Origin of the sequence: Paracoccus fontiphilus, from assembly GCF_017356265.1 — a bacterium.
GTDB classification, from domain to species: domain Bacteria; phylum Pseudomonadota; class Alphaproteobacteria; order Rhodobacterales; family Rhodobacteraceae; genus Paracoccus; species Paracoccus fontiphilus.
This window is the reverse complement of sequence record NZ_JAFNAW010000025.1, coordinates 1-47,918: the sequence shown is the minus strand read 5'-3', so window position 1 is coordinate 47,918 and position 47,918 is coordinate 1. Positions and strand designations below refer to the sequence as shown.

Annotated in this window: 43 protein-coding genes, 1 pseudogene and 1 riboswitch; of the genes and pseudogenes, 21 read left to right on the top strand and 23 right to left on the bottom strand. The window is 66.9% G+C overall.

What is annotated here, in order from left to right:
• Positions 1 to 132: 132 nt before the first annotated feature.
• The 5 genes from J0F76_RS10680 to J0F76_RS10660 form a co-directional block, all read right to left on the bottom strand.
• Positions 133 to 3,720 carry a vitamin B12-dependent ribonucleotide reductase gene (locus J0F76_RS10680; protein ID WP_207469066.1) on the bottom strand — a complete coding sequence of 1,196 codons (3,588 nt, stop codon included), beginning with the start codon at positions 3,718 to 3,720 and terminating at the stop codon, positions 133 to 135.
• 454 nt (positions 3,721 to 4,174) lie between these two features.
• Positions 4,175 to 4,720: a 5-formyltetrahydrofolate cyclo-ligase gene (locus J0F76_RS10675; protein ID WP_207469058.1), complete on the bottom strand. Its 546-nt coding sequence runs from the start codon at positions 4,718 to 4,720 to the stop codon at positions 4,175 to 4,177.
• Complete coding sequence (mgtE, locus tag J0F76_RS10670; RefSeq protein WP_207469047.1) at positions 4,717 to 6,105, bottom strand: magnesium transporter; 1,389 nt, start codon at positions 6,103 to 6,105, stop codon at positions 4,717 to 4,719. Before mgtE ends, J0F76_RS10675 begins: the two co-directional genes overlap by 4 nt.
• A complete protein-coding gene (locus J0F76_RS10665; protein WP_207469093.1) occupies positions 6,102 to 6,896 on the bottom strand; it encodes an inositol monophosphatase family protein in 795 nt (264 codons plus the stop codon). Before J0F76_RS10665 ends, mgtE begins: the two co-directional genes overlap by 4 nt.
• Positions 6,897 to 7,015: 119 nt before the next feature.
• A complete protein-coding gene (locus tag J0F76_RS10660; RefSeq protein WP_207469037.1) occupies positions 7,016 to 7,375 on the bottom strand; it encodes a helix-turn-helix domain-containing protein in 360 nt (119 codons plus the stop codon).
• Between the two features lie 156 nt (positions 7,376 to 7,531).
• Between J0F76_RS10660 and J0F76_RS10655 the strand changes: the two genes are divergently transcribed.
• Positions 7,532 to 8,521 carry an NADPH:quinone oxidoreductase family protein gene (locus J0F76_RS10655; RefSeq protein WP_242690133.1) on the top strand — a complete coding sequence of 330 codons (990 nt, stop codon included), beginning with the start codon at positions 7,532 to 7,534 and terminating at the stop codon, positions 8,519 to 8,521.
• A 116-nt stretch (positions 8,522 to 8,637) separates the two neighbouring features.
• Complete coding sequence (locus tag J0F76_RS10650) at positions 8,638 to 9,384, top strand: Bax inhibitor-1/YccA family protein (protein WP_207469035.1); 747 nt, start codon at positions 8,638 to 8,640, stop codon at positions 9,382 to 9,384.
• A gap of 52 nt (positions 9,385 to 9,436) precedes the next feature.
• Here the strand turns inward: J0F76_RS10650 and J0F76_RS10645 are convergent, their stop codons facing one another.
• Together J0F76_RS10645 and J0F76_RS10640 are read right to left on the bottom strand one after the other, a co-directional pair.
• Positions 9,437 to 10,582, bottom strand: a complete 1,146-nt coding sequence (locus J0F76_RS10645) for a CaiB/BaiF CoA transferase family protein (protein WP_207469033.1) — start codon at positions 10,580 to 10,582, stop codon at positions 9,437 to 9,439.
• Positions 10,575 to 11,774 carry an acyl-CoA dehydrogenase gene (locus tag J0F76_RS10640; RefSeq protein WP_207469030.1) on the bottom strand — a complete coding sequence of 400 codons (1,200 nt, stop codon included), beginning with the start codon at positions 11,772 to 11,774 and terminating at the stop codon, positions 10,575 to 10,577. Before J0F76_RS10640 ends, J0F76_RS10645 begins: the two co-directional genes overlap by 8 nt.
• A gap of 130 nt (positions 11,775 to 11,904) precedes the next feature.
• Here J0F76_RS10640 and J0F76_RS10635 point away from each other — a divergent pair, with 130 nt between their 5' ends.
• The gene (locus J0F76_RS10635) at positions 11,905 to 13,191 is read left to right on the top strand and encodes a solute carrier family 23 protein (protein WP_207469028.1); all 1,287 of its coding nucleotides are present in this window, start codon (positions 11,905 to 11,907) and stop codon (positions 13,189 to 13,191) included.
• A gap of 3 nt (positions 13,192 to 13,194) precedes the next feature.
• Here the strand turns inward: J0F76_RS10635 and J0F76_RS10630 are convergent, their stop codons facing one another.
• Together J0F76_RS10630 and J0F76_RS10625 are read right to left on the bottom strand one after the other, a co-directional pair.
• Positions 13,195 to 14,466 carry a hemolysin family protein gene (locus J0F76_RS10630; protein ID WP_207469025.1) on the bottom strand — a complete coding sequence of 424 codons (1,272 nt, stop codon included), beginning with the start codon at positions 14,464 to 14,466 and terminating at the stop codon, positions 13,195 to 13,197.
• A 131-nt stretch (positions 14,467 to 14,597) separates the two neighbouring features.
• On the bottom strand, positions 14,598 to 15,611 hold the full coding sequence (locus J0F76_RS10625) for a TerC family protein (protein ID WP_207469022.1): 1,014 nt from the start codon (positions 15,609 to 15,611) through the stop codon (positions 14,598 to 14,600).
• A 229-nt stretch (positions 15,612 to 15,840) separates the two neighbouring features.
• Here J0F76_RS10625 and J0F76_RS10620 point away from each other — a divergent pair, with 229 nt between their 5' ends.
• On the top strand, positions 15,841 to 17,082 hold the full coding sequence (locus J0F76_RS10620; RefSeq protein ID WP_242690132.1) for an AGE family epimerase/isomerase: 1,242 nt from the start codon (positions 15,841 to 15,843) through the stop codon (positions 17,080 to 17,082).
• Between the two features lie 68 nt (positions 17,083 to 17,150).
• The gene (locus J0F76_RS10615; protein WP_207469012.1) at positions 17,151 to 18,569 is read left to right on the top strand and encodes an alkaline phosphatase D family protein; all 1,419 of its coding nucleotides are present in this window, start codon (positions 17,151 to 17,153) and stop codon (positions 18,567 to 18,569) included.
• Positions 18,570 to 18,622: 53 nt separating this feature from the next.
• On the opposite strand, the gene J0F76_RS10610 is transcribed toward J0F76_RS10615, so the two are convergent.
• Positions 18,623 to 19,192: a retropepsin-like aspartic protease family protein gene (locus J0F76_RS10610; RefSeq protein ID WP_341351584.1), complete on the bottom strand. Its 570-nt coding sequence runs from the start codon at positions 19,190 to 19,192 to the stop codon at positions 18,623 to 18,625.
• Positions 19,189 to 19,809 (bottom strand): MarC family protein, encoded by a 621-nt coding sequence (locus J0F76_RS10605; protein ID WP_207469009.1) that lies wholly within the window; start codon positions 19,807 to 19,809, stop codon positions 19,189 to 19,191. The genes J0F76_RS10610 and J0F76_RS10605 overlap by 4 nt, the downstream gene beginning before the upstream one ends.
• A 221-nt stretch (positions 19,810 to 20,030) precedes the next feature.
• Here J0F76_RS10605 and J0F76_RS10600 point away from each other — a divergent pair, with 221 nt between their 5' ends.
• From J0F76_RS10600 to J0F76_RS10575, 6 genes are all read left to right on the top strand, one after another.
• Positions 20,031 to 20,267, top strand: a complete 237-nt coding sequence (locus tag J0F76_RS10600; protein WP_374303520.1) for a twin-arginine translocase TatA/TatE family subunit — start codon at positions 20,031 to 20,033, stop codon at positions 20,265 to 20,267.
• Between the two features lie 28 nt (positions 20,268 to 20,295).
• On the top strand, positions 20,296 to 20,772 hold the full coding sequence (gene tatB, locus J0F76_RS10595; RefSeq protein WP_207469000.1) for a Sec-independent protein translocase protein TatB: 477 nt from the start codon (positions 20,296 to 20,298) through the stop codon (positions 20,770 to 20,772).
• A complete protein-coding gene (gene tatC / locus J0F76_RS10590; RefSeq protein ID WP_374303516.1) occupies positions 20,773 to 21,621 on the top strand; it encodes a twin-arginine translocase subunit TatC in 849 nt (282 codons plus the stop codon). It abuts the gene before it with no gap.
• An 8-nt stretch (positions 21,622 to 21,629) separates the two neighbouring features.
• The gene (locus tag J0F76_RS10585) at positions 21,630 to 22,475 is read left to right on the top strand and encodes an ATP-binding protein (protein ID WP_341351583.1); all 846 of its coding nucleotides are present in this window, start codon (positions 21,630 to 21,632) and stop codon (positions 22,473 to 22,475) included.
• 160 nt (positions 22,476 to 22,635) lie between these two features.
• Positions 22,636 to 25,599: a hybrid sensor histidine kinase/response regulator gene (locus J0F76_RS10580; protein ID WP_207468995.1), complete on the top strand. Its 2,964-nt coding sequence runs from the start codon at positions 22,636 to 22,638 to the stop codon at positions 25,597 to 25,599.
• Positions 25,600 to 25,636: 37 nt separating this feature from the next.
• A riboswitch (FMN riboswitch) is annotated at positions 25,637 to 25,768 on the top strand.
• Between the two features lie 75 nt (positions 25,769 to 25,843).
• Positions 25,844 to 26,317, top strand: coding sequence for a 6,7-dimethyl-8-ribityllumazine synthase (locus tag J0F76_RS10575; protein WP_207468986.1), 474 nt, complete (start codon positions 25,844 to 25,846; stop codon positions 26,315 to 26,317).
• 37 nt (positions 26,318 to 26,354) lie between these two features.
• Here the strand turns inward: J0F76_RS10575 and glmS are convergent, their stop codons facing one another.
• On the bottom strand, positions 26,355 to 28,172 hold the full coding sequence (gene glmS, locus J0F76_RS10570; RefSeq protein WP_207468984.1) for a glutamine--fructose-6-phosphate transaminase (isomerizing): 1,818 nt from the start codon (positions 28,170 to 28,172) through the stop codon (positions 26,355 to 26,357).
• Entirely contained in the window at positions 28,172 to 29,515 is a 1,344-nt protein-coding gene (glmU, locus tag J0F76_RS10565) for a bifunctional UDP-N-acetylglucosamine diphosphorylase/glucosamine-1-phosphate N-acetyltransferase GlmU (protein WP_207468982.1), read from the bottom strand. The genes glmS and glmU overlap by 1 nt, the downstream gene beginning before the upstream one ends.
• 116 nt (positions 29,516 to 29,631) lie before the next feature.
• Here glmU and J0F76_RS10560 point away from each other — a divergent pair, with 116 nt between their 5' ends.
• The gene (locus tag J0F76_RS10560) at positions 29,632 to 30,306 is read left to right on the top strand and encodes an HAD-IA family hydrolase (protein WP_207468980.1); all 675 of its coding nucleotides are present in this window, start codon (positions 29,632 to 29,634) and stop codon (positions 30,304 to 30,306) included.
• A 1-nt stretch (position 30,307) separates the two neighbouring features.
• Here the strand turns inward: J0F76_RS10560 and bfr are convergent, their stop codons facing one another.
• Together bfr and J0F76_RS10550 are read right to left on the bottom strand one after the other, a co-directional pair.
• On the bottom strand, positions 30,308 to 30,793 hold the full coding sequence (bfr, locus tag J0F76_RS10555; protein WP_207468978.1) for a bacterioferritin: 486 nt from the start codon (positions 30,791 to 30,793) through the stop codon (positions 30,308 to 30,310).
• Positions 30,741 to 31,034, bottom strand: a complete 294-nt coding sequence (locus J0F76_RS10550; RefSeq protein WP_207468976.1) for a (2Fe-2S)-binding protein — start codon at positions 31,032 to 31,034, stop codon at positions 30,741 to 30,743. The genes bfr and J0F76_RS10550 overlap by 53 nt, the downstream gene beginning before the upstream one ends.
• Before the next feature lie 117 nt (positions 31,035 to 31,151).
• Here J0F76_RS10550 and queA point away from each other — a divergent pair, with 117 nt between their 5' ends.
• The 4 genes from queA (at position 31,152) to J0F76_RS10530 (ending at position 37,404) form a co-directional block, all read left to right on the top strand.
• Positions 31,152 to 32,198 carry a tRNA preQ1(34) S-adenosylmethionine ribosyltransferase-isomerase QueA gene (gene queA / locus J0F76_RS10545; protein WP_207468966.1) on the top strand — a complete coding sequence of 349 codons (1,047 nt, stop codon included), beginning with the start codon at positions 31,152 to 31,154 and terminating at the stop codon, positions 32,196 to 32,198.
• An 82-nt stretch (positions 32,199 to 32,280) separates the two neighbouring features.
• On the top strand, positions 32,281 to 33,543 hold the full coding sequence (locus J0F76_RS10540; RefSeq protein ID WP_207468964.1) for an MFS transporter: 1,263 nt from the start codon (positions 32,281 to 32,283) through the stop codon (positions 33,541 to 33,543).
• A 68-nt stretch (positions 33,544 to 33,611) separates the two neighbouring features.
• The gene (gene lpdA, locus J0F76_RS10535; RefSeq protein WP_207468962.1) at positions 33,612 to 35,003 is read left to right on the top strand and encodes a dihydrolipoyl dehydrogenase; all 1,392 of its coding nucleotides are present in this window, start codon (positions 33,612 to 33,614) and stop codon (positions 35,001 to 35,003) included.
• Positions 35,004 to 35,109: 106 nt separating this feature from the next.
• Entirely contained in the window at positions 35,110 to 37,404 is a 2,295-nt protein-coding gene (locus J0F76_RS10530; protein WP_207468960.1) for a glycosyl hydrolase family 28-related protein, read from the top strand.
• A gap of 53 nt (positions 37,405 to 37,457) precedes the next feature.
• Here the strand turns inward: J0F76_RS10530 and J0F76_RS10525 are convergent, their stop codons facing one another.
• Positions 37,458 to 37,934 (bottom strand): HugZ family pyridoxamine 5'-phosphate oxidase, encoded by a 477-nt coding sequence (locus tag J0F76_RS10525; protein ID WP_207468957.1) that lies wholly within the window; start codon positions 37,932 to 37,934, stop codon positions 37,458 to 37,460.
• 214 nt (positions 37,935 to 38,148) lie between these two features.
• Between J0F76_RS10525 and acs the strand changes: the two genes are divergently transcribed.
• From acs to J0F76_RS10510, 3 genes are all read left to right on the top strand, one after another.
• Complete coding sequence (gene acs, locus J0F76_RS10520) at positions 38,149 to 40,104, top strand: acetate--CoA ligase (RefSeq protein ID WP_207468955.1); 1,956 nt, start codon at positions 38,149 to 38,151, stop codon at positions 40,102 to 40,104.
• A 186-nt stretch (positions 40,105 to 40,290) separates the two neighbouring features.
• Entirely contained in the window at positions 40,291 to 42,087 is a 1,797-nt protein-coding gene (locus J0F76_RS10515; protein WP_207468953.1) for an MFS transporter, read from the top strand.
• Between the two features lie 67 nt (positions 42,088 to 42,154).
• Positions 42,155 to 42,517, top strand: coding sequence for a response regulator transcription factor (locus J0F76_RS10510; RefSeq protein ID WP_207468951.1), 363 nt, complete (start codon positions 42,155 to 42,157; stop codon positions 42,515 to 42,517).
• Between the two features lie 3 nt (positions 42,518 to 42,520).
• Here J0F76_RS10510 and J0F76_RS10505 read toward each other — a convergent pair whose 3' ends face one another.
• From J0F76_RS10505 to J0F76_RS10480, 6 genes are all read right to left on the bottom strand, one after another.
• Positions 42,521 to 42,793 (bottom strand): hypothetical protein, encoded by a 273-nt coding sequence (locus J0F76_RS10505; RefSeq protein ID WP_207468948.1) that lies wholly within the window; start codon positions 42,791 to 42,793, stop codon positions 42,521 to 42,523.
• A 59-nt stretch (positions 42,794 to 42,852) separates the two neighbouring features.
• Positions 42,853 to 43,251 (bottom strand): hypothetical protein, encoded by a 399-nt coding sequence (locus J0F76_RS10500; protein ID WP_207468947.1) that lies wholly within the window; start codon positions 43,249 to 43,251, stop codon positions 42,853 to 42,855.
• Between the two features lie 127 nt (positions 43,252 to 43,378).
• A complete protein-coding gene (locus J0F76_RS10495) occupies positions 43,379 to 43,588 on the bottom strand; it encodes a hypothetical protein (protein WP_207468945.1) in 210 nt (69 codons plus the stop codon).
• Positions 43,589 to 43,780: 192 nt separating this feature from the next.
• Positions 43,781 to 44,563, bottom strand: coding sequence for a metal ABC transporter permease (locus J0F76_RS10490; RefSeq protein ID WP_207468943.1), 783 nt, complete (start codon positions 44,561 to 44,563; stop codon positions 43,781 to 43,783).
• Positions 44,563 to 45,333, bottom strand: a complete 771-nt coding sequence (locus J0F76_RS10485) for a metal ABC transporter ATP-binding protein (protein ID WP_207468941.1) — start codon at positions 45,331 to 45,333, stop codon at positions 44,563 to 44,565. Before J0F76_RS10485 ends, J0F76_RS10490 begins: the two co-directional genes overlap by 1 nt.
• Complete coding sequence (locus tag J0F76_RS10480; RefSeq protein ID WP_207468939.1) at positions 45,330 to 45,875, bottom strand: Fur family transcriptional regulator; 546 nt, start codon at positions 45,873 to 45,875, stop codon at positions 45,330 to 45,332. The genes J0F76_RS10485 and J0F76_RS10480 overlap by 4 nt, the downstream gene beginning before the upstream one ends.
• Positions 45,876 to 45,924: 49 nt before the next feature.
• Here J0F76_RS10480 and J0F76_RS10475 point away from each other — a divergent pair, with 49 nt between their 5' ends.
• Both J0F76_RS10475 and hemP read left to right on the top strand, forming a co-directional pair.
• Complete coding sequence (locus J0F76_RS10475; protein WP_207468937.1) at positions 45,925 to 46,869, top strand: zinc ABC transporter substrate-binding protein; 945 nt, start codon at positions 45,925 to 45,927, stop codon at positions 46,867 to 46,869.
• 128 nt (positions 46,870 to 46,997) lie between these two features.
• The gene (hemP, locus tag J0F76_RS10470) at positions 46,998 to 47,174 is read left to right on the top strand and encodes a hemin uptake protein HemP (RefSeq protein ID WP_207468930.1); all 177 of its coding nucleotides are present in this window, start codon (positions 46,998 to 47,000) and stop codon (positions 47,172 to 47,174) included.
• Between the two features lie 24 nt (positions 47,175 to 47,198).
• Here hemP and J0F76_RS10465 read toward each other — a convergent pair.
• Positions 47,199 to 47,918: pseudogene (locus J0F76_RS10465) on the bottom strand (hypothetical protein); the annotation flags it as partial.

The following is a 47,918-nucleotide window of genomic DNA, read 5'->3' as shown; positions in this document are numbered from 1 at the left end:
AAACTCCACCTCGATCATACACCTCGATGGCCACCCGAGATTACACCGAACGTGCCGGTGAAATTACACCACGTCCGCGGACACTACCGCCGCCCGCGACCGGGCAGCGGAGGGCGTTCTTGCGTTCCGCTCTCAGCTACAGCCGCTCGTGCCGCCGCAGGTATTGCACTTCATGCAGGTGCCGTTCCGCACCAGCGTGTAGTTCCCGCATTCGCCGCAAGGATCGCCCTCGTAGCCCTGCATCCGCGCCTTGGAGCGCAGATCCATCGCAGCCGGTTCCGCAGACATGATCGCCGTGGCCGATACGCCAGTCTGCAGCACCATGAGATCCTGCGGCAGGCGCTTGCGCAGGTAACCGGCGCTGCTGATCTGCTTCAGCATGGTCAGGGACTTCAACTCGGCCTGCTCGGTGACGGGGGTCACGTTCAGGCCCTCGCGCTCTCCGCCGCCCATGTCGTCGAAGCGGGCGCCTTCGGGCTTCACATGGGCCAGGTCGGTGCGGTCCAGATAGCTGACGGCCAGCTCGCGGAACACATAGTCCAGGATCGAGGTCGCGTTCTTGATGCTGTCGTTGCCCTGCACCATTCCCGCCGGTTCGAAGCGGGTGAAGGTGAAGGCGTCCACGAACTCCTCCAAGGGCACGCCGTATTGCAGGCCCACGGACACGGCGATGGCGAAGTTGTTCATCATCGCCCGGAAGCCCGCGCCTTCCTTGTGCATGTCGATGAAGATCTCGCCCAGCTTGCCGTCGTCGTATTCGCCGGTGCGGACATAGACCTTGTGCCCGCCCACGACCGCCTTCTGGGTGTATCCCTTGCGGCGCTGCGGCAGCTTCTCGCGGTGGCTGCGCACGGCCTCCTTGACGATGATCCGCTCGACGATCTTCTCGGCGATGACGGTCGCCTTTTCCTGTGCGCTGCCGGTGGCGAGGATCTCCTCGGCCTCCTCGTCATCCTCGACCAAGGCGGCGGCCAGCGGCTGGGACAGCTTCGACCCGTCGCGGTAAAGCGCGTTGGCCTTGATGCCCAGCGACCAGGACAGCTCGTAGGCCGCAAGCGCGTCGGCGATGGTCGCGCTGTTGGGCATGTTGATCGTCTTGGAAATCGCGCCCGAGATGAAGGACTGCGCCGCCGCCATCATGCGGATGTGGCTTTCGACCGACAGGTAACGCTTGCCGGTCTTGCCGCAGGCATTGGCGCAGTCGAAGACCGGCAGGTGTTCGGCGCGAAGATGCGGCGCGCCTTCCAGCGTCATGGTGCCGCAGACATGGTCGTTGGCGGCGTCGATCTGAGCGCGGGTGAACCCCAGGTGGCGCAGCAGGTCGAAGGTCGGGTCGGCCAGCTTGTCGGCGGGGATGCCCAGGGTGCCCTTGCAGAAATCCTCGCCCAGCGTCCATTGGTTGAAGACGAAGCGAATGTCGAAGGCGGTCGCCAGCGCGGCCTCCACCTTCTCGATTTCCGCCAGGCCGAAGCCGTGGCCGGCAAGGGCGGTGTGGTTGATGCCAGGGCAGTTGCCAAGCGACGCGTGGCCCACGGCGTAAGCGACGATCTCCTCGATCTGCGCGGGCTTGTAGCCAAGCGTCGCCAGCGCGGCAGGGACCGACTGGTTGATGATCTTGAAGTAACCGCCGCCCGCCAGCTTCTTGAACTTGACCAGGGCGAAGTCGGGCTCGATCCCGGTGGTGTCGCAGTCCATGACCAGGCCGATGGTGCCGGTCGGCGCGATCACCGTGACCTGCGCGTTGCGGAAGCCGTGATCCTCGCCCAGGGACAGCGCCTCGTCCCAAGCCTCGCGCGCGATGGCGACAAGGCGGGCGTCGGGGCAGTTGTCGGCATCCAGTTCGACCGGCGCCACGTTCACCGCCTGATAGGCCCCGGTGCCATGGGCGGCCGCGCGGTGGTTGCGGATCACGCGCAGCATGTGGTCGGCATTGCGAGCATATCCGGGGAAGGCCCCCAGTTCCGCCGCCATCTGCGCGCTTGTCGCATAGGAAACGCCGGTCATCACGGCCGTCAGCGCCCCACAGAGCGCCCGGCCCTCGTCGCTGTCATAGCCCAGGCCCATGTTCATCAGAAGGCCGCCGATATTGGCATAGCCCAGGCCCAGCGTGCGGAAGTCATAGGACCGCTGCGCGATTTCCCTGGACGGGAACTGCGCCATCAGCACGCTGATCTCCAGCGTCACCGTCCACAGCCGGGTGGCGTGGACGTAGGCGTCGGCATCGAAGCGGCCATCCGCGAAAAAGGTCAGCAGGTTCATCGAGGCCAGGTTGCAGGCCGTGTCGTCCAGGAACATGTATTCGCTGCACGGGTTGGACCCGCGGATCGGCCCGTCCTCGGGGCAGGTGTGCCAGGCGTTCACCGTGTCGTGGAACTGGATGCCGGGATCGGCGCAGGCCCAGGCGGCGTGGCCGACCTGGTCCCACAATTCGCGGGCGGAAACCGTCCTGGCGACCTTGCCGTCGGTGCGGCGGACCAGCTCCCACGGTGCATCGTCGCGCACTGCCTTCAGGAAGGCATCCGTCACCCGGACCGAGTTGTTCGAGTTCTGGCCCGAGACGCTGACATAGGCTTCCGAATCCCAATCGGTGTCATAGGTCGGGAACTCGATGCTGTCGAAGCCTTGGCGCGCGTATTGCAGCACGCGGTTCACATAGGTTTCCGGGATCATGGCGCGCTTGGCGGCGCGGATCGCCGCCTTCAGCCCTGCGTTCTGCGCGGGGTCCGTTTCGCCCTCGCCCGCGCGGATGGCGGCGAAGATGTCGTTCAGCCGCGCCTCGTGCGCCTTGGAACCGGCGACCAGGCTGGCGACCTTCTGTTCCTCGATGACCTTCCAGTTGATGAAGGATTCGATGTCGGGGTGATCCATGTCGCAGATCACCATCTTGGCCGCACGGCGCGTGGTGCCGCCCGACTTGATCGCGCCCGCCGCCCGGTCGCCGATCTTGAGGAAGCCCATCAGGCCCGACGACTTGCCGCCGCCCGAAAGCTTCTCGCCCTCGCCACGGAGCGAGGAAAAGTTGGTGCCGGTGCCCGACCCATACTTGAACAAGCGCGCCTCGCGGACCCACAGGTCCATGATCCCGCCCTCGTTCACCAGGTCGTCGCTGACCGACTGGATGAAGCAGGCATGCGGCTGGGGGTGTTCATAGGCGCTGTCGGACTTGACCAGCTTGCCGGTCCTGTAATCGACGTAGAAATGCCCCTGCGACGGGCCGTCGATGCCATAGGCCCAGTGCAGCCCGGTGTTGAACCATTGGGGAGAGTTCGGCGCGGCCATCTGCCGGGCCAGCATGAAGCGCATCTCGTCATGATAGGCACGGGCGTCTTCTTCGTTGGAAAAATACCCGCCTTTCCAGCCCCAATAGGTCCAGGCGCCAGCCATGCGGTCGAAGACCTGCCGGGCGCTGGTCTCGCCGCCGAAACGCCGGTCCTCGGGCAATGCCGCCAAAGCCGCGTCATCGGGCACGCTGCGCCACAGGAACTCGGGCACGCCCTTTTCCTTGACGCGCTTCAAGGCCGCCGGAACGCCCGCCTTGCGGAAATACTTCTGGGCAATCACGTCGCTGGCGACCTGGCTCCACCCTTCGGGGATTTCCACATGCTCGTTGCGGAAGACGATGGTGCCATCGGGATTGCGGATTTCGCTGGTGGTCGTCGTGAAGACGATGCCACCATAGGCGCCCCCGGCGGGGGTGGTGAAACGCCGTTCGATCTTCATGCCCGTAGCCCTTTCATGTCGTCGTCCCTTGGTCCGCGACCTGCGCCCGGCAACACGCCGCCGCCCCCCTTCTTGCGGTGCAAAGGGGTGCGGGCAAAGCGCCCGACAGGTATGGGTCACAAAGGCGTCGGTCTTGAGGGCGGTCGTTTACATGCCACCACATCTGGTATAACCAACGCAACAGACCACTAGATTGATCCTGTCCCGGCGCCGTTTCAATCAAAATTTTTCCGGGGAGAGGATCGGAAAGCCGTTGACAGGCGGGCACGGGGCATCGGTTCAGATTCGCTCACAGGCGCCCGCAACAGCCGTTAATCAACAGCACCGAAACCGCGATTCAGCGTTGTGGCCAAGGCGTTTGGTCAGGCCCGTCCCGGGGTTATCCACAGGCTTGTCCCGTCACAGTCCCCGGCTTTTGCACAACTGTTGCAAAAGCGCGACAAACCGCCGGTTTTTACTGATCTGTCGCGATGGTGCCCTGGTCGGTCACGACAAGGTCCAGCGGCTGGTCGAAGGGCTCGGCGGGTATGGCGGGCAGTTCCTGCACCGCGAAGGCCAGGCCGATGGCGGAAGCATGGCCCGTTTCACGCAGCAATTGCAGGGTCCGGTCGTAATAGCCGCCGCCATAGCCGATGCGATTCCCGCGCCGGTCGAAGCCCGCCAGCGGAACGATCAGAACCGCCGGTCGCAGGACCGGCTGCGAATCGGCGGGGTGGGATGTGCCGAAGGGGCCGGGCACCAGCGGCTCGCCCACCCATTGGCGAAAGACCAGCGGCACGGCCTTGCCGGGCACGACCGGCAGGCAGAGCGGCCCGTCATGGGCCCGCATTGCAGGCCGGGGATCGGGTTCGCCCCGCATGGGCCAGTATCCTGCCAGAACCTTGCCGCGATGGGGCGCCAGCGCCGCGATCAGGTGGCCGGTCAGCGCATCCTGGTCGCCGCCCGCCGCCCGGGCGGCCAGAGCGCGGGCGCGGAGAGCCGCCTTGTCCACATCGCTCATAGCAGCATCACCGTGGCCAGTCCCAGAAAGGCGAAGAAGCCCACGACATCCGTGACCGTGGTGACGAATGTGGGCGAGGCGAGCGCCGGGTCCGCGCCCAGCTTTTCCAGCGTCAGCGGCACAAGGATGCCCGCCAGCGCGGCGATGGTCAGGTTGATGACCATCGCCAGGCCGATCACCGCGCCAAGGCCGAAGCTGCCGAACCAGAAAAACGTGACGCAGCCGATGGCCAGTCCGAAGATCGCCCCGTTGAGCAGGCCCACCGCCGCCTCGCGCCGGATCACGCGCATGGAATTGTCCTTGGTCAGCCCCTTGGTCGCCAACCCGCGCACCGCGACCGTCAGCGTCTGCGTGCCCGCGTTGCCGCCCATGGACGCCACGATGGGCATCAGCACCGCCAGGGCGACCAGCTTGGCGATCGAGCTTTCGAACAGGCCGATCACCGATGCCGCCGCCACCGCCGTCAGGATGTTGGTCGCCAGCCAGGGCACGCGCTGCCGGGCGGTCTGGACCACGCTGTCGGTCAGGCTGGATTCGTCGCCCACGCCGGCCAGGCGCAGGATGTCCTCCTCGTGCTCCTCGTCCAGGACGGCCATGGCGTCATCGATGGTGATGATCCCCACCAGCCGGTCGTCGCGGTCCACCACGGGGGCCGAGATCAGGTGATACTGGTTGAAGACATAGGCCACGTCCGCTTCCTCGGCAAAGGCGCTGATGGTGCGGAAGCTGTCCTCGGTGATGTCGCGCAGGGGGGTGGAATGCGCCGATGCCAGCAGCCGCCCCAGCGTGACATAGCCCAGCGGATGGCGGCGGGGATCGACCAGGACGATGTGGTAGAACTGCTCGGGCAGCCAGTCCTCGGATTGAAGGAAGGCCACGGCCTCGCCCACGGTCCAGTGCTCGGGGGCGGTCACGACCTCGGACTGCATCAGGCGGCCGGCGGAGTATTCGGGATAGGCCAGCGCCTGCTGGACGGCGGCGCGGTCGGTCGCGTCAAGCGCGGCCAGGATCTCGGCCCGCTCGGGCTCGTCCATGTCCTCGACAAGGTCCACGACATCGTCGCTGTCCATTTCCCGGACGGCCTCGGCCACGACCTCGGGGGGAAGCTGCTCGATCACCTCGTCGCGGATCGCCTCGTCGATCTCGGACAGGATCTCGCCGTCGATCTCGCCGGAATACAGGCCGAGGAAGGTCCGGCGCTCGGCAGGGGTCAGGCGCTCGATGATGTCGGCGATGTCGGCGCCGTGCATCGGCTCCAGCAGCAGGTTCAGCCGTTCGGCGTCGCCGTCCGCGATGGCGGCGTCGATCTGGTCCAGCAGCGCGCGACGGGGCAGGAATTCGTCGCCGTCGGCCTGATCGTCGGGGGCGGGGGCCTGCTCGGTCATGCGGCCTCTCCGGCGTTCAGCAGTGCAAGCGCCGCGCGGTGCAGATCCGGCGACGCGGCGGCGATCACCTGTCCCCCCCGGTGTGCCGGTCCGCCCTGCCAGTCGGTGACGATTCCGCCCGCCGCCTGAACCACCGCAAGCGGTCCGGCGATGTCATAGGACTGCAGCCCCGCCTCGATCACCAGATCGACCTGGCCCAGGGCCAGCAGGGCATAGGCATAGCAGTCAAGCCCATAGCGCGTCAGCCGCACCTGCGCCGAGACGCGGCGGAAGGCGGCGGCCTCGTCTGCCGTCCCGACCTCGGGATAGGTCGTAAGCAGCGTGGCTTGGGCCAGGCCGACGTCGCGCACCGCCAAGGGCCGCTCTCCTGCGTCGGACAGAAGGCGCGCGCGGCCGAAGCCGCCCTCGAAGCGTTCGCGTGTGTAAGGCTGGTCGATCAGGCCATAGCGGATGGCGCCGCCATCGGACAACCCGATCAGCACGCCCCAGCTTGCCGCGCCGCACAGGAAGGCGCGGGTGCCGTCGATGGGGTCAAGTATCCAGGTCAGCCCGCTGGTGCCGGGGGTCGCTCCGTATTCCTCGCCCAGGATGGCGTCGTTCGGGCGAAGCCGGGCCAGCACGTCGCGCATGGCGCGTTCGGCGGCCCGGTCGGCCTCGGTCACGGGATCGAATCCGGACTGCCACTTGTTGTCGGCGGCCAGGCCGGCGGTGCGGAAAAAGGGCAGGATGGCCGTGCGGGCGGCATCGGCCATCTGGTGCGCTGCATTGATGATGTCCTGCGCGTCCTGCATCGCCGCCCCCTTGGTCCGTTTCGCGAGCAAGGACTAACCCGAACGGCACGGTCCTGCCAGTGGCAGAGAAGGGGGAGGCGGAAGATACGGCGCGGGGATCGCCCGCGCCGTCGGCAAGATCACGCGGCGTCGGACAGGACGCGGGCCAGTTCGAAGATCTGGCGGCGTTGCGCGACCGGCATGGTATAATACGCCCGCACCAGTTGCAGCGCTTCCTTGTCGGCCAGGATGTCGCCCGCGACCTCCTCGGGGGCGTCGCTTTCGTGCAGGCCTTCGAAGAAGAAGCTGACCGGCACATCCACCGCGCGCGCGATATCCCACAGGCGGGACGCCGAAACACGGTTCATCCCGGTTTCGTATTTCTGGATCTGCTGGAACTTGATACCAACCTTGTCGGCCAATTGTTGTTGCGTCATTCCAATCATCCAGCGACGGTGACGGATGCGCTTACCGACATGAACGTCTACACCATGCTTCATCGTTAACACCTTACCACTTCATTCAATCTAAGGAAGCGCTACCCCAACTTTCCTCAATTTTCGAGTGTTAACCTGGTTAACGGCCGCGTTTCTGACCAAAAAGACAGGTCCCGCCGGGCGGTATGACCGGTTCCGGATACGGTGATGAGAGACTTGATGAAAACGCTGAACTCCGATGTTGCCGCTATCATGCGAATCGCGGTGGTCGAACAACTTGGCGGCGAGCCGGTCCTGCGCACCGCGCCCCCGCCGCAGCCGGGTCCGGACGGGGTCCTGGTCAGGATCAGGGCGGCGGCGCTGAACTTCGCCGACCTGCTGAAGGCCCGGGGCGAATACCAGGAACGGCAGGAGCCGCCCTTCGTTCCGGGGCTCGAAGGCGCGGGCGAGGTGGTGGCCGCACCCCCCGGCAGCGGCCTTCGCGCGGGCGACCGCGTGGCGGTTCTGGCGGCGGGGACCATGGCCCAACTCGTGGCCGTTCCCGCCACCGCCTGCACCGTCCTGCCTGACGCGATGACCTTCGAGCAGGCGGGCGGCTTCCAGATCGCCTATGGCACCAGCCACCTGGCCCTGCAGACGCGGGCGGCCCTGCGCGCCGGGGAAACGCTGGCCGTTCTTGGCGCGGCGGGGGGCGTCGGCCTGACCGCCGTCGAGATCGGACACGCCATGGGTGCGCGCGTCATCGGCGTCGCGCGCGGGCGGGACAGGCTGGACGTTGTGCGCCGGGCGGGTGCGGACGAGGTCATCGACAGCGCTGGTTGCGACGACCTCAAGGCGGCATTGCGCGACCTGGGCGGGGCGGATGTCGTCTATGACGCCGTGGGCGGTGACGCGGGCGAGGCTGCGTTCCGCGCGCTGAGCCCCGGCGGGCGTTTCCTGGTCATCGGCTTCGCGGGCGGAAGGCCGCCCGTGCTGCCGCTGAACCATGCCCTGGTCAAGAACATCGCCATCCACGGCTTCTACTGGGGCGGCTATGCGGGGCTGGACTCCCGGGCCATGTCGGACAGCATGACCGACCTGTTCCGCATGTTCGGGGACGGCCGGCTTGCTCCGGTGGTGGGCGAGACGATGCCCCTGGACCGCATCGCCGAGGCCTTCGACCTGCTGCGCAGCCGCAGGTCGGTCGGAAAGATCGTCGTAACCCTGTAACAACTGCGTAAAACTGCGCGCGCGCGGGGCCTTGCCAGCATTGAATCAAGGGCCGATCATGCCAATATGGAGGCCATAAGTCGGCACGTGTCGACATGCCTCGTAGGGAGAGATTGATGGCAGATTACAACACTTACCGCACCACGCAGCGCGTCGGCACCCGCCAGGCGGTGATCGACGAAGGGCTGCGGGCCTACATGAACAAGGTTTATGGGCTGATGGCGGTCGGCATGGGTGTAACCGCCGTCGCCGCCTATGGCATCAGCGCCGCCGCCGTGGACGCGTCGGGGCAACTGACCCAGCTTGGCACCGCGATCTACGCCTCGCCGCTGAAGTGGGTGATCATGTTCGCGCCGCTGCTGGTCGTGTTCGCCTTCGGCGCCGCGATCAACCGGCTTTCGGTCTCGGCCGCGACCATGCTGTTCTACGGCTTCGCCGCGCTGATGGGCCTGTCGATCTCCTCGATCTTCCTGGTCTATACCGGCACCTCGATCGTGCAGACCTTCCTGGTGACGGCCATCGCCTTCGCGGGCCTGTCGCTGTGGGGCTATACCACGAAGAAGGACATCTCGGGCTGGGGCAGCTTCCTGATCATGGGCGTGATCGGCCTGATCGTGGCCTCCATCGTGAACATCTTCCTGCAGTCGTCGGGAATGCAGTTCGCGATTTCCATCCTGGGCGTGCTGATCTTCGCGGGCCTGACCGCCTATGACACGCAGAACATCAAGAACACCTATCTGCAACTGGCCGGTTCGGACCGGGACTTCATCGGCAAGACCGCCATCATGGGCGCCTTGCAGCTGTACCTGGACTTCCTGAACCTGTTCATGTTCCTGCTGCAGTTCATGGGCAACCGCGAGTGACCTGCAGGACAGCCTGACCGTCTTGACCCCCGCCCTGACCGGCGGGGGTTTTTCATTGCGCGAACCCCCATTTGCCGTCCCCGAGCGCGGGGGCCGCGCGGTCATGGGCCATGCCGCTGCGGCCAAAGCGGATCGGTGTGCGCAGCCCGGCAATGCCTTCGGGTGCGACCCGCAGGCCGCGCGCGGCGACCTGTGGGTCGGAGAGCGCCTCGGCCACGTCGTTGACGGGGCCTGCCGGGACGCCCGCCGCCTCCATCGCGGCGATCAGGTCGGCGCGCGTGCGCCGGACGGTGGCAGCCGTCAGCAGCGGCACCAGCCGGTCGCGATGGGCCACGCGGGCGGGGTTGGTGGCATAGTCGGGATCGGCGGGCAGGTCGGGCAGGTCCAGCACCCGGCACAGCGCCGCGAACTGCCGGTCGTTGCCGCAGGCCACGATCAGGTGGCCGTCGGAGGCCGGAAAAAGCTGATAGGGCACGATGTTGGGATGGGCGTTGCCCAGCCGGTGCGGCACGGTCCCGCCCAGCAGGTAGTTCGTGGCCTGGTTGGCCAGCACCGCCACCCCGCAGTCCAGCAGCGACAGATCCAGGTGCTGCCCGCGTCCGGACCGCTGGCGTTCCGCCAAGGCCGCCTGCACCGCGATCACCCCGTAAAGCCCGGTGAAGATGTCGATCCAGGCCACGCCGACCTTTTGCGGCTCGCCCTCGGGGCTGCCGGTCAGGTCCATGATCCCCGACATGCCCTGGATCAGGAAGTCATAGCCCGGCTGCGATGCGCGCGGCCCGTCCTGGCCGAAGCCGGTGACCGAGGCATAGACCAGCCGCGGATTGCGCGCCGAGAGCGTGGGGTAGTCCAGCCCGAAACGCCCCAGCCCGCCGACCTTGAAGTTCTCGACCACCACGTCAGCCCCGTCGATCAGCCCGTGCAGCCGGTCCAGATCGGCGGGATCGTCAAAATCGCAGGTGACCGAGGTCTTGCCCCGGTTCGCGGCGTGGAAATAGGCGGCCACCCGTTCGGTCGTGCCGTCCGCGCGGAGCCGGTCGATGAAGGGCGGGCCCCAGCGGCGGGTGTCGTCGCCCTCGGGCGCCTCGACCTTGATCACCTCGGCGCCCAGGTCGGCCAGCGTCTGCCCGATCCACGGCCCGGCGAGGATCCGGGCCAGTTCGACCACGCGCAGGCCCTTCAGCGGCGGCTCAGCCAAAGGCCTGGATCCCGGTCTGCGCGCGGCCCAGGATCAGCGCGTGGACGTCATGTGTGCCTTCGTAGGTGTTCACGGTCTCCAGGTTCTGCGCGTGACGGATGACGTGGTATTCGCTGGAGATGCCGTTGCCGCCATGCATGTCGCGGGCCATGCGCGCGATCTCCAGCGCCTTGCCGCAGTTGTTGCGCTTGACGATCGAGATCATCTCGGGCGCGAAGCGGCCTTCGTCGAACAGCCGCCCGACCCGCAGGCTGGCCTGCAGCCCAAGCGCGATTTCCGTCTGCATGTCGGCCAGCTTCTTCTGGAACAGCTGCGTCGCGGCCAGGGGACGGTTGAACTGGTGGCGGTCAAGGCCATACTGGCGGGCGCGGAACCAGCAATCCTCGGCCGCGCCCATGGCGCCCCAGCTGATGCCATAGCGCGCGCGGTTGAGGCAGCCGAAGGGCCCGCCCATCCCTTCCGCGCCGGGCAGCAGGGCGTCCTCGCCGACCTCCACGTTCTCCATCACGATCTCGCCGGTGACGGAGGCGCGCAAGCTCAGCTTGCCCTCGATCTTAGGGGCGGAAAGGCCCTTGGTGCCCTTTTGCAGCACGAAGCCGCGCACCTTGCCGCCATGGGCGTCGGACTTGGCCCAGACCACGAACACATCGGCTATGGGCGAGTTCGAGATCCACATCTTCGCGCCGTTCAGCACATAGCCGCCATCGGTCTTGCGGGCGCGGGTCTTCATGCCGGCCGGGTCCGATCCGGCATCCGGTTCGGTCAGCCCGAAACAGCCGATGAATTCCCCGGTCGCCAGCTTCGGCAGATAGCGCCGCTTCTGGTCCTCGCTGCCGTAAGCCTCGATCGGGAACATCACCAGCGAACTTTGCACCGAGGCCATGGAGCGATAGCCGGAGTCAACCCGCTCGATCTCGCGCGCGACCAGGCCATAGGCCACGTAGGAGGCGCCGACGCCGCCATAGGCGTCGTCCACCGTGACGCCCAGCAGGCCCGCCGCGCCCATTTCGCGGAAAATCTCGGGGTCGGTCGTTTCGTTCAGATAGGCGTCGGTGACGCGCGGGGCCAGCCGGTCGGCGGCGAATGCCGCAGCCGCGTCGCGGATCATGCGCTCCTCGGCGCTCAACTGGTCGTTCAGCAGGAAAGGGTCGGCCCAGTCGAAGGCAGCGCCCTTGGGGGATGGGGTGGACATGTGTTCCTCCTTGGTCGCGGCGAGAGTAGCGACAGGTGGCGCCGTCCCGAAAGGCCAAATCGCGGGTGATTGGTCTGCCCGCGCGGATCGGCTAAGCCTGCCGCCAGAATCAACATCCCCGAGAGAGACGATGGGCTATTTTCCCCTCTGGCGCCCGGCCACCGGCGCCACGGTCCTTCCTGACGAGAAGCTGCCCTGGGCCGCAGCCATTCCCATGAGCTTCCAGCACCTGCTGGCGATGTCGGGATCGACGATCCTGGCGCCGCTGATCATGGGCTTCGATCCGAACGTGGCGGTGTTCTTTTCCGGCATCGGCACGCTGCTGTTCTTCGCGATCACCGGCGGGCGGGTGCCCAGCTATCTGGGATCGTCCTTCGCCTTCATCGCGGTGGTGATGGCCGCGACCGGATTCGCGGGCGGCGGGGCCAATCCGAACATCGGCGTGGCCCTGGGCGGGATCATCGCGGCGGGGCTGGTCTATGCGCTGATCGGGCTGGTGGTGATGGCCGCCGGGACCGGCTGGGTCGAGCGGCTGATGCCGCCCGCCGTGACCGGGGCCATCGGGGTGTCCATCGGGCTGAACCTGGCGCCCGTCGCCGTGGGCCAGTTGAAGGGCAGCATGGCGCATCTGGCCATCGCCCTGGCCACCGTGCTGTGCATGGCGATGGTGTCGGCCTATGGCACGCGCGCCACGCGGCGGATCGCCGTGCTGATCGCGCTGGCTTTCGGCTACGGGCTGGTGCTGGTCTTCGGCAATGGCGCGGGCCTCGTGCCCGGGATCGACTTTTCCCGCGTGGGGCAGGCCGCCTGGTTCGGCATCCCGAACTTCACCGCGCCGCAATTCGACTGGACCGCCATCAGCATGATCGCCCCCGTCGCCGTCGTCCTGGTGGCCGAGAACCTGGGCCACATCAAGGCGCTTGGCGCGATCACCGGGCAGAACATGGACCGCTATATCGGGCGCGGCTTTCTGGGCGACGGGCTTGCCACGATGATCGCCGGGGCAGGGGGCGGGACCGGGGTCACGACCTATGCCGAGAACATCGGCGTCATGGCGATGACCAAGGTCTATTCCACGCTGATCTTCCCGGTCGCCGCCGTCATCGCGATCCTGCTGGGCCTGTCGCCCAAGTTCGGCGCGATCCTGCAAACGATCCCCGCGCCGGTGCTGGCGGGACTGGCCGTGTCGGTCTTCGGCCTGATCGCCAGCGCCATGGCGCGGATCTGGGTGGACAACCGGGTGGACTTTTCCGACCCGCGGAACCTTTTCACCGTGGGCGTGGCGCTGATCCTGGGGGCGGGCGACTTCACCGTCACCATCGGCGGCTTTGCCCTGGGCGGGATCGGCACGTCGACGCTGGCCGCCCTGGTGATCTATCAGCTTCTGGGCATCGGCCGCGACCGGCGCGGGGCCTGACCCTCACGCCTCGGCAAGCTGCGAGACCAGCAGCTTGTCGATCCGGCGGCCGTCAAGGTCCACGACCTCGATCTGCCATCCCCCGACCGAGATGCGCGCCCCCACGTCGGGCAGCACGCCCGCGCGGTCCAGGACAAGACCCGCGACGGACTGGTAGTCGCGATCCTCGGGCAGGGTCAGGCCGATCATTTCGGCGAATTCGTCGGCGGGCATCCAGCCGGCCACCAGCCAGCTTCCGTCGTCGCGCCGCACCGCCTTGGGCTCGTCGTCGCCCGGCTCGGGGAAGTCGCCCGCGATGGCCTCCAGCAGGTCCATCGCGGTGATGACGCCCTCGAAATGGCCGTATTCGTCATAGACCAACAGCATGTGGGCGGGGCTGGCCTTCAATTCCTCGATCACGTTCAGGGCGGGCAGGCCCTCGCGGATCACCGGCACCTCTTGGACCAGCGGGCGCAGGTCGGTCACGTCCTCGGACAAGAGGTCGCGCAGGCTGAGGACGCCGATGATGTCGTCGTCGCTGCCCTCGCGGACCAGGAGGCGGGACCGGCGGCTGTCGCGGAAGCGTTGCAGCACGTCCGAGGCCGGTTCGCCCACGTCGACGGATTCGACCTCGTGGCGCGGGGTCATCAGCCCGCGGGCCGACCGGTCGGCGATGCGCATGACGCCGGCGATCATCTCGGTCTCGGCGGGTTCGATCACGCCGGCGGTGCGGGCCTCGGACAGCATCACGCGGATTTCCTCGTCCGAGATGCCGCGTTCGGATTCGCCCGACTGCCCCAGAAGCCGCAGCACGACATTGCCCGACTTGTCGAGAATCCAGACGATGGGCGCGGCGATCCGCGAGATGAACAGGATCAACGGCGAGATGCGGGTGGCCACGCCTTCGGGCGAGCGCAGGGCGATCTGCTTGGGCACCAGTTCGCCGATGATCAGCGACAGGTAGGTGATCAGCACGACGACGCCGCCGACGCCCAGGGTCCGGGCCAAGGCGGGCGCCATGCCGCTTTCGATCAGGGCGGCGGTCAGGCGGGTGCCCAGCGTGGCGCCCGAAAAGGCACCGGACAGGACGCCGACCAGGGTGATGCCGATCTGGACGCTGGACAGGAAGCGGCCGGGTTCGGCCCCCAGTTCCAGCGCGGTCTGCGCGCCGCTGCTGCCCTCGGCCGCCATGACCTTGAGCCGCGCCGGCCGGGCCGAGACGATGGCCAGTTCGGACATGGCCAGGACGCCGTTGAACATCGTCAGCAGCAGGACGACGAGAATTTCCAGAAACATCGGTTCACTTTGTTCAAGTCAGGCTTTTGGCAATCTGCACGAAGCGGACGCCGGTGCAAAGGCATGAAGCCGCCTGAACGCCAGTTTTGGAAGCAAGGCGCCGATGAGGGCGCCTTGCCACGGGGTTCGTCCTATTCGCTCGGGGCGCGGGAAATCTGCGGATCGGGCACGTTGTCCTTCGTTTTCCACAGCGAGTAGGCCACGCCCGCGCCCAAGATGGCGAAGGTGATGCCCAGCGACCAGGAGGCGGGGAATTTTTCCCATCCCAGCAGGTCGGCCACGAAGATCTTCGACCCGATGAAGACCAGCAGCACCGACAGCGCGTATTTCAGATAGTGGAAGCGGTGGATGATCGCGGCCAGCGCGAAGTACAGCGCCCGAAGGCCCAGGATCGCGAAGATGTTCGAGGTGTAGACGATGAACGGGTCCGAGGTGATCGCGAAAACGGCAGGCACCGAATCCACGGCGAAGATCACGTCCACGATCTCGACCATGACCAGGGCCAGGAACAGCGGCGTGGCGAACCGGACCAGCTTGCCCGTCTTGGGATCGGGCTTCCTGACCCAGAAGTCGTGGCCGTGGATCTCCTCGGTCACGTTCATGCGCCGCTTCATGAAGCGCAGGACGGGGTTCTGCGAAATGTCCAGCGGCTTGTCGCCCACCATCATCATCTTGACGCCGGTGAAGATCAGGAACAGCGCGAAGATGTACAGAACCCAGGAATACTGGCTGACCAGCGTGGCGCCCAGGCCGATCATCAGGCCGCGCAGCACGATCACGCCCAGGATGCCCCAGAACAGCACCCGGTGCTGGTATTTCGGCGGGATCGCGAAATAGGTGAAGATCATGGCGATGACAAAGACGTTGTCCATCGCCAGCGTCTTTTCGACCACGAAGGCCGTCAGGTAGAGCTTGCTTTCCTCGGCGCCGATCTGCCACCAGACAAATCCCGAGAAGAGCACGCCCATCGTCAGATACATGGCCGACAGCTTGAGGCTTTCGGCCACGCCGATTTCGTGGTCGTCCTTGTGCAGCACCCCCAGGTCAAAGACCAGAAGCGCGATCACGATCGCCACGAACAGCAGCCACATCCACAGCGGCTTGCCCAGGAATAAAAGAAAAAGCAGTTCCACGTATGCCCTCATCGTTGCTGGATGTGCATCGATGCCAAGGGCTTCGCAAGACAGGGCCGCTTTGCATCGAGGCACGCTCGATGCGGTCCGACATCACGACATGAACTGCCGTCAGAGGGGCCCGGTCCGCTGAGTTCACACGTGGCGGATCACACGCCGGGTTGCAAGGGGGCACAGGCAAAAAGATTGCAGGTCATGGCCGGAATTGGCAATTCTGGCGCCTGCAACGCGGGGGATGGTCATGGAACAGGCAAGTCTGGGCACCGGGGGCGATGGGCACTGGCTGGACGACCCGGCGCATCGGCAGTTCCTGGTCCGCGACGCCTTGCAGGCGCTGCGGTTCTTCGATGCCAGTGCCGGGGATCGCGGCTTCGTGACGCTGGATGTCGCGGGGCAACCGCTGCCGGGCGACCTTCTGGAGCTGCACACGACCACGCGGCTGGTTCATTCCTATGCCCTGGGCCAGTTGGCGGGGCGGCCGGACAGGGCGGGGATCGTCGACCGGGGCATGGACCTGCTGTGGCGCGGCCATCGCGACGGGCGGCATGGCGGCTATCACTGGGCGATCCGGGGCGGTGAGGTGGCGGACGGCACCAAGCTGGCCTATGGGCATGTCTTCGTGATGCTGGCGGCCTCGACCGCCAGGCTGGCGGGCCATCCCGATGCGGACCGGTTGCTGGCCGACATCGCCGATGTCCTGGACGCGCGCTTCTGGGATGCGGGCGCAGGGTTGTTCCGCGATGAACTCACCGGCGACTGGCAGCCCTTTTCCACCTATCGCGGCATGAACGCCAACATGCACGGCGTCGAGGCGCTGCTGGCCGCGCATGAGGCCACGGGCGAGGCAGAGTATCTGGATCGCGCCGGACGCATCCTGGATTTCTTCATCGCGGGACAGGCTGCCCGCAACGGCTGGCGCATCCCCGAGCATTACGACGACGCCTGGCGCCCGGACCAGGGATACGAGGGCAACCCGATGTTCCGCCCCGCGGGCACGACGCCCGGCCATTCGTTCGAGATGGCGCGCCTGCTGCTGCAATACTGGGATCTTGCGGGCAGGCGGGGCAGCGATGCGCCGCGGCAGGCGCGGCTGCTGGTGGAAACGGCCTTGGCCGATGCCTGGGACAAGCGGGGCGGGCTGGCCTATACGCTGGATTTCGACGGCAGGGTGGCGCGGGCCGACCGTTACTGGTGGCCCGTGACCGAGGCCATCGGCGCCCTGGCCGCCCTCATCAAGCTTGACCCGCAGCCAGGGGACGAGGAGCGGTATCGCCGGATGTGGCGCTTTGCCGATGCACGGCTGATCGACCACGTTCACGGTGGCTGGTTCCCGGAACCGGGGGCGGACGATCGCTCCGCCAGCGGCCAGTTCCAGGGCAAGCCCGATATCTATCATGCCCTGCAGGCGGATCTTTTCCCGCTGGTGTCCGCGTTGTCGCATCTTGGACGGGCACTGGCCGACACGAAGCCGCTGGCATCCTGATTTGGGGGTGCAATCCGCGTCGAAGCGCCTATCTAGGACCGTGATGGAAGCTGGGATACGACTAAAGTATGAGAGAGAATAACGGTTTCGCGGGTCCGATCCTGCATTTTCGGGGCTGCGATGCCGGGACGTTGCACCTTGCCGCCATCACCATCCGCCCCGATCACGCCCCGGCACCCGGTCCGGTGCAGGCGCAGGCAGGGTCGGTCGCGCCCGTCCTGCTGGCGCAGGTGGCCGGGCTGTCGATCTGGCGGCACGATTTTGCCCTGCGTGCGGGCGAGGCGGGCTATCGCCTGGATGGCCGCGACTATCCCGTCGCCACCCGGCTGGACGGCGACATCCGCCTCGCCTTCGTGTCCTGCAACGGAGAGGAGAACGGCGATCTCGACCGCGACGGGGCCGAACGCAACCTGATGTGGGCGCGGCTGCAGGCGGACCATGCCCGCGCGCCCTTTGCCCTGCTGCTGCAGGGCGGCGACCAGATCTATGCCGACGAGGCGACGCATGGCCACCCCCTGACCGAGGATTGGCCGAAGCATGTGCCGGACAGCCCCTCGGAGGCCGACCTGGCCGACCTCACCCGGCATCTGGAGCGCAGGTTCGCGCAGCGCTACATGATGGTGCTGGCGGCGGAAGGCTGCGCGGATCTGTTCGCCACCGTGCCCTCGCTGTCGGTCTGGGATGATCACGACATCTGCGACGGCTGGGGATCGCTGCCGGAAAGCCGCACCAATTCGTCAGTGGGGCAGGCGCTGTTCGGCGTGGCGCGCCGCATGTACCTGCTGTTCCAGCATGGCGCGACGGATGCGGACGTGCCTGGGCTGTTCATGGACCCGGCGGGCCGCAACCTGGGCTGGCGGCGCGACCTGCCGGGCGTCACGCTGTGGGCGCCCGACCTGCGGTCCGAACGCCGCCGCGACCGGATCATGGGGCCGGGCGGCTGGAACGCGGTCGAGGCCCTGCATCCTTCGGGCGATCACGTCTTCATGGTGTCCAGCGTTCCGCTGCTGGGGCCGCGCCTGTCGCTGGTCGAATCGCTGCTGATGGCGATCCCCCGGATGCAGCATTACGAAGACGACCTGCGCGACCAGTGGCAAAGCCATGCCCATCGCGCCGAATGGCGCCGGATGCTGGGCCACGTCCTGCGGATGCGCGAAAAGGCCCCCGTCACGGTCCTGTCGGGCGAGATCCACCTGGCGACCCGGGCCGAGATGGGGCCGGAGTCCACGCGGATCCACCAGCTTGTCGCCTCGGGCATTTCCCACCGCGCCCCGCCCAAGGCCTATGCCCGTGCGCTGGGCCTGTTCGCAGGCCTGGGCGAGGCGCCCCTTGCGGGCCATCCCATCGCCATAAAGCCGCTGCCGGGCCAAAGGCACCGCTATGTGGCGGAACGCAACTACCTGACGCTGGACCGCGGGAACGGGCGCTGGCAGGCGGTCTGGCACCTGGAGGAGAGCGGCCTGACGCCGCCGCTGGACCTGGACTGAGCACCCCGCCGCCTCACCGCCCCAGCCGTTGGGTGGGGTTCCAGCCCACCATCTTACCGCTCCAGGATCAGCAGATCCCCTTCAAAGCTGACGCGGGCGAAGGTGCGAAGATAGGACATGCCCAGCAGCGATCCGTCCAAGTCGGCGCCGATCACCCAGGCGCGGACATTGCGGTCCACGATGTCGCCGATGGCGATCTCGTCAAGGGTGACAGGGGCGGTCTGGACCTCTCCGTTGGCGGTCATGGCGGTGCCGACATAGGCAATGCCGTCCGGGTCCAGGCCGATGCGCCGGGCATCCGCCGGTCCAAGCGCGATGGAGGACGCGCCCGTGTCGACGATGAACCGCACCTCTTGCCCGTTCACCCGGGCGGTCAGGTGGAAATGGCCGTCCCGGCCCACGGGGATCTCGATCCGTCCGCCGTCCAGGACCTGCTGGCGCGGGGCGTTGCCTTCCAGATACCAGTCGGCCGCCAGCGTGGCGCCCGCGAAGATCACCACCCACAGCATGACCTGGCGCAGCACCTGCCCGCCCCGGCCTGCCAGCTCGAAGATCATGGCCCCGCCGATCACCAGCAGCAGCACGCCGTAATAGACCAGCTGCATCCTGTCGTCACCGGTCACGGGAACAGCCCCGATCCCTTCAGCCCGTCGATGACGAACTGCACCGACAGCGCGGCCAGCAACATGCCCAGAAGGCGGGTGACGACCATCACGCCCGTGCGGCCAAGGGCATGGGCCAACGGCGTCGCGATCACGAACAGCGCCATCGCGATGACCAGCACGGACAGCATCACCAGGTTCACCATCACCATGTGGCCGATGCCCGGCGCCTCGCCCTGCAGCAGGATCATCGTGGCAAGCGCACCCGGCCCGGCCAGCAGCGGCATCGCCAGCGGAAAGACGGAAGGGTCGTGATCCGGGGGATCGCCCTCGCCCTGATGCTCGCGCCGCTGGGTGCGGCGTTCGAACAGCATGTCCAGCGCGGTCAGGAACAGCAGCAGCCCGCCCGCGATGCGGAAGGCGGAAATCGAGATGCCGATCGCGCCGAGGATCGATTCGCCCGCAAGCCCGAAGATCGTCATCAGGATCGCGGCGATCACCAGCGCGCGAAAGCCGATGCGGCGGCGCTGCGCGGCGCCCATGCCCGGCGTCAGCGCGATGAAGACCGGCGCCAGCCCGATCGGGTCGATCACCACGAAAAGCGTGACGAATGCGGTGACATACAGCGACAGGTCCATGCTGCCTTATGGCCCGCACGCCCGGCCCTGCCAAGCCGGGCGGCCGGGGGCAGTGCCGTCAAAATAACGTCAGTTTGTCGCAGTATGATGACGGCGGGCGCGAATCGTGGCAGTTGGGGTTTCGCTGCGTGGGCCAAGGCCCTATATTCCGCAGATTGGTTTATCCCAGGTCATTGGCCTGACTCTGGAACTGGAGAACTGGAATGCACGCACCGTCCCCCATGGCACTGCTCGTCATCGCCATCGTGGTCCTGGTCCTGTTCGGCCGCGGCAAGGTTTCCTCGCTGATGGGCGAATTCGGCAAGGGCATCACCGCTTTCAAAAAGGGCCTGAACGACGGCACGTCCGAAACGAATGCCGAACGCAACGCCGCCCTAGACAAGCCTGTGCAGCCCATCCAGCCCGTCCCGGGAACCGAGGCGCGCGACGTCACCCCGCAAAACGAACCCCGCGTCTGATCCCGAAGACCGGGCAGGGGGTTCCTGAATGCTGGATGTCGGGTGGAGCGAACTGCTGCTGATCGGCGTTGTCGCGCTGGTTGTCATCGGCCCCGAGGATTTGCCGAAGCTGTTTCATACCCTGGGCCGGATCACGGCGCGGGCGCGGTCCATGGCGCGCGAGTTCACGAGCGCGATGGAGGACGCCGCCAAGGGGACCGGCATCAACGAGGTCGGCAAGGATCTCAGGGACCTGAAGTCCCTGACCTCGAAGAAGTCGTTGGGGCTGGATGCGCTGGATCGCGCCGCCACGCGGTTCGAGCAGTGGGACCCCAAGGCCAGCATGGACAAGACCGCCCGCGCCAAGCCCGATCCCGCGGCGCCGGTCGCGCCTGCCGTCGCCCGGCCGGTTGACGCGCCCCCTGTTCCTGCGGCAATGCAGGTCGCGAACGACCCCGCGGGCGCCGCAACCGACAGCCCGCGCCGCATCGCAGGGGTCCGCCGTTCGGACATGAAGGACCACTAAGTGGCAGTGCATGACGTCGATGAGCTGGACGACAGCTCGGCCCCGCTGATCGAACACCTGAAGGAACTGCGGACCCGGATCATCTGGTCCGCGCTGGCCTTTGTGGTGGCGATGATCCTGTGCTATGTCGTCTGGAACCCGATCTACAACTTCCTGACGCAGCCGATCTGCGCCGCGCTGGAAGATCGCGGGCAGGAATGCGGCCTGATCCTGCTGAAGCTGCAGGAAGGCTTCACGGTCGCCATCCGCATTTCCTTCTTCGGCGGCTTCATGCTGGCCTTCCCGGTGATCGGCTATCAACTGTGGCGCTTCGTCGCGCCGGGCCTTTACCGCAGCGAGAAGCGGGCCTTCCTGCCCTTCCTGGTCGCCTCGCCGCTGATGTTCGCGCTTGGCGCGGCCTTCGCCTATTACGTCATCCTGCCGATGGTGTTCACGTTCTTCCTGGGCTTCCAGCAGGGGCCGCTGGCGCTGCCGGACGATCCCGACGGGGCGCAGGGGGCATCGCATCTGGCGGGGATCGTGTTCCAGGGCTCGGTCAGCGAATACCTGAACCTGACCACGCGCTTCATCCTGGCCTTCGGTCTGTCCTTCCAGTTGCCGGTCGCGCTGGCGCTGATGGGCCGGGCGGGGCTGGTCTCGGCCGACACGCTGGCCAGCACGCGCCGCTATGCCGTGGTCATCATCCTGGTTCTGGCGGCCTGCCTGACGCCGCCCGACGTGGGCAGCCAGCTTGTGCTGTTCTCGGTCATCTACGGGCTCTACGAGATCTCGATCCAGATCGTGCGCCGCATCGAGAAGAAGCGCGACGCGGAGTTGCGCGCCGAAGGACTGCTGGACGACGAGGAATGATGCGCGACGTGGCTGATACCGACGTCCTGACCCGCATTGCCGCCGCGCTGGAGCGGCTGGCCCCTCCGCCGGTTCCCGCGCCCAGCTTCACCGAAGCCGGCGCCTATGTCTGGCACCCCGATCCCGACCGGCTGGAGCCGGTGGAAACCGTGGCGCGCGTTGATCTGGTGCAGCTGATCGGCATCGACCGCGCCAAGGGGATCCTGTTGGACAACACCCTGCAATTCGCGCGCGGCTTTGGCGCCAACAACGCGCTGCTCTGGGGCGCGCGGGGAATGGGCAAGTCGTCCCTGGTCAAGGCCGTCCATGCCGAGGCCATGGCCCAGGGCCTGCCGCTGGTTTTGGTCGAGATCGCCCGCGACGACCTCGGTTCCGTGGCGCGGCTGCTGGCGATCCTGGGCCGCGCCCGCGACAAGCGCTTCCTGCTGTTTTCGGACGACCTGTCCTTCAGCCACGACGATACGCAATACAAGTCGCTAAAGGCCGTGCTCGACGGCGGGATCAGCGGGCGCCCGGCGAACGTGATCCTTTACGCGACCTCGAACCGGCGCCACCTGATGCCGCGCGACATGATCGACAACGAACGCGCGACCGCCATCCATCCCGGCGAGGCGGTCGAGGAGAAGGTCTCGCTGTCAGACCGCTTCGGCCTGTGGCTGGGCTTCCATCCCTGTTCGCAGGACGAATACCTGGCGATGATCCGGGGCTATTGCGAGGCCTATTCCCTGGCGATCGATCCCGAAACCCTGCGCGCCGAGGCCGTCGAATGGCAGGCCACGCGCGGCGGACGGTCGGGCCGGGTGGCCTGGCAGTTCTTCACCGACCTGGCCGGGCGCCACGGCGTCGCGGTCTAGCCAGCCCGATCGGCGGGTGCAGCCTTCCCGCGTCGCCGCGCGCCGGAAGGGGTCCATGCCTTGTCCATTGACTTTTTTCAGTCAACATTTGCCAGCTTGCGGCCTGTTCGATCGACGCCTAGTTTCCGGAAACTTTTCTGACCATTGCGGTGAAAGCATGATGACTGACCAGCCCCGCCGTGCCTGGCCCATCGGGGGCGGCGTTTGCGGAGAACTGGTGCGGCAGTTCGACTGGGGAAAGACGTCGCTTGGTGCGATCGACGCCTGGCCGCAGCACCTGCGGATCAAGGTCAACTCGCTCGTGAACTCTCCCATCCCGCAGGTGCTGATGTGGGGGCCGGATCACGTCATGATCTACAATGACGGCTATGTGGAGATCGCGGGCAGCTATCACCCTGCGGCCCTTGGCGGAACGGTCCCCGACATCTGGCCCGAGATATGGGACTTCAACAGCAAGATCCTGGAACGCGGGCTGCGCGGCGAGGTGCAGGCCTATCGCGAACAGCCCATGGTCCTGAACCGCAACGGCGCCCCCGAGGATGTGGTCTTCGACCTGTTCTACACGCCGATCTACAACGAGGACGGCAGCCGCGTGGACGGCGTGCTGTGCAACGTCCTCGAGATCACGCAGACGGTCCGGGCACGGCAGGCGCTGGCGGAAAGCCGGGCCGAGCTTTACCACCTGTCCGACGCCCTGCCGATCCTCGTCGGCTTTCTGGACCGGACGCTGACCTTCCGCTTCGCCAACCAGTGCTACCTGGACGTCTTCAACGTCACGCGCGAGCAGGTCATCGGCAGCCGCATCGCCGACGTCCTGGGCCCCCGGCAGGGCGCCGTGACCGAGGAGATGCTGCAGCGCGCCCTGGCGGGCGAGACGGTGAATGTCGATGCCATCGTGCGCCTTCCCGGCAGCCGGTCGCGCGCCTTCGAGATGCGCTGCCTGCCCCGCAGGACCGGCGACGGGCGGATTGACGGCGTCTACATGATCCTGATCGACATCGAGGATCGCAAGCAGACCGAGATCCAGCTTCGCGACAGCAATGACCGTTTCCGCGCGGCCGTGGATGCGATCCACAGCGTGTTGTGGACCAACAGCGCCGATGGCCGGATGACCGGCGAGCAGCGCGGCTGGGCGACCCTGACGGGGCAGGATCACGACCACTACCAGGGCTATGGCTGGACCGAGGCTGTCCACCCCGACGACCGGGCGGGCACCGTCGAGGCATGGCACCGCTCGCTCGAGGCTCGGTCCACCTTCGAATGGGAACACCGGGTGCGGTGCGCCGACGGCGAATACCGGATCTTCACCGTCCGGGCCGTGCCGACGCTGAACGGCGACAACGAGATCACCGAATGGGTCGGCGTCCATACCGATGTCACCGAACAGCGCATGGGCGAGGCGCAGTTGCAGGCCCAGGCCGAGGATCTGCAGCGCCAGATCGCCCATCGGCAGCGGGCCGAGGATCAGTTGCGCCAGTTGAACGAAACGCTGGAAGCCCGCGTCAGGAACGAGATCGAGCAGCACCGCAAGACCGAGCAGGCCCTGCACCGGGCGCAGAAAATGGAATCGATGGGCCAGCTGACCGGCGGGGTCGCCCACGATTTCAACAATCTTCTTCAGGTGATCGCGGGCAATCTTCAGATGCTGTCGAAGGATGTCGAAGGTAACGGCAAGGCGGTCCAGCGGGTCGACAACGCGCTGTCCGCCGTCGCCCGCGGCGCCAAGCTTGCCAGCCAGCTTCTGGCCTTCGGCCGGCGCCAGCCGCTGGAGCCACGCGTGATCCAGCCCCACCGCCTGGTGAACGAGATGGACGAATTGCTGCGCCGGTCCCTGGGCGAGGCGATCCAGGTCGAGGTCATCGTGCCCGCGAACCTGTGGAACATCTGCGTGGACCGAGCGCAGCTGGAAAGCGCGCTTCTGAACCTTGCGATCAACGCCCGCGACGCCATGGACGGCCCCGGCCTCTTGACCATCGAGATGGCCAATGCCCAACTGGACGCGGCCTATGCGGCCGCTGTCGGGGATGTCGCGGCAGGAGACTACGTGATGCTGGCAGTGACCGATACCGGCTGCGGGATGCCGCCCGAGGTGCTGGAGCGGATCTTCGATCCTTTCTATTCCACCAAGCCCGAGGGACGCGGCACGGGCCTTGGCATGTCGATGGTCTATGGCTTCGTCAAGCAGTCCGGCGGCCATGTGGCGGTCTATAGCGAACAAGGAGAGGGGACGACCGTGCGCATCTATCTGCCGCGCTCTGACAGCGAGGAGGAAACCGACGCGCCTTTGCATGACGGGCCGGTCGTGGGCGGCACGGAAACCATCCTGGTGGTCGAGGATGACGAGGCTGTGCGGGCCACGGTGGTCGATCTTCTCACCTCGCTGGGCTATCATGTGCTGACGGCGCGCGATGCCCATGCGGGCCTGGCCGTGGTGGGAAGCGGCCTGCATATCGACGTGCTGTTCACGGACGTGGTGATGCCCGGCACGCTGTCCAGCCGGGACATGGCGCAGCGCGCCCAGGCCGTGCTGCCGGGCCTCGCGGTGCTGTTCACGTCGGGCTATACCGAGAATTCCATCGTCCATGGCGGCAGGCTCGACCCCGGCGTCGAGCTTCTGTCGAAGCCCTATCCGCGCGAAGCCCTTGCGCGTCGCTTGCGCCACGTCATCGCCAATGCCCAGCAGGCCCGCAAGGCGGCCGAGGCCTTGCGCGCGGCCCAGCCCGAGCCGCAGCCCGAAGCCCAGCCGGAACCCGAAGCCGCCGTTGATGGGCCCGTTTCGATCCTGCTGGTCGAGGACAATGCCCTGATCCGCGCCGATACCGCGATCATGCTGGAGGAGATGGGCCACACCGTCGCGCAGGCAGGCAAGGCCGCGCCCGCGCTGGCCAGCCTGGAAGGCCAGTCCTTCGACCTGCTGCTGACCGATCTCGGCCTGCCGGACATGAACGGCAACGACCTGGCGCGGCGCGCGGTGGAAATCCAGCCGGGCCTTGCCGTGGTTTATGCGACCGGCGACAGCAGCCTGCCCGCGGGGTGCCCCGAACAGACCGTCCTGCTTTGCAAGCCTTATGGCGAGGAGCAGTTGCGCGGGGCGGTCGAGGAGGCGCTGGCCAGAATCGGCTAAGCCCCCTTGGCGGAAGGGGCATCAGATGCTATCTAGGGATCGTTCTCAGGGCGGGGTGCAATTCCCCACCGGCGGTCACAGCCCGCGAGCGCCCTTCTGCAACGAAGGGGTCAGCAGATCCGGTGAAACTCCGGGGCCGACAGTATAGTCTGGATGAAAGAGAACCGTGGCCGCGCCGCCCCATTGGCACGGTCATGGCTCGTGCTCTGGGGGCCTGACGCAAGCTAACGTAAGGTTCCTCATTATGACCCATAAGACCCCCCGTATCGCCTTTATCAAGGCCCGCTGGCATTCCGATGTCGTGGACCGCGCGCACGAAGGCTTCCTGGCCGAACAACAGCGCCTGATGCCCGGCGCGGAAGTCGTGGCCTATGACGTGCCCGGCGCCTTCGAGATGCCGCTGCTGGCCAAGAAGCTGGCGCAGACCGGCAAGTATGACGCCGTGGTCGCTGCCGCGCTTGTCGTGGACGGCGGCATCTACCGCCACGATTTCGTGGCCACCGCCGTCGTGACCGGGCTGATGAATGCCGGGCTGGAAACCGGCGTGCCGTGCTTCTCGGTCTCGCTGACGCCGCACAACTACCAGGAAACGGACCTGCTGACCGGCTTTTATCGCGACCACTTCGTCAAGAAGGGCGCCGAGGCGGCGAATGCCGTCCACCAGATGCTGGAACTGGATGCCCGCATCGCCGCCGAGGGCCGCGCGGACGTCGCCTGACGGCGCTGGCGCGCGGGGCCGGCCCGCGCGCCTTTTCCTATTCCACCGTGACCGATTTCGCGAGGTTGCGGGGCTGGTCCACGTCGGTGCCCTTGGCGACCGCCGTGTGATAGGCCAGATACTGCATGGGGATTGCATAAAGGATCGGCTGGAACGCCCCGCCGCCCGATGGCATCCGCAAGCTGGCCTGCACGCCATGGCTGGCCGCAGACAGGCCCGCCTCGTCGGACAAAAGCAGGATCTGGCCGTGGCGGGCCATCACCTCCTGCATGTTCGACACGGTCTTTTCGAACAAGGCGTCGTGCGGGGCCAGCACGATCACCGGCACGTCGCGGTCGATCAGCGCGATCGGCCCGTGCTTCAGCTCGCCCGAGGCATAGCCTTCGGCGTGGATGTAGCTCAGCTCTTTTAGCTTCAGCGCGCCTTCCAGCGCCACGGGATACAGCGCGCCGCGTCCCAGGAACAGCACGTCGCGCGCCTGCGACAGCCATTCCGACAGACCGCGGCAGTCGTCCGACAGGTTCAGCGTCTGCTGCATCAGGCCGGGGATGGACCGCAGGTCGGCCAGATGCGCGGTCAGTTGCGCGTCGTCGATGCGGCCCCGGTCATGGGCGGCCTTCAGCGCCAGGATCGCCAGCACGGTCAACTGGCAGGTGAAGGCCTTGCTTGATGCCACGCTGACCTCGATCCCCGCGCGGGTGGGCAGTGCGATGCTGGCGTCGCGCGCGATGGCCGAGGTGCCCACGTTGACCAGGCCGATGGTGCGGGACACATGGTCCTTGGCGTAATGCAACGCGGCCAGCGTGTCGGCCGTCTCGCCCGACTGGCTGACGGCGATGAACCAGCTTCTGGGCGACAGGGGCGGCTCGCGATAGCGGAACTCGGACGCGACGTCGATGTCGCAGGGCAGGCCCGCCAATTGCTCGAACCAGTATTTCGCGACATGGCCGGCCAGATGCGCGGTGCCGCAGCCGACCAGGCTGATGCGGTCCACCGTGGCAAAGTCCAGGCTGTCGGGCAGGACGATCCGGTCGTCCTTGACGTAATGGTTCAGCACGTCGCCGATCACCACCGGCTGTTCGGCGATCTCTTTCGCCATGAAGTGGCGATAGCCGCCCTTGTCAATGGCAGTCGTGCCGGTGTCGATGCGGGCTTCGGGGCGGTTGGTCTGGCGGCCGTCCGCGTCGAAGATCTGCGCGCCCGCGCGGGTCAGGATGGCGTGGTCGCCATCTTCCAGATAGGTGATCCGGTCGGTGAAGGGCGCCAGCGCCACCGCGTCCGAGCCGATGAACATCTCGCCCGTGCCGTGGCCGATGGCCAGGGGGCTGCCCTTGCGGGCGGCGATCATCAGGTCCTGTTCCCCGTCGAACAGGAAAGCCAGGGCAAAGGCGCCCTTCAGCCGGGCCAGGGTCTTGCGCGCGGCCTCGACGGGCGAGGCGCCCTTGTCCATGTAGTGCGCGGTCCACAGCGCGACGGTTTCCGTGTCGGTCTGCGATTGCGGCTGGATGCCCAGGCTTGCCAGTTCCTCGCGCAGCTCGCGGAAGTTCTCGATGATGCCGTTGTGGACCACCGCCACGGGGCCGGACTGGTGGGGATGGGCGTTCACCTCGGTCGCAGGGCCGTGGGTGGCCCAGCGGGTATGGCCGATGCCCGCGTGGCCCGGCAGGGGCTCGTGGACCAGCTTGTCGCTGAGGTTCACCAGCTTGCCGACCGCGCGGCGCCGGTCCAGCCGGCCCTGGGCATCGACTGTCGCCACCCCGGCGCTGTCATAGCCGCGATATTCCAGCCGCCGCAGCGCATCGACCAGTTGCGGGGAAACCTCGTGATTGCCGAGGATGCCGATAATGCCGCACATCAGCGGGCCTCCTTCTTGGCGCGAAGCGCCGCCATCAGGCGCGTGGCAAGGCCGGGCTTGGTGTCCTGCCGCGCCCGCCCGATCGCAAGCGCGCCGTCGGGCACGTCGGCGGTGATGACCGACCCCGATCCCGTCATGGCGTCGTCACCAACGCGCACCGGTGCCACAAGCATCGTGTCGCTGCCGATGAAGGCGCGGGCGCCGATCTCGGTCCGGTGCTTCATCACGCCGTCATAGTTGCAGGTAACCGTGCCCGCGCCGATGTTCGTGAGCTCGCCCACATGGGCGTCGCCCAGATAGGTCAGGTGGCCGACCTTCACGCCTTCGTCCAGGATGGCGTTCTTGATTTCCACGAAGTTGCCGACATGCACATCCGCGCCCAGTTCCGCGCCGGGACGCAGGCGGGCAAAGGGGCCGACGGTCGCGCCTGCCGAGATATGGCAGCCTTCCAGGTGGCAGAAGGGCAGGATCTCGGCGCCGGATTCGACGGTCACGCCGGGGCCGAAGACCACGTTGGGGCCGATCACCGCGTCGCGGCCTATCACCGTGTCCAGCGCGAACCAGACCGATTGCGGGTCGCACAGCGTCACGCCATTCTCCAGCGCCTGGCGGCGGGCGCGGTCCTGGAAGGCGGCCTCGGCGCCGGCCAGTTCGGTGCGGGTGTTGATGCCCAGCGTTTCCGCCTCGTCGCAGGTGACGACATCGGTGCTGCAACCCTCGGCGCGGGCAAGCGCCACAAGGTCGGTCAGGTAGTATTCGCCGGACGCGTTCTGGTTCGTCAGCCGCACGATCAACTGGCGCAGCAGCGAGGCATCCAGCGCCATGACGCCGCTGTTGCACAAGGCGATGTTGCGCGTGGCGGCATCGGCGTCCTTGTATTCGACGATCCGTTCCAGTCCGCGCGCGCCGACGATCAGGCGCCCGTAGCGGCCCGGGTCCTCGGCCTCGAAGCCCAGCACCACGAGGTCCGAGGGATGCGAGGCCAGCGCCGCCAGCGTATCCTCTCCGATGAAGGGGGTGTCGCCGTAAAGAACGATCACCTTGCCCTCGAAGCCCTCCAGTTCGGGCAGGGCCTGGCGGACGGCGTGGCCGGTGCCAAGCTGTTCGGCCTGCAGCACGATCCGCGCCTCGGGGTCGATGCGGCCCACGGCCTTCGTGACCAGGTCGGCGCCGTGGCCGGCGACAACGGTCACCTGCTCGGGTTCCAGCGTGCGGGCGACCGCCAGGGCGTGGCCGACCAGCGGCACGCCGCCCAGCCGGTGCAGCACCTTCGGCAGGTCTGATTGCATCCGGCTGCCCTGACCCGCCGCCAGAACCACGATCGCCACCGGCCTCTCTGCCATGCTGTCCCCAATACCTGTTCTCATTCCTTGAAAGGCGTTCTAAATCGGGGCGCGCGCGTGGGGAAGCCCCGCGCGATCACCTTTGGTGTCGGATCGTTACGGGAAAAGGCAGGCGCATGGCGGGAACGGTGGTCTTTGATCTGGACGGCACGCTGGCCGATACCTCGGCCGACCTGATCGCAGCGGCGAATGCCTGCTTCAGGGCGCGCGGGATCGACGTCGCGCTGGACCCCGTCGCGGATGCGCTGACCGCCTTTCACGGCGGCCGGGCGATGCTGCGCGCGGGCTATGGCCGGATGGGGGCGGACCTGCTGCTGCCGCCGGGCGCCGAGGACGAGGACTATCCCCGCCTGCTGGCGCATTACGGCGAGAACATCGCCGTTCACACGAAGCTGTATCCGGGGGTGGAGGATACGCTGGACCTGCTGCAGGCCGACGGCCACATCCTGGCCGTCTGCACCAACAAGCCCGGCGCCCTGGCCGAGACGCTTCTGCACGCCCTGGGGGTCCGGGACCGTTTCGCATCCATGATCGCGGCGGATACGCTGCCGGTCCGCAAGCCCGATCCGCGCCCCTACAAGGCGGCGGTCGAGCGGGCAGGCGGCAGCGTGGCTGCGTCCTTCCTGGTGGGTGATACCGAAACCGACCGCAAGACGGCGGCGGCGGCGGGCGTCAAGGTGGCGCTGGTGTCCTTCGGTCCGGAAGGCGAGGCGATCTCCCGCCTCGCGCCGGACGCGCTCATCGGGCATTTCGAAGAACTGCCCGATCTGGCGCGGCAATGGCTGGGCTAGGTCACTCGGCCTTGTCGGCCGGCTTGGCGTTCAGCTGGCCATAGTTCTGGGCGCCGATCGTCTCGTAAAGCTGGATCTGGGTTTCCAGGAAGTCGATATGGCCTTCCTCGTCCTCGATCAGGTCGTCGAACAGCGACTTGGACACCTGGTCGTTGATGGAGGAGCAGTATTCACGCGCTTCCAGATACAGGGTCCGGGCGTCGTATTCGGCGGCGAGATCCGCGTCCAGCGTTTCGCGCAGGGTCTGGCCGATCCGCAGCGGGTCCAGCTTCTGAAGGTTGGGATGGCCTTCCAGGAAGATGATTCGCTTGATCAGCCGGTCGGCGTGGTTCATCTCCTCGATGGACTCGGCGCGCGACTTGTCGGCGATATGGCCGAAGCCCCAGTCTTCCTGCAGCCGGTAATGCAGCCAGTACTGGCTGACTGCGGTCAGTTCAGACCGCAGCGCCGCGTTGAGATAGTCGATGACCTTTGCGTCGCCCTTCATGATGGCTGTCCTTTGCGATCTCTGTTCTTGCCCGCAAAATCGGCGGGGCCACGCCCAGATTATCGCAGTGACGCATCGTGTCCAGAAAGAGCGGCATGCACCCGCCGCAATCGGCGCGTTTGCCAAGCGCGTGGTAGATCTTGCCGGGCGTGATGATCGTCTGGGGGTCCGCCGTGCGCATCCAGTCGATGGCTGCCTTGATCTCATGATCCGAGATTTGCGTGCAATGGCAGACGATCATCGCTCAACTCCTGTTCCCGCGAAACTTAGCGATTCTGTCGGGAAAGTAAAGGCGACTTTTTCCGTGTGTTTTGGCTGCGGCTTGACGGAGGGCCGGGCCGGGCGCAGAAGCGCGGGCATGAAACTGTCCGATTTCGATTTCGACCTGCCCGAGGGACTGATCGCCACGCGCCCGGCCCGGCCGCGCACCTCGGCCCGCCTGCTGCTGGCGGAAGGCGGCGGGATCGCCGACCGGCGGGTCGGCGACCTGCCCGACATCCTGCGGGCGGGCGACGTCCTGGTGCTGAACGACACCAAGGTGATCCCGGCGCGCCTGACCGGCACGCGCCGCCGCGAAACGCCGCAGGGCGAGGCCACGGCCCGGATCGAGGTCACGCTGCTGGAGCCCGCCGCCGATGGCTGGCGCGCGCTGGCGAAGCCCCTGCGCAAGCTGCGCGAGGGCGAGGTGATCCGCTTCGGCGATGCCCTGTCCGCCGAGGTGGCCGCCATTGCCGAGGGCGAATTGCGCCTGCGCTTCGACGCGCAGGGGGATGCCTTCGACCGGGCGCTTCAGCAGGTGGGGGCGATGCCCTTGCCGCCCTATATCGCCGCGCTGCGCGCGCCCGATGACCAGGACCGACAGGACTACCAGACCGTCTGGGCCGCGCGGCAGGGCGCCGTCGCCGCGCCGACCGCCAGCCTGCACTTCGACACAGCGCTGCTGGAGGCCTTGGCGGCAAAGGGCGTCCAGTTCGTCCATGTCACCCTTCATGTCGGCGCAGGCACCTTCCTGCCCGTCAAGGTCGAGGACGTGACCACCCACCGGATGCACGCCGAATGGGGCGAGGTCGGCGCGGATGCCGCCGCCGCCATCAACCGCGCCAAGGCCGAGGGTCGGCGCGTGATCCCGGTCGGCACCACCGCGCTGCGGCTGATCGAATCGGCGGCGCAACAGGATGGAACGGTGCGGCCATTCGAGGGGACGACCGACATCTTCATCTATCCCGGCTATCACTTCCGGGTGACGGACGGGCTGATGACCAACTTCCACCTGCCGAAATCGACGCTGCTGATGCTGGTCTCTGCGCTGATGGGACCGGAAAAGATCAAGCGGATCTATGCCCATGCGGTTGGAACCGGCTATCGTTTCTTCAGTTATGGCGATGCGTCGCTGTTGATCCCCTAGGGTCGCTTTACGGGTAGCCTGCGCTTTCGGGATAGGCCACAGATGGCGGCGGAGTGCGCGACCCCGACAAGACGAGACCCCGATGCTTTCCGTGCTGCGAACGACATGGCCGCTGTTTCTGGGCATCCTGCTGCTGATGGTCGGCAACGGGATGCAGGGCACGCTGCTGGGCATCCGCGGCGGGCTGGAGGGCATCCCGACCCTGCAGATGTCCGTGGTCATGTCGGGCTATTTCGCCGGATTCCTGCTGGGCAGCCTGACGGTGCCGGGCCTGATCAAGAACGTGGGCCATGTCCGGGTCTTCGCGGCGCTGGGCTCGATGATCTCGTCCGTGCTGGTGCTGTATTCGGTCGAGCCCAACTGGATCTGGTGGACGCTTCTGCGCGGCATCATCGGCTTCTGCTTCTGCGGGGTCTACATCACGTCCGAAAGCTGGCTGAACGCCGGGTCCACCAACGAGAACCGTGGCCAGACGCTGTCGGCCTACATGATCGTGCAACTGCTGGGGATCGTGGCGGCGCAGGCGTTGCTGAACACCAGCGATCCGGGCGGCTACACGCTGTTCATCGTCGCATCTGTCCTGGTGTCCTTCGCCTTCATGCCGATCCTGCTGTCCGCCCGGCCCGCGCCGCAGTTCCAGACGATCAAGCGCATGACCTTCAGGCAGCTTTACCGCGCCTCGCCGCTGGGCTGCGTGGGCATCTTCCTGATGGGCGGGGTGTTTGCGGTCCTGTCGGGCATGTCCTCGGTCTGGGGGGCGACCATCGGGCTGTCGGTGGCGCAGATCTCGCTGTTCGTGGCGGCTAGCTATGCGGGCGGGCTGGTGCTGCAATATCCGATCGGCTGGATTTCCGACCGCTACGACCGGCGCAAGCTGGTGCTGATGCTGGCCGCCGTGGGCGCGGTGACGGGCCTTCTCGTGATCGCCGCGCAGCCGGGCACCTGGGGGCTGGTCATCGCTGGCGCGATGATGGGGGGCATCGCCAACCCGATCTATGCGTTGCTGCTGGCCTACACCAACGACTACCTGGACCAGTCGGACATGGCGGCGGCCTCGGCCGGGCTGCTGTTCATCTATGGCATCGGGTCGATGGGTGGGCCGGTCATCACCGGCTGGCTGATGGAGGTGATCGGGCCGGACGGGTTCTGGGTCTACATGGGCGTGCTGCTGGCGATGCTGACGGTCTATGCCGGATGGCGCACGACGCAGCGCCGCGCCCTGACGCCCGAGGAACAGGGCAACTTCGCCGTCATCACGCCCAACGCCACCACCATCGCGGTCGAGGCCGCCTTGGACGACAAGCAGTCCGAACCTGCCGACCGGCGGGCTTCTGACGCCGCGTAACCGGCCTGCTTGTTCCCCCTTCACGATTGGTTTAACGCTGAACTATCGTGACCTGACGGGGGAAACCTATGGCCCAGAATTTCGACATGGTGGTGATTGGTGCCGGGCCGGGCGGCTATGTCGCCGCGATCCGGGCGGCTCAGCTTGGCCTGAAGGTGGCCTGCATCGAGCGCGAGCATCTGGGCGGCATCTGCCTCAACTGGGGCTGCATCCCCACCAAGGCGCTGCTGCGGTCGGCCGAGGTGTTCCACCTGATGCACCGTGCCAAGGACTTCGGGCTGTCCGCCGACGGGATCGGCTTCGACCTGGAAAAGGTCGTGCAGCGGTCGCGGGGCGTGGCCAAGCAGCTGACCGGCGGCATCGGGCACCTGTTCAAGAAGAACAAGGTCACCACCATCATGGGCGAGGCGCGGCTGACAGCCCCGGGCAAGGTCAGCGTCAAGACGGACAAGGGGACCGAGGAGGTCACGGCGAAGAACATCGTCCTGGCGACCGGCGCCCGCGCGCGCGAACTGCCGGGGCTGGAGCCGGACGGCAAGCTGGTCTGGAACTACAAGCACGCGCTGGTGCCGCCGCACATGCCGAAAAAGCTGCTGGTGATCGGCTCGGGCGCCATTGGGATCGAGTTCGCAAGCTTCTTCAACACGCTGGGCGCGGATACCACGGTGGTCGAGGTGATGGATCGCGTGCTGCCGGTCGAGGACGCCGAGATCAGCGCCTTCGCCAAGAAGCAGTTCGTCAAGCAGGGCATGAAGATCCTGGAAAAGGCCACGGTCAAGAAGCTGGACCGCAAGGGATCGACCGTCACCGCGCATATCGAAACCGGCGGCAAGACCGAGACGCAGGACTTCGACACGGTGATCTCTGCCGTGGGCATTGTCGGCAACGTGGAAAACCTGGGTCTTGAGGACTTGGGCGTGAAGATCGACCGCACCCATGTCCTGACCGACGAATATTGCCGCACCGGGGTCGAGGGGCTGTATGCCATCGGCGACGTGGCGGGCGCGCCCTGGCTTGCCCACAAGGCCAGCCACGAAGGCGTCATGGTGGCCGAACTGATCGCGGGCGGGCATCCGCATCCCGTCAAGCCTTCCAGCATCGCGGGCTGCACCTATTGCCACCCGCAGGTGGCGTCGGTCGGCCTGACCGAGGCCAAGGCCAAGGAACTGGGCCACGACGTCAAGGTCGGCCGCTTCCCCTTCGTGGGCAACGGCAAGGCCATCGCCCTGGGCGAGCCCGAGGGCATGATCAAGACCGTCTTCGACGCCAAGACGGGCGAGCTGCTGGGTGCGCACATGGTCGGCGCCGAGGTGACGGAACTGATCCAGGGCTATGTCATCGGCCGCCAGCTGGAAACGACCGAGCAGGACCTGATGGAAACGGTCTTCCCGCACCCGACCCTGTCCGAGATGATGCACGAGGCGGTTCTGGACGCTTACGGCCGCGCCATCCATTTCTGAGCGTTGCGCGGGGCGGGGCTGCAACGCCCGCCCCGTCAAGGCCGCGTTAACCCTTTCCTAACTATCTCTTCACCCATGCGCCCAGCCGCGGCGGAAGGAGATAGTCATGAACATTGCCATCACCAACGGGCTTCTGCTGATGCCGCCGGCCTTCCGGGGCGGATTGGGCGCCTGGTCCCGGACCAACGGGACGCCGGGCAGCGCCACCTGGGCCTCGGCTGACAACGGTGCGCTGGTCCCGGCGGACCAGGACTTCGGCACCTGCCTCGAGGTGATGAAGCAGCAGACCACCACAAGCGTCCGCTTCATGGGCGAGACGCCGATGATCCCCGGCGTCTATCTGCGCGTCTCGGCCCGCATCAAGGCGGTCGCGGGGGCGCTGTGTTCCGCCCGCATCGCCGGCTGGGCTGGCAACGGATCGCGCGCGCATGTGAACGGCCTAGTCGAGGTCGGCCCGACCGTGCCCCTGACCGCCTATGGCGATGTGGTGGAAATCAGCGCTATCGTCGGCGTCGGATCGCGGCGCGGCGTGGACATGGCCTGGGGCACCGCGCCGGTCTATGGCCATTTCGGGCTGGATCTGGTCGGCGCGAATGGCGGGGCCTTCCGCATCGAATCGCTTCGGATCGAGGACGTGACGGCGGCCTTCATCCCGTCCCTGATCGATTGGGTGGACGTGCGCGACTATGGCGCCAAGGGCGACAACGTCACCAACGACCGTGCCGCCTTCCTGGCGGCGGACCAGGCGGCGAATGGCGGCTGGATCCTGGTGCCCGAGGGGACGTTCTTCATCAGCGGCGACCTGGGGCTGAACAGCAAGGTTCGCTTCAAGGGCACCATCCGCACGCCCGACTCCACCAGCGTGTCCTTTCTGCAAAGCTACAACTTCCCCACCTATGCCGATGCCTTCGGCAGCGAGACGCTGGGCATGAAGAAGGCGCTTCAGGCGCTGTTCGGCTATACCGACCATGTCTCGCTGGACCTGTGCGGACGCCGCGTCGATCTGGAGGAGCCGCTGGTGGTGGGGTCGCTGGCGCCGGACCTGACCGGCTTTTCCAACCGCCGCGTGATCTGCAACGGCAGCATCAGCGCCAAGCCGGGCACCGCCTGGGACATCGGCAAATGGACCAGCACCGCCACCTATGACCCCGCGCAGCCGCTGCGGCTGTCCAATGTTCTCAACGTCGCGGCGATCGAGGTGGGCAGCCGCGTGATCGGCAACGGCGTGGGCCGCGAGGTCTATGTCAACGCCAGGGATGTCGCGGCCAGGACTTTGACCCTGTCGCAGCCGCTCTACGGCGGGGGGGGAACACGCAGCTATGCCTTCGAACGCTATCGCTACCTGTTCGACTTTTCCGGCGTCGAGCAGGTCTCGCGGCTGAACTTCGTCGATCTGGACCTGAACTGCGAGGGCGTGGCCAGCGGCATCATGCTGCCCCCCCGGGGCGAGATGATCGCGCTGCGCGACTGCTACATGACCAAGCCCAGGGACCGGGGCATCACGTCCATCGGGCGGGGCTGCCAGGACCTGCTGGTGGACCGCTGCCAGTTCCTGTCGAACGAGATGGACCTGCCCGCCCAGCAGCGGACCACCATCGCCATCAACGTCAACGCCAATGACGTGAAGATCCGCGACAACCGCTTCGTGCGCTTCGCGCATTTCATGGTGGCCGACGGGGGCGGGCACATCATCTCGGGCAACCACTGGTTCCAGGGCGACGGCTCGGGCGAGGGGCTGCGCTATGCCGGGTTGGTGCTGACCCAGCCCAACGTGCAGACCACGGTGAACGGCAACTACATCGACAACGCCTCGATCGAATGGACCAATGAACACAGCGCCATTCCCAATTACACCGGGTCCGAGTTCAGCTTCGGCGGGCTGACCATCACCGGCAACACCTGCCTGTGTTCCAACACCGCCGCCTGGTTCACCTGGTTGACGGTCAAGCCCTATGGAACCGGCCATTTCATCCACGGGCTGACGGTCACCAGCAACGTCTTCAAGGCGCTTTACGGCGACATCGACCGGATCGAGCGGGTCGATGCCTCGATCGCGGACCTGAACTACAACAACATGCGCAATCTCCAGTTCGAGGGGAACACCTTCAACGGCATCAGGAACTATGTGTCGAACCCGCTGATGCTGCAGCACAACCAGACCGGCGCCTCGGCAGCCTGGACCCTGCCGGTGATCGAGGGGCTGCCCTTCAAGGGCTGGGCCAAGTCGGTCCAGTCGGTGATTTCCGAAACCGCCATCACCAATGCGGCGGGCGCGCGCGTCGATGCAGCGCCCTGGGTCCAGACCGAAATCGGCACGACCAAGCGGCAGGTCCGGCTCAACTGGCCGTCGGCGGTGAAGGGCAGGGTGTCCGTCTATGTCCGGATGGACCGGCCGCAGTAAGGGTCTTTCCAGTGCAGGCATCGGACCGCCGCGACCCTGTCGCGGCGGTTTCTTCATGCAAGGCCAAGATCCGCAGGCGTCAGCCGGAACGCCGCGCCGAAGCCCGCGTTCAGGAAGCCCGCCTGCGGGTCAAGCCGCCAGAAGCGGAAGTCGGGCAGGTCGATGAAGACCGCCGCCTTGGGATGGGCCCGCAGCCAGCGGTCGCGGAGCCCGGCCCCGTCGGCGATCACCCGCGCCGTCACCTGCAGCGACAGGCGCGGCCAGGTCATCGGGTCGCCGCGATCCTGCTGCGTCTCGACCAGCAGCGCGGCCCGCGGGTCGGCGGCCAGGGCCTGGCTGTGAACCGCCAGCCCGGACAGCAGCGCGACAGGAACGCCCGCCTCGTCGATCTGGCAGGCGATCTTCGACAGGTGCGGGTGCCCGGTCCCCGCATCGTTCACCGCCAGCACGGCATGGCGCATCGCCGCAAGCATGTGCCGCGCCGATTGCCGCGCGTCGTCGTCGGTGGTCCGGATTGGGCCCTTGTTCATGGGCCGACGCTGCAGCCTGAACCCGTGGTTTTCAAGGCTTGTGAAGGATTTACAAAATCCATCTTCATCCAGTGAAGAAATTTTCCGAAATATCGTTTCCCTGAAACTACTTAACAGAATGGATATCGTGTGATTAACATGACCGGGGGAATGGCAGACAGCCTGCGGCCGTTCGGGGAAGTCGGCGGCCCGCAAGCAAAGCGAGGAGGGGAAGATGAGCACCGAAACGATTGAAAAGCATCCGGTTCCTGCGGGGTTCGAGAACGCCCTGTGCGGGCCCGCGGATTACGGCCGCCTTTATGCCGAATCGGTCAGCGACCCCGAATCGTTCTGGGGGCGCGAGGGCAAGCGCCTGGACTGGATCCATCCCTACAGCGTGGTCAAGAACACCGACTTCACCTTCGGCCGCGTCGACATCCGCTGGTACGAGGACGGCATCCTCAACGCCGCCGTCAACTGCGTGGACCGGCACCTGCCCGCCCGCGCCAACCAGACCGCGATCATCTTCGAACCCGACGATCCCGCCACCCCCGCCCAGCACATCACCTATGCGCAACTGTCCGAGAAGGTGAACCGCTTCGCCAACGTGCTTCTGTCCCAGGGCATCATGCGCGGCGACCGGGTGGTGATCTACCTGCCGATGATCCCCGAGGCGGCCTACGCGATGCTGGCCTGCGCGCGGATCGGGGCGATCCATTCCATCGTCTTCGCGGGCTTCTCGCCCGACGCGCTGGCCAACCGCATCAACGACTGCGGCGCCAAGGTGGTCATCACCGCCGACACCGCGCCCCGCGGCGGGCGCCGGACCAACCTGAAGGCGAACACCGACGCCGCGCTGCTGCACTGTTCGGACCGGGTGCGCTGCCTGGTGGTCAAGCACACGGGCGACCAGACGACCTGGATCGACGGGCGCGACGTGGACGTCAAGGCGATGATGGAAACGGTCGCCCCCGACTGCCCGCCCCGCCCGATGAGCGCCGAGGACCCGCTGTTCATCCTTTATACCTCGGGATCCACCGGCAAGCCCAAGGGGGTCGTGCACACGACCGGCGGCTATCTGGTCTATGCCGCGATGACCCACCAGTACACCTTCGACTACAAGGACGGCGACGTCTTCTGGTGCACGGCGGACGTGGGCTGGGTCACGGGCCACAGCTACATCGTCTATGGCCCGCTGGCCAACGGCGCGACCACCGTGATGTTCGAGGGCGTGCCCACCTGGCCCGACGCGGGCCGCTTCTGGGAGGTCTGCGCCAAGCACAAGGTGACGCAGTTCTATACCGCGCCGACCGCGATCCGGTCCTTGATGGCCAAGGGCACCGAGCCGATCCAGGGCCACGACCTGTCGTCCCTGCGCATCCTGGGCACCGTGGGCGAGCCGATCAACCCCGAGGCCTGGAACTGGTACAACGACAACATCGGCAAGAACCGCTGCCCGATCGTCGACACCTGGTGGCAGACCGAGACCGGCGGCCACCTGATCACGCCGCTGCCCGGCGCCACGGAAACCAAGGCCGGTTCCGCCACGCTGCCCTTCTTCGGCATCAAGCCGGTGGTCCTGGAAGCCGAAAGCGCCAAGGTGGTCGAGGGCAACCCGGCCGAGGGGGTGCTGTGCATCGCCGACAGCTGGCCCGGCCAGATGCGCACGCTGTGGGGCGACCACCAGCGGTTCCAGGAAGCCTATTTCCAGCAGTATCCGGGTTACTACTTCACCGGCGACGGCTGCCGCCGGGACGAGGACGGCTACTACTGGATCACCGGCCGCGTCGATGACGTGATCAACGTCAGCGGCCACCGCATGGGCACCGCCGAGGTCGAATCGGCCCTGGTCGCCCACGAGAAGGTCGCGGAAGCGGCCGTGGTGGGCTATCCGCATCCGCTGAAGGGACAGGGCATCTATGCCTATGTGACGCTGATGAACGGCGTGCAGCCCAGCGACGACCTGCGGGGCGAGCTGGAGAAATGGGTTCGCACCGAGATCGGCCCCATTGCCAAGCCCGACCTGATCCAGTGGGCGCCCGGCATGCCCAAGACCCGCTCCGGCAAGATCATGCGCCGCATCCTGCGCAAGATCGCCGAGAACGACTATGGCGCCCTCGGCGACATCTCGACCCTGGCCGAACCCGAGGTGGTCGATGACCTCATCGCCAACCGGATGAACAGGGCCTGACGACGCGCGGGGGTCATGCCCCCGCGGTGACAAGGCGGCCTCCGGAGAGGAGGACCGGGTGCCGCCAGACCCGCCTGACGAGCAATCCCCCGCACGCGTTTCGAACCCGAACACGCGACCGGAGAAGGCTTGACCGCCAGGCCCCCATGCCAGCGACCGGCTGGCTCAACAGGAGGAGGAGGATTGATGGCTTACGCATCGCCCGACGCGACGACCCGTTCGCGTCCCATGACGTCCGAGGAAAAGAAGGTCATCCTGGCCTCGTCCGCGGGCACGATCTTCGAATGGTACGACTTTTACCTGTATGGCTCGCTGGCCGCGATCATCGGGGCGCAGTTCTTCACCGCCTTCCCCGAAGCCACGCGCAACGTCTTCGCGCTGCTGGCCTTTGCCGCGGGCTTCCTGGTGCGTCCCTTCGGCGCGCTGGTCTTCGGCGCCCTGGGCGACCTGATCGGCCGGAAATACACCTTCCTGGCCACGATCCTGATCATGGGATTCTCGACCTTCCTGGTCGGCCTGCTGCCCGGTTACGCCTCGTGGGGGATTGCCGCGCCGATCATCCTGATCGCGCTGCGGATGCTGCAGGGCTTGGCACTTGGCGGCGAATACGGCGGCGCGGCGGTCTATGTCGCCGAACACGCGCCGCAGGGCCAGCGCGGTTACTTCACGGCCTTCATCCAGACCACAGCGACGCTGGGCCTGCTGCTGTCGCTGGTGGTGATCCTGCTGGTGACCGCCTATGTGAACGGCAACTATCCCCCGGTGCCGCAGCTTGGGCTTGACGGCCAGCCGCTGCTGGACGCCACGGGCGCGCAGGTCATGCTGGAGCCGTTCAAGGCCTGGGGCTGGCGCATCCCGTTCCTGGGGTCGGTCTTCCTGCTGCTGATTTCGCTGTATATCCGGCTGCAGATGAACGAATCCCCGGCCTTCAAGAAGATGAAGGAAGAAGGCGCGCAGTCCAAGGCGCCCCTGAAGGAAGCCTTCGGAAACTGGAAGAACGGCAAGATCGCCCTGATCGCCCTGCTGGGCCTGACGGCAGGGCAGGCGGTGGTCTGGTATTCGGGCCAGTTCTACGCGCTGTTCTTCATCCAGAACGTCGTGAAGGTCGATCAGTTCAGCGCCAACGTCTTCGTGGCCTGGTCGCTGATCCTGGGGACCGCGGGCTTCATCTTCTTCGGCTCGCTGTCGGACCGCGTCGGCCGCAAGCCGATCATCCTGGGCGGCTGCGCCCTGGCTGCCGCGACCTACATGTGGGTCTTCCCGATGCTGACGGGCGTTGCCAACCCGGCCTTGGCTGCGGCGCAGAACACGCCCGTCACGGTCACGGCCGCGCCCGACGACTGTTCCTTCCAGTTCAACCCGGTGGGCACCGCGCAGTTCAACAACAGCTGCGACATCCTCAAGGCGGCGCTGTCGAAATCGTCGGTCAACGTCCAGGAAACGGTCGATGCCCCGGCGGGCACCGTCGCCTCGGTCAAGGTGGGCGACACGGTCATCCAGGCCTATGACGGCAATGCGCTGACGGGCGATGCCCTGAAGGCGGAAAAGGACCGCTTCACGGCGGAAATCACCGCCGCCCTGACGGCGGCAGGCTATCCGCTGGCCGGGACCGAGAACCCCACCGTCGCCAAGGCCGACCACTTCTTCGACATCTTCAGCGGCCAGAACATCCAGATCGTGCTGATCCTGACCTATCTGATCGTGCTGGTGACGATGGTCTACGGCCCGATCGCGGCGCAGCTTGTCGAACTCTATCCGACCCGCATCCGCTATTCCGGCCTGTCGCTGCCATATCACATCGGCAACGGCTGGTTCGGCGGCCTGCTGCCCGCGACCGCCTTCGCGATCTCGGCCCAGACCGGCAACATCTATGCGGGCCTGTGGTATGCGATCGTGATCGCGGTGATGACGGTGATCGTGGGTATCCTGTTCGTGCCGAACAACAGCCACAAGAAGGACATCTTCGCGGACGACAACGTCTGATCCTTCACGGCGGCGGGCCGGGTGATCCCGGCCCGCCAGTTCCCTTTCAGATCGGGAAGGCACGGCCATGGCCAGGATTCTTGTGGTCGAGGACGAGGACAACATTGCCATCGCCCTTGAGTTCCTGCTGGCTCGTGACGGACATGACCATTCGCGCCTGTCCGAAGGCGGTGCCGCCCTGGCGATGATCCGCAGCGAACGCCCCGACCTTGTGCTGCTGGACGTCATGCTGCCCGACATGTCGGGCTACGAGATCGTGGAACTGCTGCGTGCCGACCCCGGCCTGTCCGGGGTGCGCATTCTGCTGATGACCGCGCGCGGCTCGGTCGTCGAAAGGCGCCGCGGCCTTGCGCTTGGCGCGGACGGCTTCATCGCCAAGCCGTTCGAACTGTCCGAACTGCGCGCCGAGATGACGCGGCTGCTGAGTTGAACGCTAACGGCGTGCGCGCCACAGCGACCATGCGCCCAGACCGACGGCAAGATAGGCGGCGTTGACCAGAAGCCCCGCCAGGACCTGCATCGCCATCGGCTCGGGCCGGGTCGAGGCGCCCGTCAGCGGAATGATCACCGCCACGAAGATCGCGCCCGCCGCCAGCGGCAACAGCACGCCCGTGACCGGCCGGTTGCGCAGCGTCGTCAGCATCAGGGCAATCAGCAGGCCGATCCGAAACACATCCGCAGCCTGTGCCGCAAGCAGGTCAGCCATCATCCATTCCCCTGTCTTTTCCGCACCCTAGCTTGTCGGATGCCGTGCCGTCCAGCCGCCTACAGGGGGATTTCAGGCTGGTCTGGATCGATGGGAACATCGGGCAGGGCCGGCGCGGGATCGCCCGGAACCCCTTGCAGTTCTCCGATCGGCGGGGGCGGCGGCGCCCCGGCCTTGCGGCGGATCAGGACATCGCCGTTTTCCAGCCGCTCGGGTGCTTCATAGTTGCCCAGGTCGTCCACCAGCACCGCCAGATCCTGCAGCACGGGGGCGAGATCGGCCAGGGCGCCGCCCATGTTCTCGCCCAAGCGGTTCAGGTCGGGCCCAAGCTCTGACCAGAGGTTTTCGGCGATGATGCCGATGCCGCGCTCGACAAGGCTCATTCCGTCCTCGGTCGAGGTCTGAGACTGCGCGGAACCAGGGGCGAAAAGCAGGAGAAGGATCAGGAACCGGCGCATGATGGACCCCGCTTGCTGCCCTTGTCGGCCCGATCATGCTACGCCCTGGAACCCGGTGCGTCCAACGAAAAAGGGCTGGCCCAAGGCCAGCCCTTTATATCTGACAGACCCGAGGTCCGTGCAGAAATCAGGAGTCGTCGTCGTCCGAAGCAACGGCGGCGATGACGCCCAGCAGCAGCAGAGCCGGGACAACCAGGCCAGCGTTGGTCGAAGCGGGCTGCTCCTCCACAACAACGGGCTCAACGTCGACGACGGGGGCGACATAGCCACCGGCCAGAGCCGACGATGCGGTCAGGCCGAGAGCGGCAGCAAAGGTAGCAAATTTGGTCATGATCATGCTCCGTTTCGTTGAAGGCTGCCGTCACCGGCAACATCGAGGCGACAGTTACACAATCCCGGACCGTTTGAAAGCTGCATTGATTCAAATCCGTCGCGGGGTTGCGTCGACTGTTGCATATTGGCCAACACCCTTCGGGCCGCTCGGTTCCGGCTGAAAACCGGCCCGGGAAAGGGGTGTGGCAATCCTGCACTAGCCCCGTCGAAACACCTGTGAAACTGCGAAAATCGCGGCGGCCGCGGTGACGATCGACGGACCGGCCGGAGTGTCCAGGTGCAGGCTTGCCGACAGGCCGGCGATCACCGAAAACGCGGCGATCAGCGTCGCGTTGCCGACCATCCATTCCGGGGTGCGCGACAATCCGCGGGCGGACGCTGCCGGCACGATCAGCATCGCCGAAATCAGCAGCGATCCGACCACGCGAATCGACAGCGCGACCACAACCGCAAGGGCTAGCGACAGGACCACCCGCTCGACCCGCGGGTCGATTCCGGCAGCCATCGCAAGCTCCTCGTTGACCGAGGCCGTCAGCAGCCGCTGCCATCGCCAGGCCAGCACCGCCAGGACGGCAGCCGCGCCCGCCCAGATCAGCGCCAGGTCCGCCCGGCCCACGGCCAGGATGTCGCCGAACAGATAGGCCGACAGGTCGGACCGCGCCTGGGGCACGAAGCTGATCGCCACCAGCCCGATCGCCAGGGCGGAATGCGACAGCACGCCCAGGATCGTGTCCATGGCCTGCCCGCGCGTGACCAGCGCCGACACCGTCAGGGCCATGGCCAGCGCAACCAGCACCGTTCCGGCATAGATCGACACATTGAAGGCCAGGCTGATCGCCACCCCCAGGATCGCCGCATGGGCGGTGGAATCGCCGAAATAGGCCATGCGCCGCCACACCACGAAGCTGCCCAGCGGCCCGGCGACCACCGCCACGCCAAGCCCCGCAAGGATGGCGCGGATGAAGAAATCGTCCAGCATCAGGAGGCCTCGGCGTGGTGGTGCGGATGCGCGCAGGCCGCGCCGTGATCGTGGTCGTGGTCGTGGTCGTGGTGATGCTGGTAAAGCGCCAGCGTGCCCTCGGACCCGGCGCCGAACAGGGCGCGGTATTCGGGGGCGGTGCTGACATGCTGGGGCGTGCCCTCGCAGCAGACATGGCCGTTGAGGCAGATCACCCGGTCCGACGCGCGCATGACGACCAGCAGGTCGTGGCTGACCATCAGCACCGCCGCGCCGGTCTGGCGGCGCACCTCCTCGATCAACTGGTAGAAGGCGACGATGCCGGGCTGGTCCAGGCCCTGCGTCGGCTCGTCCAGGACAAGCAGGTGCGGGTCGTGCAGCAGGGCGCGGGCCAGCAGGACGCGCTGGAACTGGCCGCCCGACAACTGGGTCAGTTGCCGCGACTGCAGCCCGCCGACACCCGTCCGCGCCAGCACCTGCGCCGCCATGTCGTCGCCGACCCGGCGGGGCAGGGACAGGAACCGCCGCACGGTCATGGGGATCGTCGTGTCAAGCTGCACCCGCTGCGGGACATAGCCGATGCGCAGGCCCGCCTTTCGCGCGACCTGGCCCGCCGCCAGCGGCATGTGCCCCAGCAACGCCCGAATCAGGGATGACTTGCCCGAGCCGTTCGGCCCCACGACGGTGACGATCTCCTGCGGGTCGATGCGGAAATCCACGTCGCGAAGCACCGTTTCGAGGCCTCCGGGGCGCAGGATCGTCAGGCCGCGCGCCTCGATCAGCGCGGTCATGCCTCCGCTCCGGCGGGGTTCTCGGCGCAGGCGGGGCAAAGGCCCACGGCCTCGATGGTGACGCGCTCGACCGCGAAGCCGGTTTCGCCGGCCAGATCCGCCAGGGCAGCGCGGACCGGGGCCGCGGGCAGTTCGGCCAGCTTGTCGCAGGCGCGGCAGATCAGGAAGGCGGGCGCATGGTCGTGGCCGGGATGCAGGCAGGCCGCGAAGGCGTTCAACCGCTGCAGGCGATGGGCAAGGCCATGCTCGACCAGAAACTCCAGCGCGCGATAGGCGACGGGGGGCTGGCGGCCGAAGCCCTCGGCGGCAAGCCGGTCCAGCACCTCGTAGGCACCCATGGCACGGTGGGATTCCAGCAGGATCTCCAGCGTGCGACGGCGCACGGGGGTCATGCGGCCACCTTGTTCGGCCAGCCGGTCCGCTGCCTCATCCAGCGCACGGGCCTCGCAGGCGCTGTGGTCGTGCGGGGCAAAGGCAGGCGTGGTCCTGTCGGTATCGGTCAATGGCGTTACTTTATCACATTCGGGTTGACTTGTTATCATGTAACATGGTTAGGGGCGGTCCTGCAATCAACCAACCAAAGGACATCCCATGCGCCTTGTGCTTTCCACGCTGGCCCTGCTGGCCGCCTTCCCGGCCTTGGCCGAGCAGCCGCAGGTCGTGGCCGATACGTCCGTGACCGCGTCGCTGGTCCGGCAGGTGATGGGAGAGGAGGCGCAGGTCCGGGTGCTGCTGCCGCAGGGGGCAAGCGTGCATCACCACCAGCTGCGGCCGTCGGACGCGCGGGGGCTCCAGGAGGCCGGGCTGCTGGTCTGGACCGGGCCGGAGCTGACGCCGTGGCTGGCCCGGTCGGCCGGGTCGCTGTCCGGGGACGTGATGCAGTTGCGTCTGCTCGAGGTGCCGGAAACGCATCTGAGAAACTACGCCGGGGCCGATGATCACGATCACGATCACGATCACGATCATGAACACGGCCACGATCATTCCCCAGACGACCACGACCATGTTCACAGCGGCACCGACCCGCACGCGTGGCTTGATCCGACGAATGCCCGGCTCTGGCTGACGGCCATCGCCGACACGCTGGCGAAGGCCGATCCTGACAATGCCGGCCTCTATGCCCAGAATGCAAAGGCGGCAGCGCAGCGCATTGCCGAACTGGATGCGGACCTTCAGGCGCAGCTCGCGCCGCACAAGGAGGCCAGCTTTGTCGTGTTCCACGATGCCTACGGCTATTTCACCGAACATTACGGCCTGCGCCCGGCCATCCCCGTGTCTCTTGGCGATGCCAGCACTCCGTCGGCCGCGCGCCTGTCCGCCATCAGGGCCGAGATCGAAGCCACGGGGGCGACCTGCGCCTTTCCCGAATACGCAAGTGATCCGAGGCTGGTCCGGACCGCCGTCGAGGGAACCGACATCCGCATGGGGGACGAGCTTTCGCCCGAGGGTGGCGCCGCAGAGGCGGGTCCCGGCCTTTATGCCGATGTTCTCACAAGCCTTGCGACTGCGCTGACCGATTGCCTTTCGGACCGCTAAGTCTTTGTTGCGGGGGCGGTTCAGGCCGCCCCAAGACACCGGAAATATTTCCGACTATTTTACTTTGACATTCCAGATGGAATTTGTCAGATTTTGGTCAACGCAGGCTGAACCCCAAGAGGCTGACCATGACCGCAGCACGTCCCGCAGATTTCCAGCAACCGGCGACCAGCGTCCTGTCGCGTATCCCGCAGCATGACGCCACGGCCTTGACGCGGGGCGGCAACCAAGCCCTGATCATCCTTGACGACCAGATCTATCAACTGCGCATCACCCGCGCCGGCAAGCTGATCCTGACGAAGTGATCCTCCCGGCGCAGGCGGCGCGGCTCAGCCGCGCGGCTTGCCGCCGGGGCGGCCGCCAGGCTTTCCGGCAGGACGCCCTCCCGGCTTGCCGCCGAACCGGCCGCTTCCGCCGCCCGGACCCCCCTGTGCAGGCCTTTGGCCGCCCGGCTTGCCGAACTTGCGGTCGCCGCCGGGCTTTCCGTCACCCCGGGGCTTGAAGCCACGCTCGCCCGCAGGCTTGTCGCCGCGTGGGCCGAAGCCCGGTTTCCCGTCGCCGCGCGGCTTGAAGCCGCGGTCGCCGCCCGGCTTGCCTTCACCCCGAGGGTTGAAGCCGCGCTCGCCTGCAGGCTTGTCACCGCGCGGGCCGAAGCCCGGTTTCCCGTCGCCGCGCGGCTTGAAACCGCGTTCGCCATCCGGCCGGTCGCCGTCGCGGCGCGGCTTGAACGGACGCTCGCCTTCGGATCGTCCTTCGTCACGGCGGGGCTTGAAGCCACGCTCGCCGTCAGGCCGCCCTTCGCTGCGCGGCTTGAAGCCGTCGCGCTTGCGCTCTCCGCCCTGGCCGTCGCGGGCGGGCTTGCCGAAGCGGGGCCGGTCCTCGGAGCCTTCGGAGCGCGGCTTGCCGGACCAGGACCGCGCGGGACGGTCGCCATCCTCTCGCGGGGCACCCGGCTTGCCGCGGAAGCGCGGCCGCTCGCCATCCTCGGACCCGCCGAAGCGCGGCTTGCCGGGCTTGTCGCCCCAGGGCCGCGCCGGGCGGTCCCCGTC

Bases quoted from the DNA above. Each gene is read 5' to 3' on its own strand.
- J0F76_RS10490 (WP_207468943.1), bottom strand. From the start codon at position 44,563: ATGCTGGACGATTTCTTCATCCGCGCCATCCTTGCGGGGCTTGGCGTG.
- J0F76_RS10495 (WP_207468945.1), bottom strand. From the start codon at position 43,588: ATGATCATGACCAAATTTGCTACCTTTGCTGCCGCTCTCGGCCTGACC.
- hemP (WP_207468930.1), top strand. From the start codon at position 46,998: ATGACCGCAGCACGTCCCGCAGATTTCCAGCAACCGGCGACCAGCGTC.
- J0F76_RS10620 (WP_242690132.1), top strand. From the start codon at position 15,841: ATGGAACAGGCAAGTCTGGGCACCGGGGGCGATGGGCACTGGCTGGAC.
- J0F76_RS10640 (WP_207469030.1), bottom strand. From the start codon at position 11,774: ATGTCCACCCCATCCCCCAAGGGCGCTGCCTTCGACTGGGCCGACCCT.
- J0F76_RS10560 (WP_207468980.1), top strand. From the start codon at position 29,632: ATGGCGGGAACGGTGGTCTTTGATCTGGACGGCACGCTGGCCGATACC.
- J0F76_RS10680 (WP_207469066.1), bottom strand. From the start codon at position 3,720: ATGAAGATCGAACGGCGTTTCACCACCCCCGCCGGGGGCGCCTATGGT.
- J0F76_RS10550 (WP_207468976.1), bottom strand. From the start codon at position 31,034: ATGATCGTCTGCCATTGCACGCAAATCTCGGATCATGAGATCAAGGCA.
- J0F76_RS10660 (WP_207469037.1), bottom strand. From the start codon at position 7,375: ATGAAGCATGGTGTAGACGTTCATGTCGGTAAGCGCATCCGTCACCGT.
- J0F76_RS10480 (WP_207468939.1), bottom strand. From the start codon at position 45,875: ATGATAACAAGTCAACCCGAATGTGATAAAGTAACGCCATTGACCGAT.
- J0F76_RS10650 (WP_207469035.1), top strand. From the start codon at position 8,638: ATGGCAGATTACAACACTTACCGCACCACGCAGCGCGTCGGCACCCGC.
- acs (WP_207468955.1), top strand. From the start codon at position 38,149: ATGAGCACCGAAACGATTGAAAAGCATCCGGTTCCTGCGGGGTTCGAG.
- J0F76_RS10635 (WP_207469028.1), top strand. From the start codon at position 11,905: ATGGGCTATTTTCCCCTCTGGCGCCCGGCCACCGGCGCCACGGTCCTT.
- bfr (WP_207468978.1), bottom strand. From the start codon at position 30,793: ATGAAGGGCGACGCAAAGGTCATCGACTATCTCAACGCGGCGCTGCGG.
- queA (WP_207468966.1), top strand. From the start codon at position 31,152: ATGAAACTGTCCGATTTCGATTTCGACCTGCCCGAGGGACTGATCGCC.
- J0F76_RS10525 (WP_207468957.1), bottom strand. From the start codon at position 37,934: ATGAACAAGGGCCCAATCCGGACCACCGACGACGACGCGCGGCAATCG.
- J0F76_RS10605 (WP_207469009.1), bottom strand. From the start codon at position 19,809: ATGGACCTGTCGCTGTATGTCACCGCATTCGTCACGCTTTTCGTGGTG.
- J0F76_RS10615 (WP_207469012.1), top strand. From the start codon at position 17,151: ATGAGAGAGAATAACGGTTTCGCGGGTCCGATCCTGCATTTTCGGGGC.
- J0F76_RS10515 (WP_207468953.1), top strand. From the start codon at position 40,291: ATGGCTTACGCATCGCCCGACGCGACGACCCGTTCGCGTCCCATGACG.
- J0F76_RS10510 (WP_207468951.1), top strand. From the start codon at position 42,155: ATGGCCAGGATTCTTGTGGTCGAGGACGAGGACAACATTGCCATCGCC.
- mgtE (WP_207469047.1), bottom strand. From the start codon at position 6,105: ATGACCGAGCAGGCCCCCGCCCCCGACGATCAGGCCGACGGCGACGAA.
- J0F76_RS10505 (WP_207468948.1), bottom strand. From the start codon at position 42,793: ATGGCTGACCTGCTTGCGGCACAGGCTGCGGATGTGTTTCGGATCGGC.
- J0F76_RS10500 (WP_207468947.1), bottom strand. From the start codon at position 43,251: ATGCGCCGGTTCCTGATCCTTCTCCTGCTTTTCGCCCCTGGTTCCGCG.
- glmU (WP_207468982.1), bottom strand. From the start codon at position 29,515: ATGGCAGAGAGGCCGGTGGCGATCGTGGTTCTGGCGGCGGGTCAGGGC.
- J0F76_RS10675 (WP_207469058.1), bottom strand. From the start codon at position 4,720: ATGAGCGATGTGGACAAGGCGGCTCTCCGCGCCCGCGCTCTGGCCGCC.
- J0F76_RS10530 (WP_207468960.1), top strand. From the start codon at position 35,110: ATGAACATTGCCATCACCAACGGGCTTCTGCTGATGCCGCCGGCCTTC.
- J0F76_RS10600 (WP_374303520.1), top strand. From the start codon at position 20,031: ATGGCACTGCTCGTCATCGCCATCGTGGTCCTGGTCCTGTTCGGCCGC.
- J0F76_RS10485 (WP_207468941.1), bottom strand. From the start codon at position 45,333: ATGACCGCGCTGATCGAGGCGCGCGGCCTGACGATCCTGCGCCCCGGA.
- J0F76_RS10540 (WP_207468964.1), top strand. From the start codon at position 32,281: ATGCTTTCCGTGCTGCGAACGACATGGCCGCTGTTTCTGGGCATCCTG.
- J0F76_RS10665 (WP_207469093.1), bottom strand. From the start codon at position 6,896: ATGCAGGACGCGCAGGACATCATCAATGCAGCGCACCAGATGGCCGAT.
- J0F76_RS10580 (WP_207468995.1), top strand. From the start codon at position 22,636: ATGACTGACCAGCCCCGCCGTGCCTGGCCCATCGGGGGCGGCGTTTGC.
- J0F76_RS10625 (WP_207469022.1), bottom strand. From the start codon at position 15,611: ATGAGGGCATACGTGGAACTGCTTTTTCTTTTATTCCTGGGCAAGCCG.
- lpdA (WP_207468962.1), top strand. From the start codon at position 33,612: ATGGCCCAGAATTTCGACATGGTGGTGATTGGTGCCGGGCCGGGCGGC.
- tatB (WP_207469000.1), top strand. From the start codon at position 20,296: ATGCTGGATGTCGGGTGGAGCGAACTGCTGCTGATCGGCGTTGTCGCG.
- glmS (WP_207468984.1), bottom strand. From the start codon at position 28,172: ATGTGCGGCATTATCGGCATCCTCGGCAATCACGAGGTTTCCCCGCAA.
- J0F76_RS10575 (WP_207468986.1), top strand. From the start codon at position 25,844: ATGACCCATAAGACCCCCCGTATCGCCTTTATCAAGGCCCGCTGGCAT.
- J0F76_RS10655 (WP_242690133.1), top strand. From the start codon at position 7,532: ATGAAAACGCTGAACTCCGATGTTGCCGCTATCATGCGAATCGCGGTG.
- J0F76_RS10630 (WP_207469025.1), bottom strand. From the start codon at position 14,466: ATGTTTCTGGAAATTCTCGTCGTCCTGCTGCTGACGATGTTCAACGGC.
- J0F76_RS10475 (WP_207468937.1), top strand. From the start codon at position 45,925: ATGCGCCTTGTGCTTTCCACGCTGGCCCTGCTGGCCGCCTTCCCGGCC.